A 52,867-nucleotide genomic window follows, 5' to 3' on the forward strand; every position below is an offset into this window, starting at 1 on the left:
TTCAGCTGGGAGGGCGGCGAGCGCCAATTCCTGTCCATGCCCTGGATTGCACGGGACCCGCAGGAGGGTGGGGCGCCGCGCGAGTATTTCATCTGGGGCGCAACGGCCGCGATGCTGCGCAACCTCTATCGCTTCCTCAGTGCCTGATCCGGGCTTGAAGCAGGCGAGCCGCGGCTATCATCCCGGCCCATGAACTTCTTTGCGGTCTTGTTCGCCCTGATCTGCGAGCAACTCAAGCCCCTGCCACATGGGAATCGCATCCACGAAAGCGTGATCTCCTGGGTGCGCTGGACCGGGCGCAACTTCGATGCCGGCCGGGAGCACCATGCCGGCGTGGTCTGGGCCATCACCGTGATCGGCCCGGCCCTGCTGACGGCCGGCATCTATCTGGCGCTGCGCCAGTTCAGTGTGCTGCTGGCCCTGGCCTTCGATGTGCTGGTGCTCTACCTGACGCTGGGCTTCCGCCAGTTCAGCCATTACTTCACCGACATCCGCGACGCGCTGGAACGCGGCGACGAGCTGGAGGCGCGCCGCCTGCTGGCCGAATGGCGCCATCTGGATGCCAGCGAGCTGCCGCGCACCGAGCTGCTGCGCCATGTGATCGAGCATTCGCTGCTGGCCGCGCACCGCCATGTGTTCGGGGTGTTCTTCTGGTTCGTGCTCTTGTCCACCCTGGGGCTGGGCCCGGCGGGCGCGGTGCTGTACCGCATGGCCGAATTCGCCGGCCGCTACTGGGCCTTCAAGAGCCGCACGCTGGATGCGCCGACCAACGAACGCCTGATGCAGATCTCGCGCCGCCTGTTCGGCTGGATCGACTACATGCCGGCGCGCCTGACCGCCACCGGCTTTGCCATCGTCGGCAACTTCGAGGAAGCGGTGAACGGCTGGCGCCGCGATGCCCGACTCTGGCTGCATGCCAACGAGGGCATCATCCTGGCGTCGGCGGCCGGCGCCCTGGGCGTGCAACTCGGGGGCTCGGCGGCCCCCGGCGTGACGCCGGACCGCAGCAAGACCTTCGAGGCCGGCGGCGATGCCGAGGCCAATAGCGCCCAGGGTTCGACCCAGGGCCAAGAGCCGCAACTGGGCCATCTGCAGAGCCTGGTCGGCTTGGTGTGGCGCTCGGTCGTGCTGTGGATGCTGCTGCTGGCGCTGCTGACGCTCGCGAACCTGGTCGGCTGAACCGACGCCCTTGACCCGCACAAAGCCCTGGATGGGGCGGGGGCTTGGCGATTAATATGATGTTGATCATATTTTAGCGTAGAGTCTCGCCCATGCAGTCCAAACCGAGCAAGCGCGAGCAGACGTACGAACGCATCGTCGAGGTGGCCTCGCGGGCCATCCGGCGCGGCGGCTATGGCGGGGTCGGCGTGGCCGACATCATGAAGGAGGCCGGTCTCACGCATGGCGGCTTCTATGCCCATTTCGAGTCGCGCAACGCGTTGCTGGCCGAGGCGCTGACGTACGCCGGGCGCGACAGCTCGGCCAGGGTGGCGCAGCGCATCGAAGCGCGCCGTGCGCAGGGCGAGAGCGCGCTGCGCACCATCATCGAGAGCTATCTGAGCGAGAGTCACCTCAGCGGCATCGAGCAGGGCTGCCCGGTGGCCGCCCTGGTATCGGAGATGCCGCGCCAGGCGCCCGAACTGCTGGCCGTCTCGGCCGAGCGGGTGCGGGCCCTGATCCAGCGCGTGCGGCAGGCGCTGTCGGCTCAGCCCGTGGAAGGTGCGGCGGCCGAGGCCACCGCCCAGCTGATCACCAGCACCATGGTCGGCGCCGTGCAACTGGCCCGCGTGCTTGGCGATGGCGAAGGCAAGACCTTGCTGGCGGCCACGCGTCAGCGTCTGCTGGCGCAGTACGACCTCGGCGGCAACGCCGACCAGGAGACCCATTGAGGCGGCCTTGACGGGCGCGCTCGATTTCCTTCGCGCTTGAATATGACGATCGACATATTCAAGCGCTTCGCCCTTACCCGATCGATCGCTCCCATCACCTCCCAGGAAAGCAGCTCATCATGAAACTCGACAATGCCGTCGTCCTGATCACCGGGGCCAATCGCGGCCTGGGTCTGGCCTTCGCCCGCGAGGCCCTGGCGCGCGGCGCGCGCAAGGTCTATGCGGCCGCCCGCGATCCGTCCAGCGTCAAGCTCGACGGCGTGGTCCCGGTCAGGCTGGACGTGAACAAACCCGACGACGTGGCCGCACTGGCGCGCGAGCTGAAGGATGTGCAGGTGCTGGTCAACAATGCCGGCATCGCGATCACCGGCGGCTTCCTGAACGCCGACAGTGCCGGCCAGGCTCAGGCCATGCTGGACACCAACTTCTTCGGTCCGATGCGCCTGAGCCAGGCCTTCGCGCCCATTCTTGCGGCCAACGGCGGCGGCGCCATCCTCAATGTGCTGTCGGTGGCCAGCTGGATCAACGGCCCGCTGCTGGGCGCCTATGGCGCCAGCAAGTCGGCCGCCTGGGCGCTGACCAACGGACTGCGCATCGAACTGCAGGGGCAGGGCACCCAGGTGCTGGGCCTGCACGCCGGCTTCATCGACACCGACCTGACGCAGGGCCTGGAGGTGCCGAAGAGCACGCCGCAGGCCATCGTCACGGCGGCCTTCGACGGCCTGGAGTCCGGTGCCCGCGAGGTGCTGGCCGACGACATCAGCCGCCTAGTGCATCGGGGCCTGACGGCCGAACCCGCGGTCTATCTGCAAGCCCTGGAACGCTGATGACCATGCCCGCCCAGACCCTGCCGGCCGCAGCGCATGCGTCGGCCACGCCCACCCACCATGGTTCGCCCTGGCCGGTGTTCTGGATCGCCAGCGTCGCGGTCTTCCTGGTCTCGCTGGACACCACGATGCTGTTCGCCGCCTTCGGCGCGGTGCAGGCGGGCTTTCCGGGCGCCTCGGCGGCCGACATGTCCTGGGTGCTGAATGCCTACACGGTGGTCTACGCCGCGATGCTGATCCCGGCGGGCGGCCTGTCCGATGCGCATGGCCGCAAGAAGGTCTTCCTGGTCGGCGTGCTGCTGTTCCTGGCCGCCTCGGCCGCCTGCGGACTGGCCGGCAGCGTGGGCTGGCTGATCGCGGCGCGCGTGCTGCAGGCGGTCGGCGCGGCGCTGCTGACGCCGGCCTCCTTGTCCCTGGTGCTGGCGGCCTTCCCGCAGGAGCGGCGCGCGGTGGCGGTCAGCCTGTGGGGGGCGGTGGGCGGCTTCGCGGCCGCCGTCGGTCCCAGCCTGGGGGCCTTCGTGGTGGATGCCGCCGGCTGGCCCTGGGCCTTCTACCTGAACCTGCCGCTGGGCGGGCTGGCGGTGTGGCGCGGCGCATCGCTGCTGAGCGAGGCACGCCAGGCGCCGCAGGCGCGGCGCATCGATGTGCTGGGCATGGCGCTGCTGATCGTCGGCGTGGGCGCGCTGACCCTGGCCATCGTGCAGTCGGAGTCGCCGCACTGGACGCGCAGCGAACTGCTGGTGGTGGCCGCGCTGGGCGGCATTGCGCTGGCCGGCTTTGTCGCCTGGGCCCGCGTGACCAAGGCGCCGCTGGTGGACCTGGCGCTGTTCCAGCACCGCAGCTACCGCTTCGTCAACCTGGCGACGCTGAGTTTCGGCACCGCCTTCGCGATGATGTTCTTCGCCTTCTTCTTCTACATGACGGAGATCTGGCACTACAGCCTGCCGCGCGCCGGCCTGGCCATCACGCCGGGGCCGCTGCTGGTGATTCCCTTCGCCGTCCTCAGCGGGCGCTTCGCCGCGCGCCATGGGCACCGGCCGCTGTTGGTGGGCGGCAGCCTCGTCTATGCGGCCAGCGGTCTGTGGCTGATGCTGGTGCCGGGCCAGACGCCCGACTACCTGCACCATTGGCTGCCGGGCCTGGTGCTCAGCGGCATCGGTGTCGGCCTGGTGCTGCCCTCGCTGTCGGCCGCGGCGGTGAGCCGCTTGCCCGCGGCCCAGTATGCGGTGGGCAGCGCGGTGAATCAGGCGACGCGCCAGATCGGCTCGGTGATGGGCGTGGCGCTGACCGTGCTGCTGCTAGGCCATGCCGGGCTGCAGCGCGCCGACTTCACGCGCCTGTACGGCGTGCATGTGGCGCTGGCGCTGCTGACGGCCCTGCTGTGCCTGCCGGTCAATACCAAGCCGACCAAGCCGACCAAGCCCGCCAGGCCTTAGTCCTCAGCTCTTGGCGAGCTCGTCCACCAGCAGCCGCATCAGCCGCCCGTGCACCTTGTTGAGCTCGCTGACGGGCCGGGTCGAACCGCTCAGATAGGCCGTCACCAGCCAGGGCGCGCGGCCCGGCGGGAACACGATGGCCACGTCGTTGACCGCGCCGCGCGTACCGGTGCCGGTCTTGTCGCCCGCGCGCCAGCCGGCGGGCAGGCCGGCGCGCAGCCGGGCCAGGCCGGTGCGCGAGTTTTCCATCCAGGCCAGCAGCTGCGCGCGTGAGGCGGGCTTCAGCGCGGCATCGTCCAGCAGCAGGCGGCGCAAGGTGTCGGCCATCGCGGACGCCGTGCTGGTGTCGCGCGGATCGCCGGGCAGGTTCTCATTGAGCTCCGGCTCGATGCGGTCCAGCCGCGTAACCATGTCGCCCAGCCCGCGCAGCCAGGCGGTGAGGGCGGCCGGGCCACCGGTCAGGCGCATCAGCACATTGGCGGCGGCGTTGTCGCTCTGTTCGACGCTGGCCGCGCACAGCTCTGCCACGCTCATCCGGCCCCGGGGCAGCCGGGCGCTGACCGCCGGCGCATAGGGCACCAGATCGGCCTGCGACAGCGGCACCTGCTGGTCCAGCGCCAGCGCGCCGGCGTCCACGCGAGCCAGCACGAGGCCGGCCAGCGGCGCCTTGAAGGTGGAGCACATCGCAAAGCGCTGATCCGGCCGGTGGCCGATGCGGCGACCGCTGCCGCTGTCCAGTGCGCAGACGCCGATCTCGCCGCCGCTGGCGGCCTCGATCTCGGCCAGGCGTGCCACCAAGGACGGGGAGGTGCCGGCCTGGCCCAGCGCGGGCAGCGCCGCGGCGGCGCCGATGAACCGACGTCGTTTCATCGCCGCTCGCTCACTTCAGCAGCGTCTGCTGGAGAAACAGGATCGTCGCGTAGAACTGGAAGTCGGCGTTCTCCTTGCGGGCGAAGCCATGGCCCTCGTTCTCGGCGCGCAAATACCAGACCGGGGTGCCGTTCTCGCGCACCTTGGCGACGATCTGCTCGGCCTCGGTATAGGGCACGCGCGGGTCGTTCTTGCCCTGCACGACGAACAACGGCTTCTTGATCTTGCCGGCATTGCTCAGCGGCGAGATCTGGTCCAGATGGGCGCGCATCGCGGGGTCGCGCTCGTCGCCATATTCAACGCGGCGCAGGTCGCGGCGGTAGCTCTCGGTGTTCTGCAGGAAGGTGACGAAATGCGAGATGCCCACCACGTCGATCGAGCCGGCGATGCGGTCGGCATAGTGAGTGGCCACGGCCAGGGTCATGTAGCCGCCATAGCTGCCGCCCGTCACCAGCACGCGCGAGGCGTCCAGCTCGGGCTGGGTGGCGATCCAGTCCAGCAGCGCGCCGATGTCCTTCACCGAGTCCTCGCGCTTGAAGCCGTTGTCCAGCGCCAGGAAGCTTTTGCCGTAGCCGCTTGAGCCGCGCACGTTCGGCTGGATGAAGGCGATGCCCAGCTCGTTGACGTAGTACTGGTTGCGCGCCAGGAAGCCGACCGTGGCCTGGGCCTCGGGGCCGCCGTGGATGGAGATGATCACCGGACGCTTGCCGCCGAACCTGGGCTTGGGCGGCAGGGTCAGCAGGCCGGAGATGGTCTGGCCGTCGAAGCTCTTCCAGCGCACGATCTGCTGCTCGCCGAACTGCTTGGGGTCCACGCCGGGCGGCGCGTAGGCCTGGGTCCAGGCCTCGGGTTGGCCGTCCTTGCCCAGCGTGTAGATCTGGCTGGGGCCCTGGGCATTGTTCAGGCTGAAGGCCAGCTCGCCCAGCTTCGGGTGGAACTGCGTCGCGCCCACATTGCCGGCCGGCACCTCGGGGCGCGGCAACTCCTTGAAGCTCTGGCCGTCGAACAGGCGCAGCTCGTCGCGCCCGTCCACATTGGCCTGCACGGCCAGCAGCTTGCCGTCCTCGGTGACCGAGGCGCCGCTGATGTCCCAGGGAATGTGGCCGGTGATGCGGGTGAGCTTGCCGCTGGCGATCTCGTAGCTCATCAGCTCGCGGAACTCGCCGAAGCGGTCGCTGAGCAGGTGAATGGACTTGTTGTCGCGGCTGAATGCGCCGGGGAAATGCACGGCCTTCAGGCCCGGCTCGCCGGCCGCGGGCAGCAGCTGGCGGGTGGCGCCGCTGTCGATGTCGAGCAGCCAGACCTGGGATTCATTGGCCGACAGGTAGCGGATCAGCGCCATCTGCTTGTCGTCCCAGGAGGGGCGGGCGGCGAACCAGCCGGGGCCGGGCAGCTCGGCGATCCTGCGTTTGGTCTCGGGCCTGGCCGGATCCATGATCCACAGCGCGGTGCTGATCTGCGCGCGGCTGCCGCCCTGGGCGGTGCGGTCCAGCGGCACGGCGGTATAGATCAGCTGGCTGCTGTTGTTGAGCCAGCCCACCATGTCGTGGCGCTCGTCGGGGTTGGTCAGCAGGACCGGGGCCCTGTCCTGACCGTCCAGGCGGTAGAGCTGGGCCACCTCGGAGCCGCCGGCGCTGCGCTCGAACACGATGTAGCGGCCCTCGCGGGGCTCGTAGCTGGCCTGGCTGACGGGGTCGCTGCCATCGGTCAGTTGCTCGGGCGCGGCCAGCGGCGCGCCGACGCGGAACAGCTGGGCGGTGTTGGCGCCGGCCTGGCGGTGCGAGACCAGCATCTCGCGCTTGAGCGGATGCCAGTCGACGAAGGCATGGCCGCGGAAGTCGGTGTAGCGCTCGACCTGGGCCACCAGGCTTTGCGGAATGGCCGGGATGCCCTGGACCACCAGGTTGGCATTGGGCTGCAGGGTGCCGGCGGCCTCGGGAGGCCGGGCGGCAAATGGGGCGCAGCCGCTCAGCAGGCCGGCCAGGGCGCCCAGTGCAAGGGCGCGAGAGACAGTGATTTGCATGGTTCGGGCCAGAAACGGGGTGCCGCATTCTGGCCCGACTCGGTGGGGCATGACTTTCGTCAGCCCCTGGGGATTGCACTCAGGCCATGGCCTGGATGCCGGCAATCGCCCATTCCTTGCTGCCGTCGACCGGGCGCACCAGATGCCAGACCTCGTCGAAGTTCTCGGCCGCGGCCTCGCTCTGCTCGCGGATCAGGCCCCAGAAGCGCACGCTGACGATCTGCTCGCCGTTCTCCTCGACGCGCTCCAGCACCTGGGCATCGAGCTGCAGCACGTCGGTGCGCTGCGGCGCCGCCTTGCGGTCCAGCAGCTCATGCTGGATCGAGGCGTACATCTGCGGCGTGGTGAAGCGGCGCAGATCGTTCTGGTCGCCGGCATCGTTGGCGGCCTGCATACGGATGAAGACCTGCTTGGCGATCTGCTCGAAGCCGGCGGTGTCGAAACCGTCGTCCTGGCGCGGCGCTGCTGCAGCCGCGGCCACCGGAGCGGCCACGGTGGCCGGCGAGCCCGGCATCTGGCTCGGGAAGGGCGCGCCGGCGCCGGCGAACTGCAGGCCCTGGGGGGCGGCCTTCTTGGCGGCGAAGCGGCGCATCACGAAGCCGATCACCAGCATCAGCACCAGGCCCAGCAGCACCATGGTCATGATGTTGGCCAGGGCCTCGCCGAAGCCGAAGTGGCTGGCCAGCGCGGCCAGTCCCAGGCCGGCGGCCAGGCCGGCCAGCGGGCCCATCCAGCTGCGCTTGGCCGGCACGGCGGCGGGCGCGGCCGGGCTCGGCGCGGCCTGCTGCGGCGCGGCCTTCTGCTGCGTGGGCGCGGTGGGCGCGGGCTGGGCGGGCGCGGGCTGCGTGGGCACGCTGCGCTTCATGCCGCCGCCGCTCAGGCGCTTGGCCTGCACCTCGGTGGCGACCAGGCCGAGGCTGAGGACGAGAGCCAGGGCAGAGAGGGCAATCTTGTTCACGGAGTCTCCTAGGGTGGACCGCGTCTAGCTTGGGGCGGCGCGGGGATTTGCAAGGGCCTATGTTCGCATACCGAGCCGGAACTCAGGCGTCGCGCACGTCGGCCAGCACCTGGCTGCCGAAGTCCGGCCGCGCCAGATAGCGCAGCACCTTGGCGGCGGCCTGCTCGGGGCTGTCGAGCTGGCCCTCGCGCTTCAGCGCGGCGAAGCGCTGCTGGTCGGGGAAGCGCTCGGGGGCGCCGCCGCGCAGCTGGACCTGCATATCGGTGTCGATCACGCCGGGGGCCAGCGACACGATGCGGGCGCCGTCCGGCCGTTGCGCCTCGTCCAGCGCCATCGCGCCCGACAGATTGTCCATGCCGGCCTTGGCCGCGCAATAGGGCGCGCTGGCCGCCATCGCGCGGCGGCCCAGGCCCGAGGAGATATTGAGGATCTTCTTGGGCGCGGCCCAGCCGCGTGTGGCGCCCAGGAAGGCGCTGGACAGCAGCAGCGCGGCCTCCAGCCCGACGCGCAGCGCGCCGGAGAGCTGGGCCAGCGGCACGCTGTCGATCGGGCCGGGTTCGGTGACGACGCCGGCGTTGTTGATCAGCACCGCCTCGCCGAAGCGCCCCGGGGCCTGTGCGGCCAGCCAGGCCCGCAACTGCTCGGCCACCGGCAGCGGGTCGGCCAGGTCGCAGCTCCACTGCTCCAGGCCGGCGCCGTCCGGCAGGGCCGCAGCGGCGAGCGCCTCGCTGCGGCGGCGGGCGATGCCCAGCACGAAGTGGCCGGGGGCCAGCAACTGGCGGGCGATGGCCTCGCCCATACCGCGCGAGGAGCCGGTGACGATGAAGAGTTTCATGAGGTGGCGCTTTCCATGTTGAGGGGCGGCCGGCGCCGGAACACCAGCAGCAGGTTGTTGGCGGGCATCGCGATGCGCTCGGCCAGGGTCAGGCCTTGCGCCACCGCCTCGGCCTGCACCCGATCCAGCGAGCGCAGACCCCAGGCGGGGTTGCGCCCGCGCAGATCGGCGTCGAAGGCGAGGTTGCTCGGCGCGCTGGGCCGGTCCGGCTCGACGAAGGGGCCGTAGACGATCAGCCGGCCGTCCGGCGCCAGATGCCGCGCCGCGCCGGCCATCAGCGCCGCGCAGCTGGACCAGGGCGAGATGTGCAGCATATTGGCGCAGTAGACCAGATCCAGGCGTCGGTGGCTGTCCGGCAGCGGCCAATGGGCTTGGCCCACGTCCAGGCGCAGCGGCGCCGGCCCGGCGGGCCAGAGCGCCGCGATCGAGGCGAGCGCGGCCGCATCGGGGTCGGAGGCGAGCCAGCGCCAGCCGGGCAGATGCGCGGCGAAATGCACCACATGCTGGCCGGTGCCGCTGGCGATCTCCAGCGCCAGGCCGGCGGCCGGCAGCAGGCCCTGCAGCGCCTCCAGGATGGGCTGCTTGTTGCGCTCGGCGGCGGGGGAATGCAGGGCGGCGTCGGGCATGCTCAGAAGTCCGGCGGGCAGTCGAGGCTCAGCCCGCGTGCCGGCAGGGCCAGGGCGCAGGCATGCAGCAACAGGCGCGCGGCCGGCGTGCCGCCGTACAGCGTATCGCCGACGATGGGGTGGCCCAGGGCCTGCAGATGCACGCGCAACTGGTGCGAGCGGCCGGTGACCGGCTCCAGCTCCAGGCGCGTGCGCTCCCCGGCCGGATGGGCTTCCTGGCCCAGCACGCGCCAGCGCGTGGTCGAGGGCTTGCCGATCGCATGATCGACCTTCTGCAGCGGGCGGTTCGGCCAGTCGGCGCTCAGCGGCAGGTCGATCTCCTGCCAGCCCTCGGCCTCCAGCCGGCCCGCCACGATGGCGATATAGCGCTTGGCGACGCGGCGCTCGGCGAAGTCCAGGCTCAGCGCGCGCTGCATGGCCGCGCCGCGCGCGAACAGCAGCAGGCCCGAGGTGGCCATGTCCAGGCGGTGCACGATCAGCGCGTCGGGGTACTGTGCCTGCACGCGCGCCGAGGCGCAGTCCGGCTCGCTGCGCCCGGGCACCGACAGCAGGCCGCTGGGCTTGTCGACCGCGACGACGGCCGCGTCGAGATGGAGCACGCGCATCAGAACTGGTCGATCCAGCCCGACTGCAGGGCCGATTGCGGATTCGAGCCGGCCTCGCGCACCTGGCGCAGCGCCGCATCGGCGTCGGCGCCCAGGGCCTTCAGCAGGCAGGCGGCCACGGTGCCGGTGCGGCCGATGCCGGCCGCGCAGTGCAGCAGCACCGAGTCGCCCAGCGTCAGGCTGTGGGCGATCTGCTCGACGCCGGCGCGGAAGGCGCTCGGGTCGGCGCCCAGGCCGAAATCGCGCATCGGCAGGTGCTGCCAGCGAAACGGCAGCCGGCCCTCGGCGATGGCCTTGTGATAGGCGGGCGAGAGCTGGGCCACCTCGTCCAGCGGGTTCAGGCAGACCACCAGGTTCAGCCGGCGCAGCCGCGCCTCGTCGAGAAAGCCGCCCCAGCTCTCCAGCCGGCCGGGCATCGACTGCAGCCAGAGCCGGCCCGGCGTCGGGGCGGGAAGGGGGAGAGGGCGAAAGGGCATGGCGCTATTGTCGGTCAGGCCCGGAGCGGGGACACGCGGGCGGCACCGCAAGAGCCTGCGATGTCCATGGTTTATAAATTATTTGTTTATTTATTGCCGAGGCCGCGGGCATGATGGCGCCCATCGGAGCAAGCAAAGGACGGCGGAGATGGGCCTGATCAGGATTCGCGAGATCGATCACATCGTGCTGCGCGTCGTCGACCTGGACGCGATGGCGCGCTTCTACTGCGGGCTGCTGGGCTGCACGGTCGAGCGGCGCCAGGACGAGATCGGCCTGCTGCAGCTGCGCGCCGGCCGCAGCCTGCTGGACCTGGTGCCGGTGGACGGCAAGCTGGGGCGCGCCGGCGGCGCGGCGCCGGGCCGCGAGGGGCGCAATGTCGACCATCTGTGCTTTCGCATCGAGGGCGAGTTCGATGCCGATGCGTTGCGCGCCGCGCTGACGGCCGCGGGCGCGGCGGTGGGCGACTACGGCTCGCGCTACGGCGCAGAGGGCGAGGGGCCGTCGCTGTACCTCAGCGACCCGGAAGGCAACCAGATCGAGCTGAAGGGCGCGCCCTGGCCCGGGGGCGCCGCATGAGCGCGCCGGGCCCGCGCATCCCGGAGCGCTTTGCGCGCAGGGTCGTCTGATGAGCGCGGTGCTGCCCGCCGGGCGCCCGCTGGCCCACCCGCAATGGGTGCTGCTGGCCTTGTGCGCGATCGCGCTGATGAGCACGGCCGGCGTGGCCATGCCCTATCCGATCCTGGCGCCGATCTTCGTCAACGGGCCGGTCGACGCCTTCACCCATTGGTTCGGCCTGCCGCCCCGGCTGCTGATGGGCCTGGCGCTGGCCGCCAACCCCTTGGGCATCCTGCTGGGCAGCCTGGTGCTCGGCCCCTTGTCGGACCGCTACGGCCGGCGCCGCCTGCTGCTGATCAGCCTGGCGGCCACCCTGGCCTGGCAGCTGCTGAGCGCCGGCGCGCTGGAGGTGCGCAGCTATCCGCTGTTCGTGCTGGCGCGTTTCGTAACCGGCATCACCGAGGGCAATGTGGCCATCGCCCGCGCGCTGCTGGCCGACCAGCATCCGCGGCTGGACCGCACGCGTTCCTTCGCCTGGCTCAATGCCTGCCTGTATGGCGGCTGGCTGGTCGGGCCGCTGCTCGGCGGGCAGGCGCTGCGTCTGGGCGAGCCCATGCCCTTCGCGCTGGCGGCGCTGGCGCTGCTGCCCTGCATCGCGGTGCTGGCCCTGGCCTTGCCGGCCGACGGCAGGCGGTCGGCGGGGACGGGCCTGTTGCAGGCCATGCGCGAGCAGCAGGCGCTCGGGCTGCTGGCGCGCGATGCGCTGCTGCGCCGGCTGTTCTGGCTGCAGCTGGCCTACACCATGGGCGTGCACGCGCTCTACGAGTTCGCGCCGCTGTGGCTGCTGGAGAACGCGGGCCTGGACGGCGCCGGCATTGCCTGGGTGACGGCCGCGCAATGCGGCGCGATGGTGCTGGCCAGCATCGCGGCCTCGCGCCTGCCCGCGGCCGCGCGGCCGCTGCGCCGCGCCGCGGCGCTGGCCCTGCTGGCGGCGCTGGGCCTGGCGCTGCTGGCGGTGCTGCCGGGAGGCTGGGGCATGGCGGCCATCGTGGCCCTGGGTGCGCCGCTGGCGCTCTACAACGCGGTGCTGCCGGCCTGGCTGTCGGAGCGTTTCGCGGCCCATGGCCAGGGCCGCGTGATGGGCCTGCTGAGCACCATCTTCTGCCTGGCCAATGTGCTGGTCGCGCTGGGCGGCGGGGCGCTGTCCTTGCTGGACACGCGCTGGGTGATGGCGCTGGGCGGCCTGGCCGCCTGCGGCGCGGCCGCACGGCTGCTGCGGCTGGCGCACGAGGAGGAGGCATGAAGGACACCGCCGAGCGGCTGCTCTACCAGCTGAAGAGCCGCGGCCCGCAGGCGGCCGCCACCCTGGCCGAGGCCTGCGGCCTCAGCGCCATGGGGGCGCACAAGCAGTTGCAGGGACTGCAGGCGCAGGGGCTGGTCGAGGCCAGCGACGAGCGCGTGGGCGTGGGCCGACCCAAGCGCCTGTGGCGCCTGAGCGCCGCCGGCCATGCCCGCTTTCCGGACCGCCATGGCGAGCTGAGCGTGCAGCTGATCCGCCAGATCGACGCCCTGCTGGGGCCGCAGGTATTGGAGCGGCTGATCGAGGCGCGCGAACGCGAGGCCGAGGCGCAATACGCCGCGCGGCTGGCCGGCGCGCGCACGCCGGGCGCGCGCGTGCAGCGGCTGGCCGCGCTGCGCGCACAGGAGGGCTATCTGGCGCGGGCGGAGCGCGAGAAGGGTGAGAAGGGCGGGGGCGCCTGGCTGCTGATCGAGGACCATTGCCCGATCTGCGCGGCCGCCAGCAGCTGCCAGGGTTTCTGCCGTTCGGAGCTGGCCTTGTTCCGGCGGGTGCTGGGTGAGGGGCTGCGGGTCGAGCGGGTCGAGCACCTGCTGGCCGGCGCGCGGCGCTGCGTCTACCGCATCGAGCCGGTGCGCAGCGCCTCCAGCGTACCGAACTGAGACGGCGCCTCCAGGCTCTGGCGCGCCTGCCGGCGCATGGCCTCGCGCTGCGCCAGGGCCTGCTGCAGCGCCGCCGCCTGGGTGGCGGCGGCCTCGGCCTGGCTCAGCGCCTGCTGGCAGGCCTGGGCGCTGCGCAGGGCGGCGATCTGCAGGTCCAGCCCGGGCTGCCCCGCCAGGTCGAGCAGTCCGCCCTCGAGCAGGGCCAGGGCCTCGGCGGGCCGGCCGCGGCGACGGTACAGCTCGGCCAGGGCCTGGCGGGCGGAGCGCAGGTAGTAGCTGCTGGACAGGCGCTCGCTGGCCGCGATGGAGCGCTGCAGCAGCGGTTCGGCCTCGTCCAGCCGCCCGGCCAGCAGCAGCAGGCGACCCAGGGCCAGCTCCAGCGCGGCGCGGCGCTCGCCGTCCAGGCTGGCGTCCAGCAGCAGGCTGCGCGCATGGCTCAGATGGCGCAGTCCGCGCTCCAGGGCGGCCCGGGCGGCGTCGGTTTCGCCCAGTTCCTGCAGTTCCTCATGGGCCAGCGAGCAGGACAGCAGCAGATTGCAGTAGGCCTGCAGCAGCGTTGCGGGCTCGCTGGCCTCCCGCGCCATCGACAGCGCCTGCATATGCAGCAGTTCGGAGCTTTCCAGATCGCCCAGGCGGGCGTGCACATGGGCGGTGCGGCTCAACGCGCCGGACAGATGCTCGTGCTGTGCCGGTTGGCGCGCCAGCTCCAGCCCCTGCAGGGCCAGCGGCAGGGCCTCGTCGGCCAGGCCCAGCTCGCTCAGTGCCAGCGCGGCCAGGCCGAGCGCGGTGATGCGCAGGCCCGGCGAGCCCGGCAGCACGGCGGCGCGCAGCGCGGGCCGGTGCACCCGGTGCAGATGGCCGAGCCACCAGTGGCTCTGCGCCAGCAGCAGCAGCATCTCGCCCTGGGCCTGGCCGCTCAGGCCGGCGTCCAGGGCCGCCTCGGCGCGCTGCTGGGCCTCGGCCCAGCGGCGCGCCCGCAGCGCCTCGTGCACGGCGCTCAGCGCCGCCGCGGCGGCGGCGGGCGTCAGGGGGGGCGGCAAATGGAGTTCGGTCTTCATGGCTGCGAGCCGCCTAAATACGTCTACCCGGAATATCGGTCAAATATCGGCATTTGTGCGGCCTCCGGGCCTGGGGGCTATCCCGGAGTTGTCGTTCATCCCATGTGCGAGACTCGCCGCCCGGAGGTGGCATGTTGGCAATGGATCGGATGGACGGCGAGACCGACCTGCAGATGTTCGAGTTGGCGCCGGTATCGCTGTGGCTGGAGGATTTCAGCGCGCTGGCGCGCCTGTTCGCGCAATGGCGCGCCGAGGGTGTCAGTGATCTGCGCGGCCATCTGGCGGCCGATCCGGCGCGTTTGCAGGCCTGCACCCTGGGCCTGCGCGTGCTGCGGGTGAACCGCCAGACCCTGCAGATGTTCGGGGCGCCCGACCTGCCGGCCCTGCTGGAAGGGCTGCCGCAGATCTTCCGCGACGAGATGATGAGCAATCATGTCGAGGACCTGGTGAAGCTGTGGGACGGCGCGCTGGAATACCGCAGCCAGACCGTCAACTACAGCCTGGACGGCCGGCGCCTGGACGTGCTGCTGCAGGTGCGCGTGCTGCCCGGCCACGAGCAGGACTGGGGCCGGGTGCTGGTGGCGCTGGAGGACATCAGCGAGCGCGAGGCCGCGCGCCGCCAGCTGCAGCGCAGCGAGCGCCACGCGCTGGGGCTGTTCGAGCATTCGCCGGTGTCGCTGTGGGCGGAGGACTTCAGCGGCATCAAGCGCCTGCTGGACGAGGTGCGCGAGCAGGGCGTCAGCGACTTCCGCACCTTCACCGACGTGCACCCGGAGTTCGTCGAAACCTGCATGGCCGAGATCCGCGTGCTGGACGTGAACCGCCAGACCCTGCGCATGTTCCGCGTGCCCGACAAGGAGGCGCTGATCGCGGCGCTGCCGCGCCTGTTCCGCGACGAGATGCGCCGCCCCTTCACCGAGCAGCTGATCGAGCTGTGGAACGGCCAGCTGTTCCAGCAGCGCGAGACGGTGAACTACAGCTCCGACGGCGAGTTGCTGCATGTGCACCTGCAGTTCTCGGTGCTGCCGGGGCATGAGCATGACTGGTCGCTGGTGCAGGTCTCGCTGACCGACATCAGCGCGCGCAAGAAGGCCGAGGCCTACCTGGAGTTCCTCGGCAAGCATGACGCGCTGACCAAGCTGCGCAACCGCAGCTTCTTCGGCGACGAGCTGAACCGGCTGGAGCGCCGCGGCCTGGGGCCGGTCGCGGTGCTGGTGATCGATGTCAACGGCCTGAAGGCGGCCAACGACGCGTCCGGCCATGCTGCCGGCGATGCGCTGCTGCGCCGCACCGGCGAGGTGCTGGCCAAGGCGATCGAGGCGCCGATGACCGCCTCGCGCATCGGCGGCGACGAGTTCTTGCTGCTGCTGCCGGGCGGCGACCGGCTGGCCGGCGAGCAGATGCTGGCCCAGGTGCAGGGTCTGCTGGACCTGAACAACCAGTTCCACGGCGGCGCGCCGCTGGACCTGTCGATGGGCCTGGCCGTCTGGCAGCCCGGCGAGCGGCTGGAAGCGGCGGTGCACCGTGCCGATGCGCTGATGTACGAGCACAAGCGCCGCTACTACCAGATGCGGGTGCATGACCGACGCGGCGGCGCTGACCCGCATTAGGCGCGGGCCGCGGCCGGCCTCCCGGCCCCATCCCCAGCGCCTACCGGAGCCCTCCCGGACCTATCTGGCGCGCAGGTACTTCGCGGCCGCCGGTTCGCCGACCTGCCGGCCGAGCGCCGTGCCGACCTCGGTGGAATCGCGGTAGTGGACGCCGTCGTAGATGCGCGCCAGCGACATCTCCCGGACGAAGTCCTCCACCTTGCTCCAGCTGGGCGCAGGGGTAGCCGGGGGGCATCGGGGTTTCGATAGGGCTCGTTGCGCGTTGATTCGTGATCTCCCAGCCTGGCCTTGATCGCCTCTGCGAGGACCGGGTTAGGCCGGGACGCGGGTGTGCGCAATGGCTCCGTGTCCCCCGGGCCGCAAGCGGCCCTCCTCCTTTACCTGCGCAATTGCGCACACCCGCATCCCGGCTTCTCCACCGCGGGGCGCTCGCGGAGAAAACCAAACGCGGCGCCCAGGCCGTCGTCATTTCCGCATCAACAAACAACACGCAAAGCGCCTTCGATAAAGATAAAGGGCAGCCGGCCGGGATCGCGCTCGGTGGCATCGTTGCCATCGCGATCGCCGTTGCGGATCGCGGTCAGCGGCCGCCGGAAGTTGTAGTGGTACTTGGCGCCGAAGACCGCGGTCAATGCATCGACCAGGGCCGCGGCCGGAGTGCCGGCGAGCGCCGCGATGGCGATGATCGGCAGCGCCCGCAGGCGCAGCGTCCTGCTCGGCTTCATTGCGATCTCCTTTGCCATGTCGCAAGGATGGCGGCGGTCAAAGGCTGGGCGCAGGCCTTTCGGTGAGCGCGGAGTCGAGATCGTCGAACCTTGCCGGGACCGCAGGCATAGCCGGGGCGGTCGCGCCGAGGGCGCGATTCAGGACACGATATAGGCCCCGGCGCCGGTGCTCAGCAGGCGGCCATCGGCATCGAGGAATTCCATGCGGGTGGAGGCCACGCGGCTGCCCAGGCGCAGCACCTGGGCGGTGGCGGAGAAGCGCGGGCCGGTGGCGGGGCGCAGGTAGTCGATGCGCAGATCGATGGTGCCCAGCTTGCCGAAGCGCGCCAGCCGGGTCAGCGGCGGCTCGTCCAGGTGGCGGGCGCCGATGGCCGCCATCACGGCCAGGCCGCCCATCGCGTCCAGGGTGGCGCTGATCACGCCGCCATGCAGGCGCTGGTGCGTGAAATGGCCGATCAGTTCGGGCCGCATCTCGATATGGGCCTGCACCCGGTCGGCCTCCAGCACATCGATCTGCAGGCCCAGCACCTGGTTGAAGGCGATGTGGGATTCGAAGATCTCGCACAGGCGCTGGCTGAACTCGGGCTCGAACAGGCTGGAGGTGCAGGGCATGGAGGGCGATGGCGGTGAGAACCGGCGCAGGATAGCAGGGCGGTCAAGCTCGGCCCCCACGGCCTCCGATGGCGGTCCCAAGCGGACGATCCATCGTCCGGGACGGGATGCATGGCCGCGACGCCAATCGATCGCGGTCGATCCCAGCCGGTTCAGCGCTTGGCCCAGCGCCCGAGTGCGAGCCCGGCTTCGTGCAGCAGCGGTTCGCGTTGCGCCGCCAGCCAACCCAGCGCAAACCAGGCGCCGGGCCCCCGGGCCTGGGCGCGCAGCAGCACCTCGGCCTGGCAGGCGTCGTTGTAGCGGCCAAGCGCATCCTGGGCCGGCTTGAGCGTGTCGAGCAGGCGCCGCCGCCGCCGTCCGGGCAGCAGGTCGGTGCTCAGTTCGGCACCGTAGCGCAGGCGCTTCAGCCGCTTGCGCAGGCGGTGGCGTTCGGTGTCGCTGACCGTGGCAAAGTCCAGGGCCTCGCGCCGCAGGCGCCGCTCAAGTTTCTTCAGGCGCCGGCGGGCCAACTCGGGCAGGGTCGGGCGATCGGATCCTCCGGAAGCGGGCGTGACGGCATGCTGCGCGGCAAAGCCGATCAGCGCCAGCAGCAGCTGGCCGACGTCCGGCCGGCGCAGCCGGGCCGCCACATCCTCGGGCTCGGACGCGGCCAGGGTCAGGGGCGGTGCGCCGGCCGCCTGCAGGCGCGGCAGCAGCTCGGCGTTCAGCACATCGCGGTCGCGCGCCCGGCCCAGGCTGGCGGACAGCGTCTGCAGCGGCGCGAGGAATCGGGCCGTGTCGGCCGACGACCAGGCGCCGAACAGGCGCAGCGCGCTGCGCAGCCGGCGCACACCGATGCGCAGCTGGTGCAGATGTTCCGCTTCGCCCCCGCCCGCGGCCAGCACCGCGGCATTCGGCAGGATCTGTTGCAGGCAGGCGGCCACGATGCGGCGCAGCGCCGCATCGGCATCGAGATCGGCGCTCAGCGCCGGGGCCCGTGCCTGCTGGGCCGGGCCGCTCCCCAGTCCCGCCGCCAGCAGTGCGCCGCGCTCGCCCTTGCCGCGCTGGTCCAGCCAGAGACCATGGCGCTCGCTCCAACGCTGCACCGGCCGCAGCAGCCCATCGAGCGGGCCGGACTTGAGCGTGAACCCGATTTCGCACAGCGGGGCGCGCGCCTTGCCGGCCCGCAGTTCGCCCTCGTCCAGCGCGATCTCGACGCGGTTGCCGCCGCTGCGCAGCAGCCGCTGGCTGCGCCAGAACCGGGCCTCGAAGACCGGCTGGAGCATGGGCGCGGCATCGCCCAGCGCGGTTCGCAGGGCGGCGCCGGCCGCGCTGCCGGCATGCCGCCCGGGCTCCGGCATGGGGCGGCCGGTGAGGCGGCCGAGCCGCAGCTCATGCGCGGGGCCTGGCCACAGCCCGTCCCCGCGCATCTGCACGGTCTGCGCCCAGGCGCGGCCGGCCAGGCGCAGCCGCAAGGTCAGACCGGCCGCGGCCAGGCGGCCGTCCGGGGTATCGAAATAGCAGTCACGCAGGCGCGTGCGCGGCACGCCGCGCAAGGCCCGGCGCAGGGCGGGCAGGGACGCGGCGGCCGGCTGGAACTTGAGCGCCATTTCCATACCGACATGCTAGCAAGGGCCGGGCAGGATGCCGAACGGGGCGTCCAGGGTTGGGCGCTCCGAGACTCAGGGTCGCGGGAGCGCTTGCTTGAGCGGCGCCGCGGCGCGCCGGCAACCCTCAGTGCAGCGGGCGGAGCGTCGGCGCGCCAAAGCGGCCGGCCGTCAGATCGGCAAAGGCGGTGAACAGCCAGGGGCAGCCCGGCGCCACGGCATAGAGCTGGCGGTGCCCGGTGGAGCGGCGGCGCAGGCTCAGCAGCCGGTCGGGCAGGCCCAGGTGGCGCAGTCCGTCGGGCACGCCCGCGGACATCTCGAAATCGTCGGGCTCGAAGCCCGCCAGGCTCAGCGTGCCGGCCAGGGTCAGCCAGAGCTGCTCGGTGCTCGCGTCCGCATTCACCCTGTCCGTGGTCGAGTCGCCGATCCTGCTCATGGCCTGTTCCTGCTGCCGTCTGCCAAGTAGCGCCCAGTATCCGGTGCGGCCGTGACGGCGGCGTGAATCCTCAGCGCGGCGTGTCGCCGAGGCGGAACTCGCCGGCCAGGGCCGACATCTGCTCGGCCTGCTGGTTCATCGACTGGGCCGCGGCCGCCGACTGCTCGACCAGCGCCGCGTTCTGCTGGGTCATGCGGTCGATCTGGGCGATCGCCTCGCTGAGCTCGTGCATGCGGGCCGATTCATGCTTGGCGTCGTCGGCGATGCGGCGGATCATCTCGTTGACGCCCCCGACGCCCTGGGCGATGCCGTCCATGGCCTTGTTGGCCTCGCCGATCTGGCGCGAGCCGGCCTCGACCCGCTCCACCGAGCTGCCGATCAGGGCCTTGATCTCGCGCGCCGCCGCCGCGCTGCGCTGTGCCAGCGCCCGAACCTCGGCGGCCACCACCGCGAAGCCGCGCCCCTGCTCGCCGGCCCGCGCCGCCTCGACGGCCGCGTTCAGCGCCAGGATATTGGTCTGGAAAGCGATGCCGTCGATCACGCCGATGATGTCGGCGATGCGCTGCGAGCCGGCGCTGATGGCGTTCATCGTCTGCAGGAAATCGTCGACGATCGCGCGGCCATGGCCGGCGGCCTGGGCGGCCGAGTCGGCCAGGCGGCTGGCCGCATCGGCGGCCTCGGCCGTGCCGGCCACGGTGCGGCTGAGCTGCTCGACATTGCCGGCCGCCACCTGCATGCGGGTGGCCGACTGCTCGCTGCGCTGGCTCAGGTCGAGGTTGCCGGCGGCGATCTCGTCGGCCGCCTGATGGATCTCGCCGGAGGCATCCTGCAGCTGCTGCACCAGGCCGCGCAGGCGGCGCTGCATGCTGTCGATGGCCTGCAGCACGCGGCCCATCTCGTCGCGGCGCTGCGTCGCCACCACGCTGCTGAGGTCGCCGCCGGCGATGCGCTCGGTCAGCTCGATGGTCTGCAGCACCGGCCGCAAAGTGCCGACGATGGTGCGCCACAGCAGCAGGCCGACGCACAGCAGGCCGGCCAGCAGGGCCGCCAAGGTCATGGCCGAGGCGCGCCAGAGCGCGGCGGCACGCTCGGCCAGGCGCCGGTCGACGGTCTCCAGTACGCGCGCCGACAGCTCCTGCTGCAGCTGGGTGGCCTGGGCGAAGGCGGCGCTCATGCGGTCGAGCGGGAAGTTGACGTCGCGGGCCGAGGCCGCCAGGGTCTCGTTGACCATGGCCAGCTGCTTGGCCGCCGCCGCGCGTGCGGCCTCGTAGTCGGCCGCGCTGGCCGGGTCGAGCCGGGCCGCCACGCCGAGGTTGTGCAGCAGGCGGTGGCTGCTCTGGTTGTAGCGGGCCGCCGCGGTGGCCACGCCGCCGATGTCGTCGACGGCCGCGGCGATCGCGATGGCGCTCAGCTCGGACAGGGCGTCGCCCACCTGCGGGGCGACCTGCAGCCCGGCGATGACGGAGAAATAGGTGCCGGCCTCGGGGTCGAACAGCAGGCCGGCGTCGGCATTCAGCTGGTCGACCTCATCGAGCAGGCGCTCGGCCAGCGCACGGTGGCGCTGCATCAGGGTCTGGAAATCCGGCGTCTGGGCGCTCAGGGCCTTGAACTCGTCGCCGAGCTGGCGAGCCGCCTCCAGGCGGTCCGCCCTCGCGCCCCCCTGGGTCAGCACCGAGAGCAGTTCGGCGAAGGCCGCGCCGGCCTCGCCGGCGGCCTTCTTGCGGGCGGCCTCGACCTCGGGCGAGGCCTGCGGCGCGGCGGCCGCCAGGCGATGGGCGGCGATGCCGTGCAGCGCCCGCTGCCAGGCGCGGTTGGCCGGCAGGCCGGCGCGCTCCGCGGCCACCACGTCGAGCTCGCTGCTCATGCGGGCACCCAGCTGCCAGGTCGGCAGCAGGCACAGGACCAGGCACAGCAGGGCCACCAGGCCGAGGCGCTGGCGCAGATTGAGTCGTTCGAGCAGGGGCAGGGAGACTTGGTTCATGGGCTTGAGAAACTCGCGTCGATCGCCGCTCGTCCGGAGGGGCGAGCGCTGGCATTGCGCGCGCATTCTGCAACTCGTTGATGACGAGTGTTGCTGCGTGTTTCTCAATCCCGGCCGGGCTAGGGGCAAGACCCCAATTCACACGACCGTCACATGGGGCACTGGTCAGCGGATCAGCCAGCCGGCCAGCGCCAGCAGCGCGATCAAGGCGATCAGCGCCAGGCGTCGTTCGCCCCGCTCGGCACAGGGCGAGGCGGCGGTGCTGACGCTGTGCTGGGCATGGCGCTGCAGCGCATCGGCCTGCAGGGTCAGGAGGGAAAATGGGCTCATGGCGTGCTCCTTGTCGGGAGCCTCGCCGCGCGATCGCTCCGTGATGCCAGTGTTGCGCGCGCATGTTTCAAGCGAACGCTGGACGCGCAGCCATGCGGGTTTCATTTGTTGCGGAAATCACGGCAACGGCATGCTTGCCGCGCGGCGCCGGGACCCCGGCGCCGAACTGACCGAGCGCCGCGGCACCCTCGGCGGGCCGATGCGGAGCTCGGCGCCGGTGGCCTTCGGCCGCATGCACCTGGGCCCGGCGCTCTATCCCTTTCCGGCCCGCCATCCGGACATCGAGCCGAGCCTGGAGCCGGCCGACCGGCGCGTCGACGTGGCGGCCGAGAGCTATGACGCGGTGCTGCGCCATGGCGTGCTGGAGGACTCGCGCCTGGTGGCCTGGCAGCTGGCGCGCAGCCAGCGCCGGCCTATCTGGAGTCGAGGTTCAGCTGCGGGTGATCGAGGCACCGCCATCCACCAGGGAGGCGGTGCCGGTGACGAAGGCCGCATCGTCCGAGGCCAGGTACAGCACCGAGCGCGCCAGCTCCTCGGGCCTGGCGACGCGCTTGAGCGCATGCAGGTTCGTGACGAAGGCCTGGGCTTCGGGCGTGTTGTTCATGTCGCGGTACATGTCGGTGTCGACCGCGCCGGGCAGCACCGCGTTGACGCGCACGCCCTGCGGACCGTACTCGGCGGCCAGCGCCTGGGTCAGGCCGATCAGGCCGGACTTGCTGGCCGCGTAGGCCGCGACGCCGGGGAAGGCAAAGCTGTGGCCGACGAAGGTCGAGGTGAAGATCACCGAGCCGCCGCCGTTCCTCAGCATCTGCGCGATCTGGTGCTTGGCGCCTAGGAAGGCCCCGGTCAGATTGATCGCCAGGGTGTCGGTCCAGCCGGCCTCGGAGACCTCGGTGCTGGCGCCGCCCTCGCCCAGGGTGCCGGCGTTGTTGAAGGCGATGTCGAGGCGGCCGTAGCGCTCCACCGCCAGCGCCACCAGGGCCCGGGCATAGGCCTCCGAGCGCACGTCGCCGGCCAGCGCCACGGCCTCGCCGCCGGCGGCGTGGATCTGTGCGACCAGCCGGTCGAGCTCGGCCTGGCGGCGCGCGCCGACCACGAGCCGGGCGCCCTCGGCGGCGAACAGCAGGGCGCTGGCATGGCCGATGCCCGAGCTGGCACCGGTGATGATGGCGATTTTTCCGGACAGTCGATCCATGATTTTTCCTTTCTCGCTATGGCCGGCGGGTGCGCCGCGCTGCCTGGTGGATGGGAAGCTGGTGAGCGGAGTGTGGGCGCCGGCCCGGTTTTGTGAAAGAGGGCGAAAAGAGGGCGAAGCGCGGAATTGCCTTCCGGAAACACCGAACATCAACGGTGAATCGGGCCGTGGCGGCGTTTGCGGGGCGCGGTGGTAGTGCGGCGCTGAGCGCGACCTGCCGGGTTCAGCGGCTCGGCCCCATCACCCAGTCCGGCAGGAAGGTGACGATCTGCGGCGCCAGCGTGATCAACGCGATGCACAGCACCAGGCAGCCGAAGAAGGGCAGGGCGGCGCGCGCGATCACATGGCTGTCCTTGCCGGTCATGTTCTGCAGCACGAACAGGTTGAAGCCCACCGGCGGCGTGACCTCGGCGATCTCGACCAGCAGCACGATGAAGATGCCGAACCAGATCAGGTCGAAGCCGGCCTTCTGGATCATCGGCAGCACCACGGCCGAGGTCAGCACGATCATCGAGATGCCGTCCAGCGCGGTGCCCAGCACCAGGTAGACCAGGGTCAGCACCGCGATCAGCGCATAGGGGCTGAGCTGCATCGCGTTGACCGTCTCGGCCAGCTCGCGCGGGATGCCGGTGAAGGCCATGGTCTTGGACAGGAAGGCCGCGCCGGCCAGGATGAACATGATCATGCAGCTGGTGCGGGTGGTGCCCATCAGGCCCCCCCAGAAATTGCGCCAGCTCAGCGAGCGGCCCCAGGCCGCGATCGCCAGCGAGCCGAGCACGCCGTAGGCCGCGCATTCGGTGGCGGTGGCCCAGCCCTTCAGCAGCACGACGACGATGAAGACGATCAGCAGTGTCACCGGGATCAGCCGGCCCGAACGGCGCAGCTTGGCCGCGAAGCTCAGGCCCGGCCCGGCCGCCGGCACGCGCTCCGGGTGGCGCAGGCTCCACCAGGCGATATAGCCCATGAACAGCAGCATCAGCAGCAGGCCCGGCAGGAAGCCGGCCAGGAAGATGCGAATGATCGAGGCGTCGGCGGCCACCGCATAGACCACCATCGTGATCGAGGGCGGGATCAGGATGCCCAGGGTGCCGGCGGTGGCCAGCGAACCGAGGGCCAGCTTCTCGTCGTAGCCGCGCCGCAGCAGTTCCGGCAGCGCCACCTTGGCGATGGTGGCGCAGGTGGCGGCCGAGGAGCCGGAGACCGAGCCGAACACGCCGCAGCCCAGGATCGTGGTGTGCATCAGCCGCCCCGGCACCTTGTTCAGCCAGGGCGCCAGGCCCTCGAACATCTCCTCGCTGAGCTTGGTGCGGAACAGGATCTCGCCCATCCAGATGAACAGCGGCAGCGCCGCCAGCTCCCAGGAGGCGTTGGACTCCCAGAAGGCCGAGAACAGATTGCTGCCGGGCACCGTGTTGGTGAAGGCGGCCTGGCCGATCCAGCCGACGATGGCCAGGGTCATCGCGATCCAGACGCCGCCGCCGAGCATCAGCAGCATGATGAAGAGCAGCAGGCCGCCGATTTCGATGAGGTTCATGGGGTATGGGGCAACCTAGATGTCGCCGGAGAAATCGCCCTGGGCGTGGCGCGCCTCGACGGCCGTCACATAGCTGGGCCGGCGCCCGCGCAGCACGCCCACCAGCTCGTCCAGCACCGCGATGAAGAACAGGCCGGCGCCGAGCACGAAGCTCGACTGCGGGATCCAGATCGGCAGGGCGATCATGCCGCCGGCGATCTCGTTGAAGCGGTAGCTCTCGTAGGCGAAGCGGGCCGCCCAGAGCGCCAGATAGCCGACGGCCAGCGCCGCGATGCCCAGCGAGAGCAGCTCGAAGCGCCGCCGCCAGGGCGGCGCGAGGCGCTCCAGCAGCAGGGTGACGCGCACGAAGTCGCCCTGCTTGAAGGCCTGGGCCATCGCGAAGAAGGAGGCCGCGGCGCACAGCCAGGCGACGGCATCGTTGATGAAGCCCAGGCGCAGGCCGAACTCGCGGCCCAGGCTGCCCGCGATCATCAGCACCAGGATGGACAGCACGCAGAGCGCGGCCAGCGCGCCGAAGGCGGCATAGAGGCCGTCGAGCAGGCGCCGCATCGTTCAGCGATGCGCCGGCCGGCAGGTCCAGACCGGCGGATTCGTCAGCATGCGCACAGGGATTCCTTTATCGCGTGGCAATCGGCCGCAACCGGGGTTCCGGTCAGGGCAGCAAGTTCCAGGCCATCATGCTTGCGGCGGCGTGCCGCGGCCACGGGGAGAAACACCATATGCGCCAGGGCGGCGCCCTGTCGGGCCCGGTCGGGCGCTACTCCAGCTCGCCCCAGGACGAGCGCGCGAAGGCCCGCCTGACCTCGCCCAGGAAGCGGCCCGACCGGCCGTCGCTGCGCTCCAGCGCCCGCTGCACATGATGATTGAGCCGCAGACGGTCCTGCTTGCTGAAGTCCTTGGCGGCCATCATGATGATGGGGATGCTGGCGGTCCGCGCGTCCTGGCGCAGCGCCTCCACCACCTCGATGCCGCCGACATCGTCCATCAACAGGTCCAGCACGATCAGGTCGGGACCGTAGCGCCGCGCCAGCTCGATGCCTTCCTGGCCGCCATAGGCGCGCAGCACCGAAAAGCCGGGCCGGCTCAGATAGGCGCTGATCAGTTCCAGCTCGCCGGGCTCGTGGTTCACCACCAGCACCAGGATGTCGCGCGCCGGCGTCGGCTGGAAGCCCAGCAGCTCCAGCTCCTGGTTCAGCTCCTGGCGGTTGACGGGCTTCTGCAGCACGGCCGAGGCGCCCAGCGACAGCCCCACCTCATGGCCGCCATCGACCGACACCACCACCACCGGGATATGGGCCCAGCCCGGCAGGCTCTTGAAACGGCTCAATAGCTCCCAGCCGTCGATGCCGGGCAGACGCACATCCAGGGTGATCAGGTCGGGCCGGCCCGCATCGACCTGGCTCAGCGCGGCCTCGGCCGAATTCGCCAGCCGCACCTCGAAGCCGGCCGCCTCCAGCTGGGTCCGCATCAGGACGGCGGCATGCGGGTTGTCCTCCACCACCAGGGCCTGCGGGCGGCCCAAGGGCGCGGGACGCGTGGCGCCGGCGGGCGCCGGCGTCGCGGCCGGTGCCGGGACCGCGTCCGCCGGCTGCGCCTGCGGCTCGCGCCAGGGCAGCCAGAAGCTCAGGCAGGTGCCGCTGCCGGCTTCGCTGCTGACCGCGATGCAACCCTCGTGCAGCTCGGCCAGGCGCGCCGCGGTCGCCAGGCCCAGGCCGGTGCCCTCCAGTTCGGCGCCGCGGCCGTTGGCGATCTGGCTGAAGGGCTTGAACAGCTGCTCCAGCGCGGCGGGCGTCATGCCCACGCCGGTGTCGCTGACGCTGATCTGCACGAAGCGCTGGTAGCTGCTGCCGGGCAGCGGCAGGCGGCGGCCGGCCGCAAAGCCGGGCCAGCCGTGGCTGGCCTGGCCGCGCTCCACCAGGCTGGCCTGCAGGCTCACCCGGCCGCCGCCGGGCGTGAATTTCACGGCGTTGGACAGCAGGTTGTAGAGGATCTGCTTGAGCCGGCGTGCATCGGCCAGCAGCCACCGCCCGGCGCCGACGCCCTGCAGCCTCAGCTCGATGCCCTCGCTGCGGGCGCGTTCGCGCACCACCACCAGCGCGTCGTCCAGCAGCGGGTCGAGCTCGATCGGCTCCAGCAGCAGTTCCACCTTGCCGGCCTCGATCTTGGCCAGGTCCAGGATGTCGTTGACCAGGGACAGCAGGTGCAGGCCCGCGTCGTGGATATGGCCGGCGAAGTCCAGCTGGCGCTCGCTCAGCGAGCCGGCCATGCCGTCGCGCAGGATGGCCGAGAAGCCGATGATGGCGTTCAGCGGCGTGCGCAGCTCGTGCGACATGGTGGACAGGAAGTTGGTCTTGGCCTGGCTGGCGCGCCTGAGCTCGGCATTCATCTGCTCCAGCGTCGCGTTCTTCTGCTCCAGCACGGCCAGCAGCTCGGCGCGGCTGTCGGCCAGCTCGCGCGCGGCGCGCGCGGCGGCGATCTCCAGTTCATTGCGGTACTGTTCGGCGCGGCTGCGGCGCGCCTCGTCCTCGAACTGCTTGCGGCGCAGCTGGGCCTGTACCCGCGCCTTCAGCAGCTCGAACTCGCCGGTCTTGGCCACGAAGTCATCGGCACCGGCCTCCAGGCCGGCCAGCATCGCGCCGCGCGCCTGCACCGCGGTCAGCAGGATCAGCGGGATGTCGCGCAGCGCCGGGTCGGCCTTGATGCGCCGGCAGGCCTCGTGCCCGCCCAGGCCCGGCATCAGCAGGTCCATCAGGATGCAGTCGACGCGCTGCACCTGCAGCAGCTCCAGCGCCTGTTCGCCGGAACGCGCCACCAGCACGTCGTAGCCCTCGTCGCGCAGCAGGGCCGCCAGCTCGGCGCGGAAGCTGGGGCTGTCGTCCACCGCCAGGATGCGCTTGGGGTCCAGCAGGCTGGCGCTGTGTTCCGGCGCGCTGGCCGCGGCGCTGCGCAGCACGGCGGCCAGCCGCGCCAGCATCAGTTCCACATCGTCCTGCTTGCGCACGAAGGCGTCGGCGCCGGCCTCCAGCGCCTGCAGCTCGGCATCGACCTCCTCCGAGGCGGTCAGCAGCACGCAGGGCAGGCTGCGCAAGGCCGGGTCCATGCGCAGCTGGCGGATCACCGCAGGGCCGTCCATGCCCGGCAACTGGCGGTCGACGATGACGGCCGCCGGCCGCTCGGCCGCGGCGCAGCGCAGCCCCTCCTCGCCGCTGGCGGCCAGGATGACGCGGTAGCCGGCCAGCTCCAGCGCGGCGCGCAGCACCTGGCGGAAGGTCTCGCTGTCGTCGATCAGCAGCAACTGGTTGGGCCGGGCCTCGGTTGCGCCGCGCCGCTGGCGCAGCAGCTCGCGCGCCCGGTCCACCAGGTACTGCCGGTCATAGGGCTTGCCGACATAGTCGTCGGCGCCCTGGTCCAGGCCGCGCAGGCGGTCGCTGGCCTCGCTCTCGTTGGACAGCATCAGCACCACGCAGTCCGGGCCGCCGGGGGCGGCGCGCAGCTCGGCCAGCCAGGCCAGGCCGTCGCCATCGGGCAGCAGCAGGTCCAGCAGCACCAGGTCGGGGGTGCGCACGGCCAGGGCGGCGCGGGCCGCCGCCAGGCTGGCGCAGTCCACGCAGTCGAAACCGGCATGCTCCAGCGCCTCGCGCAGGTCCATGCGCACGGTCAGGCTGTCCTCGACGATGAATACGCAGTCGCTCATCCCGGCTCCCTTGTCCACACCGCACCGCTCGCCGCCATCAGGGCCGGCCCGATTTCCCGCAGCGGCAGCACCTGCTGGGCGGCGCCCAGCTGCACCGCCTCGCGCGGCATGCCGTAGACCACGCAGCTGGCCTCGTCCTGAGCCAGCGTGCAGCCGCCAGCGCGCCGGATCGCCAGCAGGCCCTGCGCGCCGTCGCGGCCCATGCCGGTCAGCAGCGCGGCGACGGCACCCGGGCCCAGCTCCGCGGCCAGCGACTCGAACAGCATGTCCACCGAAGGGCGGCAGGAATGGCGCGGCGGCGCGTCGCTGAATTGCAGCCGGCCGGCGCGCAGCAGCAGATGCCGGCCGGCCGGCGCCAGCAGCACGCGGCCGCAGGCCTCGGCCAGGCTTTCGCCGCCGCGCGCATAGGCCACGCGGTGCTCGGTCTGCAGATCCAGCCATTCGGCGAAGCCGGCGCTGAACAGCTCGTTGATGTGCATCACCACCAGCACCGGCAGCGGCGCCGGCGCCGGCAGCGAGCGCAACACCTCGACCAGCGCGCCGGGGCCGCCGGTGGAGGTGCCCAGCGCCAGCAGCGCGCGCCGCGGCGCGGCGTCGCCGCGCGGCGCCGGCCGGCGCTGCGCCGTCACCCGGGCGCGCAGATGCGTGATCACCGGGATGCGCGCCACCAGGCGCAGCAGCGACACCAGATGGCGCTCCCATTCGCCCGGGGCGTGGCGGCCGCTCGGTTTTTCCAGCACCTCGACGGCACCGGCCGCCAGGGCCTCGTAGCTGCGCAGCAGCTCGCCGCGGTTGGTGGAGGAGGAGACGATCAGGATCGGCGTCGGGCAATGCGCCATGATGGCCTCGGTGGCGGCCTGACCATCCTGGCCGGGCAGCATCATGTCCATCGTCACGACGTCGGGGCGCAGGTCCTGGCACAGTGCGACGGCCTGGTGGCCGTCGGCGGCGCGGCCGACCACCTCGATGTCGGGCTCGGCCTCCAGCACCGCGCAGATATGTTCGCGCACCGTCGGCGAGTCCTCCACCACCAGCACCCGCAAGGTCTTCATGCGGCGACCTTCACCAGCTCGCGCACCTGGCGCAGGAACTCCTGCTGCGCGAACTCGCTCTTGACGATGTAGGCGCTGGCGCCCACCTCGTGGCCGCGCCGCTTGTCCTCGGGCGAGTTGCGCGAGCTCAGCAGGATGGCCGGTACCTCGCGCAGCTGCGGGTCGGCGCGCGTGTGCTCGATGAAGCCGAAGCCGTCCATGCCGGGCATCTCCACGTCGACCAGGAAGAGGGCGTAAGGCTGGCGCCGCGCCGCCTCCAGCGCCTGTTCGGCCGAGACGGCCAGGTGCACCCGGTAGCCTGCCGACTCGAGGATGCTCTGCTCCAGCATGCGGGTGGTCAGCGAATCGTCGACCACCAGCACCGTGGGGGGCGCGGCGACGGCCGGCGCGGCCGGCCGGCGCTGCGCGGCCGCGCCGGCCTGCGCGATCAGGCCGGCCGGCTCGAGCACCAGGCGCGGCCGCTGCCCGGCATCGAGCAGCACACCGGCCACCAGCGGGCTGTGGGGCGCGAGCGCCGGCGGCGGGCGCAGCACCACGCCCGCCGTGCCGCCCAGGCACTCGACGCCCAGCACGGCGCGCGTCGCGTCCGCCCCCGTGCCGGCGCTCAGCACCAGCGCGCTGCGGATCGGTGCGGCGCGGCTGCCCGGCGCCAGCACCTCGGCCAGCGCTGCGTAGGGCAGCAGCTCGTCGTCCAGCAGCAGGCCGGCCGTGCCCAGGGCCTGCGGCGCCACGATGCGCTGCACGGCGTCCAGCGGAATGCCATGGGTCCGGCCGCCCGCCTCGACGAGCAGCACCTGCAAGGCCGCTAGCTGCAGCGGCACCGCCAGCTCGACGGTGGTGCCGCGGCCGGGTTCGCTGCGCAGGTTCAGGTGGCCGCCCAGACGGGCCGCGACATCACGCGCCAGGTCCATGCCGACGCCGCGCCCGGCCATGGCGTCGACGCGCGCCGCGGTGCTGAGCCCACCACCCAGCAGGCGCTGCAGCAGGGCCGGCTCGTCGCCTTCGGCCTCCGGCCAGCCCTTGGCCCGGGCGGCAAGGCGCAGCGCCGGCAGGTCGATGCCGGCACCGTCGTCGCTGCAGCCGAACAGCACCTGGCGGCCCCGGCGCGACACCTCGATGCGCAGCCGGCCCTGCGCCGGCTTGCCCAGCGCCTGGCGCCGGGCCGGCGTTTCGATGCCATGGGCGACGGCATTGCGCACCATCTGCAGCAGCGCGCCCTGCACCAGGCCCAGCACGGCGGCCTCCAGCCGGATCTCCCCGCCCTCGGCCTCGAAAGCGAGCCGCTTGCCTTGGGCTTGGGCGTCATCGCGGGCGGCCCGCTGCAGACCCGTGAAGAGCTGGGAGGCCGGCAGCAGGCGCAGCTGTTCGGCGTCCTCGCGCGCGCCCTGCAGTTCGCGGTCCAGGCGGTGCAGGCCGCCGTCCAGCAGGCGTTCCAGCCGCGCCAGCGCCTCGTCCGCCGCGGCGCTGCTACCGGGCTGCAGCAGGGCGCCGCGCGCCCGCGCCAGCAGCTCCATGCCCTGGCGCAGCGCGGTGAGCTGGGCATGGGCCTGGTCGATGCCGGCCAGCAGCCGGTCGAGTTCGCCGGGCGCGGCCTGCACCAAGTCGGGTTGCGGGCCGGCCTGGGTGGGGATGGGCTGGGCCTGCCGGCTTGGCGCCTCGACGGGCTGGGCCAGCGCGGCCAGGGCCTGCACCATGCCATCGTGCAGGTGCAGCAGGGCCTCGATCTGCGCAGCGTCGGGTGCGCCGGTCTCGCGCAGCGGCGCCAGCAGATCCTCCAGCGCATGGGCCTGATCGGCGATCTCGGGCAGGCGCACCACCCGGGCCGCGCCCTTGAGCGTGTGGGCCTGGCGCAGCAGCCGGGCGACGGTGGCGGCGCCGTCGTCGCCGCCTTGTTCCAGCGCCAGCAGGCCCGCGCCGAGCTGGTCGAGCAGCTCGCGCGCCTCGATGCGGAAGTAGTGGTGCGGATCCTTGCTCATGGCGCTCAGCCGGCGGCCTGCGGCTGCACCAGGCGCAGCAGCTCGCGCGACATGCCGGCCAGCTGCGAGGCGGTCTGCAGGGTCTGGCCGGAGCTGGCCTCGGTCTCGCGCGAGGCCTGCGCGGTGTTGGCGATCGCGATATTGACCTGCTCCACCGCGGTGGTCTGCTGCTTGGTGGAGAGTTCGATCTCGCGCGCCGCCTCGGTGGTGTTGCCCACCATGCCGGCGATCTGGCCGATCGCGATGCTCACCTCGCCGAAATGACGGGCACCGGCTTCCACGGCCTTGGAGCCGGTCTCGGTGGCCATCACCGTGCTGTTGACGGCGCTGCGCACATCGTCGATCTGGGTGCGGATCTCCTTGGTCGAGGCCGCCATGCGGTCGGCCAGCTTGCGGATCTCGTCGGCGATCACGCCGAAGCGCTTGCCGGCGTCGCCGGCCACGGTGGCCTCGATCGTCGCGTTGATCGCCAGGATGTTGGTCTGCTCGGCCAGCTCGCCGACGATGTCCAGCACCGCGCCGATCTGCTGCGACTTGCGGCCCAGGTCCAGCATGTGGTCGACCACCATGTCGATCTGGTCGCGCATGCCCGCCATCGACTGGTGGGCCGCCTGCAGCGTGCCCTCGCCATGCCGCGCCGCGACGGCCGTCTGCTCGGCGATGCCGACCACGCGCTGCGCGCTGTCGGCGATCTGGCGCGAACTGACCAGCAGCTCGGTGATCGTGGTCGTGATCTCGTTCATCGCGGTGGACGATTCGCGCGCGCCGGCGGCCTGCTGGTTGGCGGCCGCCTGCAGCTCGGCGGAGCTGCGCTGCACATGGCGCACCGCCGAACCGATCTGGGTGCCCAGCGCCCGCGTCAGCAGGTAGCCGGCCGCACAGACGAACACCAGGCTCAGCAGCGTGCCCAAGACGATGGCCTGGCGCACCCCGCCGGTGGCCGCTTCCACTTCGTCGGCGCGCTGCTTGAGCTGGGCGCGCTCCTCGTCCTCGAGCTGGCCCAGCAGGCGGCGCAACTCGTCCATCAGGCGCTTGCCCTCGCCGAGCTTGAGGAGGCGTTGTATCGCCTCGTCGCTGCCGGGCTGGCGGCGCAGCTCGATGCGCTCCTTGTGCACCCGCAGCTGCGCGTCGACCAGGCTTTCCACGGTGGCGAGTCGCTTCAGCTGGGCCGGGTTGTTCGCCCAGATGCGGCGCAGCTCGGCCTGTATCTGCGGAATCTCCAGCAGGGCGGACTGGTAGGAGTCAAGATAGCTTTCGTTGCCGTTCAGCAGAAAGCCGCGCTGCCCCGTTTCGGCATCCTTCAGCGTGCTGAGCAGACCGTTGATCTGGTCCAGCGTGACATGGGTCTGGGTGACGCGGTAGCTGTTGGCGGCCAGCGTCTCCACACCGCGGTAGGACAGGCCACCCACCGCCAGCAGCAGCACGAAGGAAAGGGCAAAGCCCAGCGCGATCTTTCGTCCAAAGGTCCACATCGTCGGTTCCCTTTCTATGTCCGGACTGCTAGGCGGTGGCGGGTGGTTCGAGCCGGGCGATGAGCCGGCGCAGATCGATCAGCGCACGCTGCTGCTCCGCGCAGCGCAGCACCTGACCCTGGGGCGAGAGCACGCAGGCGCCGGGCGGCAGGCGCCAATGACCGTCGAAATGTTCGAACGCCAGCGCCAGCGCGGCGTTCCTGGGCTGCACCAGCCAGGCCGGCCGCTGCGCGGGCCCCAGACCCAGCAGGGCCTGCAGGTCGTACAGGGGCAGCACCGCGCCGCGCAGCGCGATCAGGCCCAGCAGCTGCGGCGGCGCGCCGGGATAGGGCAGCGGAGGGTCGTCCAGCGCCTGCAGGCTTGCCAGCTCGGCCAGACGCAGCGCATGAGGCTGGCCGGCCAGGCTCAGGCCGAGGTAGTCGATCGGCGGCGGTCCGGGCTCCGGCAAGGGCTCGGCAAAGGCTTGATCGAAGGCTTCGCGCCATTGCGCGATCCGCTCCTGCAGCGCGTCGCCGGTGCTCAAACCGCCGCCCCCCTGTGCTCGTCCTCGCACAGCGCCAGCAGGGCCGCGCGGCCGAAGCCGCCGCCGAACAGCAGCAGGTGCTGCTCGTCTTCCTCGCGCAGCAGCCGGGCCGCCTGGGCGAGCTCTTCACGCGTCTGCGCGAGCTGGCCGCGGCGTCGCGCCAGCAGGCCCAGGCGCAGCCTTGGCATCGCAAAGCATGGATCCAGGCGAATGGCCTGCCGATAGCGCAACTCGGCGCCGGCGGTGTCATCGCGCGCTTCCAGGCACAGCGCCTGCACATAGTGGGTGGCGGCTTGCTGCGCCGGGCCGGGCCGCAGGGCCAGCAGCCGCTCGCAGGCGCGTTCGGCGGCGTCCAGCCGCCCTTGCTGGGCCAGCAGCACGGCCTGCGGGAGCAGCAGGGTCGGGTCTTGCGGTGCCATGGTGCTGAGGCTGGTGGCCAGGACCAGGGCTGCGTCATGACGCTCGCGCCGCAGCAGCTCCAGCAAGGGCGCGTGGTGCAGCTCCCTGGCCTGGGGAGGCAGGCCGGCGATGTCGGGCCGGGCCGCGGCCGGGACCGGCGCGATTGTCGGCGCCGGTGCTGGTGCGGGCGCTGGCGTTGTTGGCGTCACGGCGCGGCGCTGGTAATAGAAGCAGCCTTCGGCCTGGCGCAGATCGAACTGCCGGTCCAGCTCGCGCAGCGATTCGGCGTGGCCAAGGAACAGGTAACCGCCCGGCGCCAGTGCCCCGGCGATGCGGGCCAGCGCGGCCCGCATCGCCTCGGGCGTCAGGTACATCAGTACATTGCGGCAGAACACGATGTCGAAGGCGCCGGGCTGCCAGAACGCCGGGTCGTCTGCGCAGAGATTGCGCTGCTCGAAGCGCACGCCGCGCCGCGCCGCGGCGCTGACGCCAACCTCGTCGCCCTGCGCCTCGAACCAGGGCTCGCACAGCGCCTCGGGCAGCTCGCGCAAGCTCCAGGCACCGTAACGGGCCGCGGCGGCGCGGGCCAGCGCCTCGGGATTGAGATCGAAGGCCTGCACCTGCCAGTCCCAGGGGCTGCGCTCCAGCCCCAGCTGAGCCTGCAGGCAGATCGCCAGGGAATAGGCTTCCTCGCCGCTGGCGCAACCGGCCGACAGCACGCGCAGCCGCCGCTGCGGCCGGCGCGCGGCGATCAGGGCCGGCAGCACGGTCAGGCGCAGCGCCTGGAACTGCTCGCCATGGCGGAAGAAATAGGTTTCGCCGACGGTCAGTTCGCTCGCCAGCGTTGCAAGCTCGGCATTGGTCGGCGCCTGCTCCAGCCGGGCGAGATAGCGCTCGGTCGCATCGCCGCCAGCCCCCGAGCGGCGTGCCAGCAGCTCGGCCAGCCAGGATTGCTGGCGCGGCTCGAAGCGCAGGCCCAGCCGCGCAGCGATCACGGCCTGCAGGCGCTGCACCGGCGATGGCGCTTCCGCAAGCCTCATGCGAAATCCTGTGCCGGCAACAGGCGCGCGCCGTTCAGCACCATCAGCAACTCGGCATCGAGCCGCGCGATCGCCTGGATCGGCTCATTCGCCGCTTCGCGCAGCAGCGGTGGCAGGGGTTCGGTGTCCTGCTGCGGCAGCTCGCGCAGGCCCAGCACCTCGCCGACGGCCAGCGCGGCGCGGCGCCGGCCGACGCTCACGGTGACAAAGCGGCGCGGCGTCACGCCCGTCATGCCCAGCAGGCCGGCCAGGTCGACCACGGGCAGAGACTGACCGCGGATACGGGTCAGGCCCGACACATGGGCCGGGGCATCGATCAGGGGTTCGATCGGCAGCGGGCGCAGCGTCTCCAGCACATGGAGCAGCGGCAATGCGCACAGCCGCGTGTGGACACGGCAGACCAGCGACGTATGAAAGAGGCGCTCGTCCATCTGGCATTGGCGCGCGTCAGCGGCCGCGCGGCCCGTGAGGTTGCCAGATGGAAGCGGACGCGCCAACCCGTGGCTCGTGCAGCATTCTTTTTAACCCCCTGAGTGGCCAGTCTATGCCAAGACCCCGCATTGACGCGAGTGCAGTTGTGCGTCGGCCGGTCCGCGCCGGCCCCGGGCCCGGCAATCGTGGTGAGATTGGCAAGACCTGGCCCCAGCGGGGCGCGCGCGGCGGAGCCGGGCGGGAAGGCGGGCCCAGGGCCTCGGGTCAAGCGCCCGTCAGCGGAAAATGCCTTGAATATCAAAGATCTAGAGGCTTCCGATCGTTCCGAATGCGCCGCGCAGGATGCTGATGAACCGGATCGACAACGCGCGGAAGACTTGCGGGAATGAGCCAAGGGGCCGCGGCGAACCGCGGCCCCTTTGTCCCTTTGCTGATAATTGGCAGAAGCCGCTCAGTGGGCGGCGCTCAGCGTGCCGTTGGCCCGACCGCGGCGCTGGTCCAGGCTGAAAGTGCCGGCACCGAAGGCCACGAACTGCAGCAGGCCGCCGGCCATGGCCAGGTTCTTCAGGAAGTGGAACAGCTGGTTCTGGTCGCCCAGCGCGTTGTGGAAGAACAGGGCCGAGGCCACCGAGAACAGGGCCAGGGCGGCGGCCACCAGGCGGGTGCGATAGCCCAGCACCAGCAGCACGCCGCCGCCCAGTTCGGCCACCAGCGCGGCCACGAAGGCCAGCGTGGGGGCCGGCAGGCCCACGGAGGCGATGTAGCCGATCGTGCCGGCCGGGGCGGCCAGCTTGCCGAAGGCGCTGACCAGGAAGATGGTGGCGAGCAGGAGGCGGCCGATCAGCGGCAGCACCGAGGTCGAGGCGGGGGCCGAGGTCGTGGTGGTTTTCATGATGAGTTCCTTCAAGGTAGTCAATGGATGAGGTTCGAACAGGTTTTGAACGCAGGGTCTCGGTCTTTCCGCGTGTCTTCAGCGCACACGGCCGCTGGCACGGAGTTGCTCGCCGAGCCGAGCAATTTCTTGTTCGCCGCGCTGCAGCGCGGCGTGGCTGGTGTGGACGGAGTAGCGGCCGAGCACCAGCTTGTGGGGATGCTTGACCGCGGTGCCGACGATGAACTCGGTCGCGCCTTCGGCCAGCACCTCGATCACGGCATCGCTGTCGTTCAGCACGGCGAGCTCGTTCTCGAGGCGCGCGCCACCCAGGTGCAAAGCCCCCCGGGACACATGGAGCCAACCGATGCTGTAGCCGGGTGGGGGCGTCAGCCGCCAGCGTTCGCCGGCGCGGAGTTGGACATGCAGCAGCAGCAGACCTTCGGGGGCCGCCACCTCGCTGTGCGCGCCGGCATGGCGGCCGAGGATCAGACGCGCCGGGCCTAACTGCGGCACCGCTTCGGGCTGCAGGTACTGGCTCTGGGCCGCAGCGTTCTCCATCGTTTCCGGAAGGGCGACCCATAGCTGATAGCCGCGAAAGCGTCCGGCGCCGAGCGGCGCGCCGTCATGCCACACGCCACGCCCGGCGCGCATCCATTCGACGCTGCCGGCATCCAGCACGCCGGTGGCGCCGGTCGTGTCTTCGTAGCGCATGCGCCCGGACAGCAGTACCGTGGTGGTGGCGATGCCCGAGTGCGGATGCATCGGGAACATCGGGCTGCCCATGGCCTGGAAGTCGAAGTAGTCCAGGAACACAAAGGGCTTGACCAGGGTGCCCAGGTCGCCGGGACCGAAGATCCGGGTCACGGGGCCCTGGCGGCGGCCGCGGGCACGGACAGCAATGGCGCGCGGGGGGCTGGAATGCAGGCCCTGGTCGAGGCCAGCCCCGGGGACATGGGTGAGGTGTCGATCCGAGCTCGGCCTCGCCTGCGAGGTTTGGGAGATGGTGGACATCGGGTGGCTTCGTCTAATGCGTTGGACCGAAGCTTAGAAACTGGACACTCAGCTGAGAAGCCTATATGTTTCGATGGATTCCATCTTCAGGAGCGATAGATGCTCGACGGCGTGTCCATGGATCAGCTGCGGACCTTCATCGCGGCGGCCGAGGAGGGGAGTTTTTCGGCGGCGGGGCGCAAGCTGCGCCGGGCCCAGTCGGTGGTCAGCCAGACCATGGCCAATCTGGAGGCGCGGCTGCGGGTGAGCCTGTTCGACCGCAGCGCGCGCTACCCGGTGCTGACCGAGCAGGGCAAGGCCCTGCTGGGCGAGGCCAAGACCGTGGTGAACGGCATGGATGCCTTCAAGGCGCGGGCGCGCACCCTGTCCGAAGGCCTGGAGCCCGAGCTGTCGGTGGCCATCGACGTGATGTATCCGATGGCCTCGCTGACCGACGCCGTGGGGGCCTTCCGCCAGGCCTTCCCGACCACGCCGCTGCGCCTGTATGTCGAGGCGCTGGGCGCCGTGGTGCAGCCGGTGCTGGACGGTGCCTGCCGCATCGGCGTGATCGGTTCCCTGCCGGTGGTGCCCGATGGGCTGCACGCGGAGCCGCTGGCCGAGGTTCCGATGGTGACCGTGGTGGCGCCGAGCCATCCGCTGGCGCGGCAGCAGGGCCCGGTCCGCGCGGGCGAACTGGAGCGCCATGTGCAGCTGGTGTTGACCGACCGGACCACGCTCAGCGCCGGGCGCAACTACGGCGTGCTCTCGGCCCAGATCTGGCGTCTGGCCGATCTGGGCGCCAAGCATTCCTTCCTCAAGGCCGGCTTCGGCTGGGGCCATATGCCGCTGGCGATGGTGCAGGCCGATCTGGCTGCCGGGCAGCTGGTGCGCCTTCGTCTGGAGATTCACCAGCCGGCCACCCCGGGCATCGCGATGTATGCGGTCTACCGGAACGACGCGCCGCCCGGGCCGGCCGGGCGCTGGTTCATAGCCCGGCTGCAGCGGCCGCCGGCCGATCCATCTGCGAAGTAGATGGATTCCATCTGAACAAAGAGGCTTCTCGGATAGATGAGCCGTCCCTACTCTTCGAGCCATGCAAACGCCGGGTTTGCGCAAGGAGAGAAACCGATGACTCAACTCAATCTCAGCGCGGCCGCAGAGGCCGCTAACACCGCCAAGGCCGTCATCCGCCGCAACACCGCCGAGGTGCAGGGCGGCGGCAACTGGGCCTTGTTCGACGAACTGTTCGCCGACGATTTCCTCGACCACACGCCGCAGCCCAACTGCACGCCGGACAAGGCCGGCGCGCTGGGCCTGTACCGCAAGCTGCGCGAGGCCTTCCCGGATTTCCATGCCGTCATCCACTGGCAGCGCGCCGACGGCGACGTGGTAACGACCTACAAGACCTATCACGGCACGCATCAAGGCGACTTCCTGGGCCTGGCGCCCACCGGCAAGGCCATCCGTTTCGAGACGGTGGATGCGATGCGCGTGCAGAACGGCAAGATCACCGAGCATTGGGGCGTGGCCAATCTGTACTCGGTGCTGCAGCAGCTGAACGCGCTGCCGCGCTAAGCCAGGGGCCGGCCTGAATACCAACATCCTGCAGGGCAGGGTCGTCGTCGTCACCGGCGCGGCCAGCGGCATCGGCCGGGCCATCGCCATCGAGGCCGGCTGCATCGTGCTGCTGGTCGACGGCGGTCTGCCGTCCGTCATCTGAAACCCGAGCATTTCTCAAGATCATCATCATGAACACCACCATTCGCTTTCATCGGTACGGCGCCCCCTCGGTCCTCCAGGTCGAGGACGATGCCCTCGGCGCGCTTGCCGAACCCGGCGCGGGCCAGGTGCGCCTGCGCCATGAGGCCATCGGCGTGAACTTCATCGACACGCTGTTCCGCCAGGGCGCCTTTCCGGTGCCGCTGCCCTCGGTGCCCGGCGTCGAGGGCGCGGGCATCGTCGAGGCGCTGGGGGCCGGCGTTGCCGGCATCGCGGTCGGGCAACGCATGGCCTACTATCTCGCGCCTGGCAGCTATACGCAGCAGCGCCTGATCGGGGCCGAGCATTTGATTCCGGTGCCCGACGACCTGTCGGCCGAGCAGGTGGCCGCGGTGCTGACCAAGGGCCTGACGGCCTGGGCCGGGCTGAACGGCTACCACCAACTCCAGGCCGGGCAGACCATGCTGGTGCAGGGCGCGTCCAGCGGCGTGGGCAATCTGCTGGCGCGCTGGGCCAAGGCGCGCGGTGCCGTCGTGATCGGCACGGCGGGCTCGCCGGACAAGCGTGCGGCGCTGGCCGCGGTGATCGACCATGTGCTGCCCTCGGATGCGCCCGACCTCGTGGAGCAGTTGAAGCGCCTGGCGCCGCAGGGCGTCGACGTGGTCTACGAGTTCGTCGGCAAGGCCACGTTCGCGGCCACGCTGGCCGCGGTGCGTGAGGGCGGGACCATCGTCTCGATCGGCGCCGCCTCCGGAGCGCCGGAGTTCGACCAGGGCGAACTCGCCCGGCGCCGGATCCGCATGGTCGGTGGGCCGATGGCCAAGCACCTGCAGGGGCGCCTCGGCGAGGCCACGGCGGCGGTCTTCGATGCCTACCGGCGCGGCCTGTTCGGTGCGGTCCGGACGACGCGCTATGCGCTCAAGGACGCGGCGCAGGCCCATATCGACATCGCCGAGCGTCGCAAGGCGGGCTCGCTGGTGCTGATTCCCTGAGCGTGCCGGCGCGCCGCCACGAGTGGGATCCTCGGGCCGGACCGCTTCGGCAGCGCCTGGGAGGAGGGGCTGATGCGCGGGTCGAGTAGAGTCGCGCTGCTCGATTCGCCTTCCCTTTTGATCCCGCATGAACAGACTGCAGTCCGAGTTGCACCGCCTCTATCTCCCGCACCGGCCAGAGGGCAGGGACAGCGCTTCCGACGCGCCGGGTCTGAGCGACGCCGACGGGCAGGTGAGGGCGGCGGTGCTGGCGCTGTCCCGGCCCGCCGACTGGAGCGCACTCTCGAAAATGTGGCGAGGGGTGCAGGTCGATCTGGATCTGCCCGCGCCCGCCATCGCGGTTTCCGGCCTTGACGGCTTTCAGCTCTGGTTCTCGCTCGCCGAGCCGGTGCCAAGGGCGCAAGCCCTGGCCTTTCTCGAAGCGCTGCGGCGACGCTATCTGAGCGACATCGCGATCGAGCGCGTTGGCATGATGCGTGCCGGCGATGCCTTACCGCCCCTGCAGACGCATGGCGGCCATTGGTCGGCGTTCGTGGCCCCGGATCTCGCGCCGGTGTTCGCCGACGAGCCCTGGCTCGACACGCCGCCAAGCGCCGAGGGCCAGTCGGACCTGCTGGCAGGACTTGCAAGCATCAAGCGCGCCGACTTTCAGGCGCTCCTGGAACGGCTGGGGCCGGCCCGCACGGCCGGCACCGACGCCGGTCCGGCGACCGCGGGCCCGGCACCGTCCGGCACGAGCCAGGATCCCAGGAGCTTCCTGCTCAAGGTCATGAACGATGAGGCGGTGGCGCTGGGCCTGCGCATCGAGGCGGCGAAGGCGCTGCTGCCCTGGTTCGACGGACCGCCGCGCAGCCGCTGAGGCGGGCGAGGAAAAAGAGGCGTCCGTCGCGCTGACGGCGCCCTTGGCCGGCGGCAGGCCTGCCTTGCTTGGTGTTCACGACGTCCTTGAGGACCTTGCCAGCCGTGAACTTGGGCACCGTCCTGGCTGCGATTTCCAGGGTCTCGCCGGTGGCGGGGTTCTTGCCGCTACGGCACCGTGATGATGATGATGCGCACCATGCCGCGAATACCGCGCAGCACGCAACGTTCATAGGGGCGGCTGCGCGCGCCATCGCTGCTGCAGGGTCTCGAAAAGTACGCGCTCTTCCCACTGGGTGTGATTGGCCAGCAGGGATCCAAGCTGCTCCAGCGAGTCGCGGCTCACCGCCCGGTCCAGCAGGGCCCGGATGTCGGCATGGTCGCGCAGCAATCGCCGGGCCTCGTCCTGCAGGCCCCAGGCCATCATCAGGGGCAGCAGTTCGGCCTCCTCTTGCAGGAAATGGGGCAGCAGCTGCCGGCAGGCCTGTGCAATCCGAGCCTGAATTTCCGCGCGCGGGATCGCCTCATCGGCGGCGGCGGCGCGGGCCCACCGCGCCAAGACCAGGGCTCCGTGATGGTCCCTGGACAGCGGGATCAGATTTGCATGTCGTTTCATTGCGGATGTGCTCTCGATGTCGGGCCAGGCATGGCCCCCATGGCCCCTGCGCCGCAAGTTCTTTGTTGTCGCCATAATAAGATGCATGCAAAATGCATCTTTAAGATCCGCAAACCCCCATGTCGCAAGGAAGGTCATGAATACGAATGCCACGCTGAATCCGCTCGATGAGGCCTGCGCGGTGCTGCGCGCCTGTTATGAACGCCGCTGGATCAGCACCCGCGACGGCAATGTGTCCGTTCATGCCGGCGCAGGCCAGGCGTTCTGGATTTCTCCGAGCGGTGCGCGCAAGCACCGGCTGATGGCGGCCGACTTTGTCGAGGCCCGAGCGAGCGCGGATGAGCCGATGGCGCCGGCCGGCGCGCTGCTGCGCGCTTCCGGTGAACTGGCGCTGCATCGGCTGGTCCGGGCGCAACTGCCAGGAGGCAGGGGAACGATCCTGCATGTGCATGCCACCTACGCGGTGGCGGCGATGTATGCGGGCCTGCCGCTGGCCGAGGTCTGCGCCGCTTTCCCCGAGGTGTCGCGCTACACCCGCGTCGGGCCGGACGTGCCCGCGCTGGCCGCCACCAGCGAGGAGCTGGCGGTGGCGACGGCGCGGGCCTTCCAGCCCCTGGCCTTGGGCGTGCCACATATCGTCGGACTGGATCGCCATGGCGTGGTCGCGATCGGGCGAGACCCCTGGGACGCCTTCGAGCATGTCGAGCGGCTGGAGCATGTCTGTCAGATGGTGCTGGCCGGCGGTGGGCGGGCCGGGCGCCCGGGCGGCGCCGCGCGCGCGGGCACGACGCTGGGCGCGCCGGCCGGCCTGTAAGCGCATGGACAAGCATCTGTCCGACACCGCGCTGAACTCCCTGGGCGCGCTGCTGCACGAGTCGGTCGAGACCTATCTGCGGTGCCGGCGCGGCCATGCGGCGGGGAGGGGACGCAGCGCGTGCGAGGCGCTTCGGGCGCGCTACGCCGACTTTGCCGCCACCGAGGTGGCCGCCTGGCTGCGGGATATGCGTGGGCCGGGGGCGGCGGAAATCCGGGAGCGCTTCGGGCTGGACATGGACATCCTGACTCAGTGCGAACTGGACGAAGCCTCCGATCGGTCGCGCTTTTGCGGTTGGCTCGGTGAGCACCTGAGCGATTTGCTCGCGCATGGCGCGGGCTGAGATGGCGCGGGCCGAGCGCTGCTTTCCCTTGCCGCGCCGGGTCGGCCGCCCGGCTCCGGTGCGACATCCGGATCGCCGTGCCGCAAGGTCAGGCGCAGCCTCAGCAACGCCAGTCCGCCAAGGACCATGCCCCAGGCCATCAGGCCATTGCCGCTGAGCGTCTGCTCGTCGAACAGGTAGCTGACGCACAGTCTCGCTTCGGCATCGCGGTACAGCAGTCCGGCGGTGAGCAGCATCCAGGTCGCGTTGCCCAGGAAGAAGGCGGCGGTCACCCCGTTCAGGCGTGGCCAGCCCTGGGCCAGCGCCAGCCCGGCCAGCAGCCAGCTGAGGTATTTCAGCAGCGCGACCCGCGGCTCCAGCACCGCCAGATCCAGGGCTGCCGGAATCATCCAGAAGGCCGCCACGCAGCTTGCCAGGGTGGCGGTGCTCAGGCCCAGTGCGTCCGCACGGGCCAGCCAGGTCGCGAGCCGGCGCGGCAGCCAGGCGGCCGCCGCCCAGCCGGCCGCGAGCAGCAGGGGGAACTGCAGCAGCATATGCAGGCTCATGCTGGCCTCGACCAGATGGCGCAGCGGTGGCGCCAGCAGCCAAGCCAGCGGCGACAGCGCCAGCAGCGCACGCGCGTGGACCATCACGGCCGCTCCCCAGCGTGCCGCGAGCCGGCCAAGCGCTCTGCGGCGGCCAGTGCGAGCTGCCATTGGTCGTAGTCGAAAATCCGATGCACGCGACCGGTGGCGTCGATCAGATGGATGCTGCCATTGTGGACGTAGCCGCCGAAGCCGTCCGGGATCGCCACCACGCCCAGATCGCGCAGCGCCGCATGCCCGGCCGCCTCATCGCGCGGCGTGCTCAAGGTCCACAGGGCAGGATCCGCACGATGCAGCTGTCCGTGGGCCGCCAGGGCGGCCTGATCGTCATGCCGTGGATCGATGGACACCGAGAGCAGGCGCACCGCCGCACCGCTGCTGCGTAGCGCCTCCTGCATGCGGTAATACTCGTTGCCGAGCGCCTGGCATACGCTGGGGCAGCGGGTGTAGATGAAGTCGACCAGATAGGTCGACGCCGAGGCCGATGCCAAGGCCGACGAAGGCGGGACGAACAGATCCAGCGGCCGCCCCCCGGCATCACGCAGGGCCAGGGGCGGGGCCCGCAGCGTGCCCTGGGCCGCGGCCTGGCGGCGTATTGCCTCGTAGGTCCAGGCCTCGAAGCCCTGGGTCAGCCGCTCCGTCACGGCGACCAGGGCACCGACCAGCAGGGCGCAGGCGAACAGCGTGGGATACAGGCGCTGGGACGGCGCGCGATCGGCGGGGATGTCTTGGCGGGCCATGGCTGTCGGGCAGGGTCAGACGGCGATGTAGTCGACCGCCTCGCCGTCCTTGATCACGAAATGGGCGAACTCCTGGAAGAACCCAAAGAACAGATTGCGGCCGATGCCATGGGCGGTCTGCTGCAACTCGGCGGCCACCTCGGCATCGAACAGCGCGGCGGTGTGCTTGTGCCACAGCGTGATCCAGCGCAGGAAGTGAGCCGGTTCGACATGCGCGGTCTCGGCCAGCGCCACATGCTTGCCGTAGACATTGCCCTTGAAGCTGCGCGTCCCCAGCATCACCGTGCTCCAGAACTCCACCATGCGGTCCAGATGTTCGCTCCAGTGATCGCCGATCGTCGCCTCGAAGACGGGACCCAGCGCCGGGTCGCGGCGAATGTCGCGGTAGAACGCATGAACCAGGCGGTGCATGCCGCTGCGATCCAGGGCGATGGGAGTGGGGCGGTCGGACATGGCCATCGTGGGCTTACTCTCTGTCGGTGGGACGGATGCGGCTGCGTCGCGTCGGCTTCAGGCTGCGGAGAAGGTCAGATAGGCGGCGCTGTACAGCGCCAGGGCCATGATGGTTCCGAACAGGATGTCGCCATAGCGTTGCAAGGCATGGAGGATCGATTTCGCGCGCATCTCAGTCATCTCAGTCATGGGGTGGCAGTTCCTTGTCGCCGGCAAAGGGCGAGGTTCGAGCCTCATGCTCGACGCGCGTCTTGGCGACCGTCTCGGCGCTGACTTCGGGGGCGGCGTTGCCCCACTGCGAGCGGATATGGCTCAGCACGGCCGCGACCTGCGCGTCGTCGAGTTGTTCCTTGAAGGCCGGCATGGCGCCGTTGTAGCCGCCGCCCTTGACCGTCAGCGGCCCGGTGACGCCATGCAGCAGGATGGCGGCGGCGGTGCCGTCCTTGCCCATGACCCACTCGGACCCGGCCAGCGGCGGAAATACGCCGGGCAGACCCTGACCATTGGCCTGATGGCAGGCGACGCACAGCGAGGCATAGATGGCCGCGCCGTCGATCTTGGCGCCGCCCGTCTTGCGTTGGCCGGCTAGCTCGGCCGCTTGGCGGCCGTCGCCCCAGCTGCTCGGCGTCTCGATGTCGGCCTGGGAGATGTACACCACCCCGAACGCCATCAATGCCCCGGTCAGGGCGACCAGGTACCAGGGCATGGGGTTGGTCTTCTCCTGCGGCTCGGGATTCTCGCGCTCCTGCTGCGGCAGGATGTCGGGGTCGTTCACTGAGGGCTCCTTGAGGTGTTAGGACTTGCCGGCGCTCGCGGAGGCGGCGGCCTCGGGCGGTGCGGGCAGCACGGGCTGGGTACGGTTCAGGGACTTGAGGTAGGCCACCAGATCCAGCGCTTCCTGGCGGGCGATCACCTTGCGCCCCCCGGGCGCGAAGCCCGGCGGCAGCTGGACTTCGACATCGCCGGTGTCGGCCTTGTCCTTGAGCTCGAAGAGATAGGGATAGCTGGGCATCACGCTGCCCGGAACGTAGGCGCGCGGCTGATACAGGTGGCCCAGATGCCACTGCTCGCTGGGCTGGCGCGCGCCGATGTTCAGCAGGTCCGGTCCGGTGCGCATGCTGCCCAGCAGATGCGGCGAGTCGTAGGCATAGTCGCCGGCCACGCTGGCGCGGCCCCAGCCGCGCTCGAAGTCGGGCGCGAAGCCTTTGGCGCGGGGCTGCTGCGAATGGCAGTAGACGCAGCCGTTGGCGATGTACTGCTGGCGCCCGCGCAGCTCGACGCTGGTGTAGGGCTTCAGCCCCTCGGTGGGCTTGACGTCGCGCACCGTCATGTAGGGAATGACGACGAGCGCGCTGGTGGCGATGCCGAGCATCACCATGCCTCCGGCTATGAGCTTGGTCTCGTTATGCATTGATGGCTCCAGGGGGCTCAGATGGCTTTCAGCAGCGTGGGCTGGTTGCGCCCCGACGATCTGCCCGCCAGCAGCTGCACGAAGTGGATGACGAAGACGAGGTGGCCCAGCACCATCAGGGCGCCGCCGATGCTGCGCGCCTTCAGATAGGGCAGGGTCAGCGTGACCGAGTCCATGAAGGGGCGCGCGGCGTCCAGCATCGCCTTGCCCTGCAGCCAGCCGCCATGGTTCAGGCTGAGGAAGTAGATGGTGATGCCGATCGAGGCGAGCCAGAAGTGCGCGGAGATCATCCGGGGCGAGGGCCACTCGCGGCCCGACACGCGGGGCACGACGAAGTAGATCGCGCCGAAGAACACCATCGTGACGAAGCCGTACAGGCCCAGGTGGGCGTGGCCCACCGTGTGGTGGGTGAAGTGCACCACCGCGTTGAGGCTGCGCAGGGCCTCGAAGGCGCCCTGGATCGAGCTGAGCGTGTACATCAGCCCGCCGAAGCCGATGAAGCGCAGCGTGGGCGAGTAGCGCAGCGCGGCCAGCTTGCCCTTGAGCGTGCCGTGCATGTTCACCGTGAAGGCGATCACCGGGATGATCATCATCATGCTCTGCACGATCGACAGCGTGACCATCCAGCCCGGCACCGGCCCGCCGATCAGGTGGTGGCCGCCGACCTGGCCGTAGAAGAAGGCCAGGCCCCAGAAGCCCAGCAGCGAGAGGTTGTAGCTCTGCACCGGCCGGCCGATGATCTTGGGCAGGAAGTAGTAGACCGAGGCCAGGGCCAGCGGCGTGTAGAACAGGCCGAGCACGTTGTGGGCGAACCACCAGTTCATGGCCGCCTCCTGCACGCCCTTGTGCAGGCCGGGGATGTTGGCCACCAGGAAGAGCACCGGGAACCAGAACAGGGCGCAACCCATGTACCAGACCGAGACGTAGAGATGCTCGACCTTGCGGTTCAGCAGGGTCAGCACCAGGGGCACGCCGATCAGGGCCCCGCCGGCCACGAACAGGATGTCCACCTGCCAGGGCACCTCCAGCCATTCCAGCCCGTCACCAAGGCCGGCGGCGACGGCGCCCAGGCCGGCGATCAGCGCGGCATTCCAGAGCGCCGCGCCCAGGAAGGCGTAGCGCGCGCCGACCAGCTCGGTCTTGAGCAGGCGAGGGATCACGAACAGCGCGATGCCCAGGCCGGCCATCGGCGCCCAGCCGTAGGCCACGGCGTTGAGGTGGATGGTGCGGATGCGGCCGAATGTCAGCCAGGCCTGGTTGACCAGCCAGTCCGGCTCGTGCAGCTTGATCGAGGCGGTCAGCCCCGCGGCCGAAGCCACCAGCAGCCAGGCAAAGGCGCAGCACAGGAAGAAGAACACCAGCGGGCCGGTGGAGGCGTCGGCGCGGGCGCGGTCGACCAGCTCCTGCGAGTGGGCCGGGGCGGCTTGCGAAGGGCTCACGGACTGCAGCTTGGCCAGCGTCTCGGTGGTGCCGGCCGGGTCCTCGACGATGCCGACCTCGCCCGGCGCGAAGATCACCTCGGCGGCCTTGGGGCTGTGGTCGAAAAGGCCGCGCCGCTGTGTCCAGATGAAGACAAACAGCCCGACGACCGACAGCACGAAGGCCGACAACAGGATCGCAATGGTGCTCACAGGGAACCTCCGGTGGGAATCAGGGGCGCGCGGTGCGCGTGGGTGGGGGCCGGGCCTTGTCCTTGCCGTGCCAGCGCGAGCAGGGCGCCGATCTTCAGCAGCTCCAGGGCGACATAGGCGGCGTGATGCGCCGAGCCCGGCGGCTTGTCGCCCGCCAGCAGCAGCGCCAGACGAGCGTCCAGCGGCGGCATCAGCGCCAGCTCCTGCGCCGCCAGGATGGCGCCGAACAGCGCCAGACAGGCCCAAGTCCGGGCCGGGCCGGTGCTGCGCGGCGCAAGCAGTGTCGCGAGCAGGAGCAGCATCAGCAGCTGCAGGACATGGGACACATGGAAGAGCGTGGATCCGACGGCCACCAGTTGAGCCAGGCTCAGTCCCGGGGTGAGGAACTTGGCCGGCTGGGCCACGAACGAGACCCCGACGATGACGCCCAGGCACAGCCAGGGCAGGGCCTTGATCCAGCCGATGCCGGCGGGATTGGCAGAGTGGGTAAGAAGCATGGAATTTTCTGAATCCGTCAATCGTCGCAGCCATCCGCCCTGGGCGATATCAGCCATGAGGAGTAGACGAGCAGATAGAGAAGGAAGGCCGCGGCGAACAGGGCACCCGCCAGCACCAGGCCCGGCCCGTACCAGCGTGGAAGCAGCAGCGGGACCGCGACCCGCAGGGCCGCTGCCAGCAGTACCAGGCGATAGGACCAGACCTCGGCCCGCGAGGCCTGCAGCGTGCGGCCGGTGTGGCCGCGTGCGGTGCGCGTCATCATGGCGAGCATGAGCCCGGCGCTGGCCCCCACGGCCAGCGCATGCAGGGCGGGTGACTCGGCCTGGCCGCGGGCCAGGGCCAGTGCCAGCAGCGCGAGTCCGATCGGGATCCATGCGTAGGCCAGATGCAGCACCCAGAGGATCGGGCGGCCGCGCGTCGCCGCGGGTTTCCAGCTCGCCAGGCGCCAGGCATGCAGTGCCGCTGCGGCGCCGAGCAGCGTGGCAGCGCCGGCCGTTGCGCCACCCGTCAGCCACAGCGCCAGCCCGCCCAGCGTGAGCAGCAGCAGCAGACGCTCGCGCCAGGCCGGAACGCCCGTGGCCAGGCCGGGGTTCGCGTTGCGGGTGAACATCGGGATCACCCGGCCCGCGATAACGGTCTCCAGCAGCACCAACAGGGTCAGGCCGGCGTGCAGTGCCCGAACGGGCTCGATGTCCAGCGCGCCGCTGGCTCCGAGATGGAAGGCGAGATTGCTGATGCCCAGCAGGCCGAGGATCGCCGCGACGCCGAGATTGCGGTGGTTGCCCGCTTCCATCAACAGATGGGCGAACACGGTCGCCGCCAGCGGCAGGAAGAGCAGGTCGAGGCAGAAGAAGGCCGGGTAGGGCGCCCACAGGGCCGCGACGCGAGCCGCCAGCCACAGCAGGGCGAAGAAGCCCAGGTGCGCGCCGCGTGGCGTCGGCAGCCCGGTCCAGGTCTTGCCCGCCGTGAACAGGAAACCCACGATCACGGCGGCCATCATGCCGAACAGCATCTCATGCGCATGCCACAGTGCCGGCGCGAGACCGGATGCGGGCAGCAGGCGGCCGCTGTACACCAGCAGCCACAGCGGCATCAGCAGCGCCCCGGCCCATGCCGCGAGCAGATAGAAGGGGCGGAAGCCGAGGCGCAGCAGCGGCCAGTCGACGGCTTGGGGGGCGGGAGGGCTGATTCCGGACATCGCAATTCCTTCGGCGTGAGCGGCTGCCGGGATCGGGCGCTCATCTAGCTATGCTTAAACATGTATTTAATATGAATGTTATCATGGTGCCCGATATCAGGCAATTGTTGCCTGATGGATCGGGGCCATTGGCCGAGAACGAAGTAGAGTTAGGGCAAGTATTGGAAAGGTGACCTGTTATGCGGCTGACGATGTACACGGACTACACCCTGCGGGTGATGATGTACCTTGCCGTCAAGCACCGGGAGGATGGGGTGGCCACGATCGACGAGATGGCGCGGGCCTATGACATCTCGCGCAACCACCTGATGAAGATCGTCAACGAGCTGGCGCAGACGGGCTTCATCGAAACCCTCCGCGGCCGCTCGGGCGGTGCCCGTCTTGCGCGGGAGCCCGCCGAGATCTCGATCGGCGAGGTGGTCCGTATGGCGGAGAAGGACTTCGCGGTGGTGGCCTGCCACGACGCCAGCACGCCGCACAACTGTGCGATCTACCAAGCCTGCAACCTCAAGCGCGGCCTCGCGCGAGCGGTCGATGCCTTCATGCAGGAACTCGACAAGATGACGCTCGAAGACGCGATCTCCGCGCCCACGGTCGCGGCCGGCCTGCTCGGCTTCGGTCAGCCGATGCTGATGCCTGCCGCCACGCGGGGGCGCTTGACGACCCGGACCGCTCCCCGCCGCGCCTGAGGCCTGGGAAGGCCGGAGGGTGCGGGCGTCCGGCGGGGCGGGCCGGGTGTCGACCCCTCAGTGCGTGGAGGCGGCCGGCATGGCCGCTGCGGCATTGAGCGCACGTACCTCGGCGCGCACCTCGACGGTTTCGCGTCGACCCGCCTGGTTCTCGAATACCAGGGTCAGGGGCACGATGTCGCCCGGCTGCAGCGCCTGCCGCAGCTCCAGCAGCATCAGGTGATGGCCGCCCGGCTTGAGCGTGACGATCCGCTCGGCCGGGAGGTCCAGGGCCGCGATCTGGCGCATCCGCATGACGTTGTCCTGCAGGGCCATTTCGTGAAGCTCGACCACCGGGACGGCGCTCGAGCGGGCCGCGACCAGGCGCGTGTCCTTGGCGGCGCTGAGTTGCATGAAGGCGCCGGTGGCCCTTTGCTGGGGCACGGTGGCGCGCACCCAGGCGTTGCTGATGCTGACCTGGGCATGGGCCGGGGCCATGCCCAGCAGCGAGGCGCCCAGCAGGAGGGCGGCGAGCGTGGCGTTCGGTTTCATGTTCGGGGTCTCGTATGGAAGCAGGTGGGCAAGAGGACGTCAGGCCTCGAGCAGGACCCGGATGTCGCGGGCCAGTTCCGCCGCGCCCTGGTCGTGGCGCACGGCCAGGCGCAACCGTCCCTCGGCATCGAACAGATAGCTCAGCGTGGAGTGGTCCATGGTGTAGCTGGCGCCGGTCGGCACCTTGGCGTAGTGCAGCTTGAACTCCTTGGCCAGCTCGGCGGTGCCGTCGGCATCGGCGTGCAGCCCGAGGAAGTCGGGGTGGAAGGCCGCAATGTAGCGGCGCAGCAGTTCGGGCGTGTCGCGCTCGGGGTCGACGGTGACGAAGATCACCTGCAGCCGCTGCGCCAGCGGGCCCAGCAGCTCGCCCACGGCCGTGGCCCGGGCCAGCGCCGTCGGGCAGACGTCCGGGCATTGGGTGAAGCCGAAGATCAGCAGAACGGCACGGCCCTTGAAGTCGGCCAGGCGGCGCAACTGCCCGTCCGGATCGCGCAGCGCAAAGTCACGGCCATAGGGCGCGCCGCTGACGTCCATGGCGTGGAAGCTCGGTGCGGCGGGCCGGCAGCCGACCAGGCCGGCCGCCAGGGCGGCGGCCAGGGCGGTGGCAGAGGCCAGCGCGAAGCGGCGACGCTGCAGGCGGCCGTTCATGGCGAGGTCAGCGGCCGCTTGCCGGCCGGCTGCGCCGCTGTCTGCACCGCGGTCTGCGCTGCGGTCTGCGCCGCGCGGCCGCCCCGGTCCGCCACCCAGTAGCCGCCGGCCACCAGCAGGGCGCCCCCGACCAGATTGCCGGCGGTGACGAACAGCAGGTTGTGGAGTGCGGATGCCAGCGTGGCGGGGTCGCCAGCACGGCCGATGACCGCCAGCGACAGCAGGGTCATATTGGCCACGCTGTGCTCGAAGCCGCTGGTGATGAAGGCCAGCAGGCACCAGAAGATCACCACGCATCGGGCGACATCGCTGTCCACCCGCGCGGCCATCCACAGCGCCAGACAGACCAGCCAATTGCACAGCACGGCCTTGGCCAGCAGGGCGACCGGACCGGCCTGCATCTTGGCGTCGGCGATCTTGAACAGCACCGAGTGCGAGACATCGAACAGACCGTTGGCGCCGCCCAGCGCGAACAGGCCGGCCACCAGCAAGGCGCCGAGCAGGTTGCCCAGCCAGCAGGCCAGCATCGAGCCGGCAGCGTCGCCCAGCGACACGCGTCCGGCCAGGTGGCCGAAGCTCATGTACATCGCATAGCCGGTGAACAGCTCGGCCCCGGCGATGGTGACCAGGATCAGCGCGATCGCGAAGGTCAGGCCCATGCCCAGTTTCTGGAACTCGGGCGGCAGGTGCTGCCCGACGCTGAGGATCAGCAGGATGCCCAGGCCGACGTAGGCGCCACCGGCCATGGCCCCGGCCAGGAAGCCCAAGGGGTTGTCGCGGAGTTGCGTGATGCGCCGCTCGGCGGAGCCCACGAAATAGTCAATCGTGTGGGTGTACATCGTCTACCTTGTCTTGAGGGCCAGCGGGGGCGGCGCGCCGAGCAGGGCCCGCCAGGCCATCCAGGCCGCGTAGCAGCCGCCCGCGATGAGCAGGGCGTTGCCCAGCCGGTACTGGTCGGCCAGGCCGTAGCTGGTGCACAGCCGGGCGGGGCTTTCCAGATAGATCCAGCCCAGGCGCCAGAGGCTGGCCAGCGCTTCCACGTGGATGAGCCCGTGGACCACCGGACCGGTGTTGCGCCAGCCGCAGCACAGGGCCGCGCCGCCCGCGAGGCTCAGGCTGAGGGCCTTCAGCAGGTCGGCGGGCAGGCTCTCGGTGGCCAGGTCCAGCAGGCGCGGGATCATCCACAGTCCTATCGTGATGAAGGCGCTGGCCAGCAGCGCCCAGCGGTAGGGGCGCAGCGCCGGCAGCAGCGCGGCGCGCCGCTCGGCCAGGCGGGCGGCCGCGGCCCAGCCGATCAGGATCAGGGCCGGGATATGCACCAGCATGTGGGCCGACATCGTGCGCTCCAGCATCGCCCGCGTCGGCGGCAGCAGCAGCGCCAGCCAGAGCGCGCCCAACAGGCTCAGGGGCAGGGGGCGGATTCCCGGCATCTCAGCGGACTCCTCGTCCGGTGAGGGCGCGCACGCTGGCGAGCGCGCCCTCGATGTCCTCGGGGTCCAGCACCTGGACCAGCTTGCAGTGGTCCACGATGTGCAGGCCGGCGTTGTGGTCGAAGCCGCCGTAGCCATCGGGAATCACCACCACGCCGAAGGTCTTCAGCAGGGCCTGGCGGCCCTCCCATTCGAGCGGCCGGGCCAGCCGCCACGGCGTGGCGGCCGGCTCCATGGCACGCTTGAAGCCGTCCAGGCGTTCGGGCGTGTCGCTGGCGGGGTCGAAGGACAGCGACAGCATCCGCGCGCCCAGCGCCTGCTCGTCCAGGCGCCGCGCCAGCTGGGACGAGACCGCCCCCAACGCGCGGCAGACCGTGGTGCACCGCGTGTAGATGAAGTCCACGACCAGCACCCGGTCGCACAGGTCGCGCAGCGGTAGCCGGGTGCCGGCCTGGTCTTGCACGGCCACCGCCGGCACCGGGCGCGGATGGGCCGCCACCTCGGCGCGGCGCCAGGATTCGCTGGTGAAGCTGCTGAATCCCGCGGTCAGGGTCCAGGCCGCGGCGGCGCCGGTCGCGAGGCAGCCCAGCGTCGCCAGGCCGGCCAGCACGGGGCTAGGCTTCATGGGCGTGCACCGCCGGGCGGGTCGACGCGAAGAGGCGGCGCACCAGGCCGATGCTCAAGGCCAAGGCGGCCAGCAGGATGGCCGCGCCGGCCACGGTGCCCAGGCGGTCATAGGGCATCCAGGCCTCGATGTGCTGCGCCCAGCGGCGCGGCACGCTGGCCCAGCCGCCCAGCAGGAAGGCGAAGCAGAAGGTGACGGTGGCGGCGGCATAGAGCCAGAACACGCAGCGCTCGACCGCCTCGTTCAGCGCCGTCCGGCCGCGGAACACGTGCAGACCGAAGCCGATGACCATGGGCAGGAAGCCGACCAGCAGGTAGAAGTGGAAGTGGCCGGGCACCCACATGGTGTTGTGCATCACCTTGTTGACATGGATGGTGCCGTCCACGATGGCCGGCACCACGCCGGCGGACCAGCCGAACATCGACAGCATCAGCCAGCGCGCCGGGGCCTTCCATTCGATGTCCGAGCGGTACACCAGCAGCAGCGCGCCGTAGGCGGTCACCAGCAG

The 52,867-nt window shown here is 70.9% G+C and carries 60 protein-coding genes and 1 pseudogene (2 of these 61 only partly in view); 17 read left to right on the forward strand and 44 right to left on the reverse strand.

What is annotated here, in order from left to right:
• From AC07OQ_RS04935 to AC07OQ_RS04955, 5 genes are all read left to right on the forward strand, one after another.
• A protein-coding gene (locus AC07OQ_RS04935) for an NUDIX hydrolase (protein WP_495051983.1) crosses the window boundary here: on the forward strand, positions 1-147 show its 3' portion. The gene continues 567 nt to the left of window position 1, outside the view; only the last 147 of its 714 coding nucleotides appear in the window; the start codon falls outside the window, past its left edge; the stop codon is at positions 145-147.
• 42 nt (positions 148-189) lie between these two features.
• Entirely contained in the window at positions 190-1,179 is a 990-nt protein-coding gene (locus AC07OQ_RS04940; protein WP_495051984.1) for a CobD/CbiB family protein, read from the forward strand.
• A 92-nt stretch (positions 1,180-1,271) separates the two neighbouring features.
• Positions 1,272-1,889 (forward strand): TetR/AcrR family transcriptional regulator, encoded by a 618-nt coding sequence (locus tag AC07OQ_RS04945; RefSeq protein ID WP_495051985.1) that lies wholly within the window; start codon positions 1,272-1,274, stop codon positions 1,887-1,889.
• Between the two features lie 119 nt (positions 1,890-2,008).
• Entirely contained in the window at positions 2,009-2,716 is a 708-nt protein-coding gene (locus tag AC07OQ_RS04950; protein ID WP_495051986.1) for an SDR family oxidoreductase, read from the forward strand.
• Positions 2,717-2,721: 5 nt separating this feature from the next.
• On the forward strand, positions 2,722-4,152 hold the full coding sequence (locus tag AC07OQ_RS04955; protein ID WP_495052173.1) for a DHA2 family efflux MFS transporter permease subunit: 1,431 nt from the start codon (positions 2,722-2,724) through the stop codon (positions 4,150-4,152).
• 3 nt (positions 4,153-4,155) lie between these two features.
• Here AC07OQ_RS04955 and bla read toward each other — a convergent pair whose 3' ends face one another.
• From bla to AC07OQ_RS04990, 7 genes are all read right to left on the reverse strand, one after another.
• Positions 4,156-5,022, reverse strand: a complete 867-nt coding sequence (gene bla, locus AC07OQ_RS04960) for a class A beta-lactamase (protein ID WP_495051987.1) — start codon at positions 5,020-5,022, stop codon at positions 4,156-4,158.
• A 10-nt stretch (positions 5,023-5,032) separates the two neighbouring features.
• Positions 5,033-7,045, reverse strand: coding sequence for a S9 family peptidase (locus AC07OQ_RS04965; RefSeq protein WP_495051988.1), 2,013 nt, complete (start codon positions 7,043-7,045; stop codon positions 5,033-5,035).
• A 79-nt stretch (positions 7,046-7,124) separates the two neighbouring features.
• Positions 7,125-8,003 carry a Tim44 domain-containing protein gene (locus AC07OQ_RS04970; RefSeq protein WP_495051989.1) on the reverse strand — a complete coding sequence of 293 codons (879 nt, stop codon included), beginning with the start codon at positions 8,001-8,003 and terminating at the stop codon, positions 7,125-7,127.
• A gap of 82 nt (positions 8,004-8,085) precedes the next feature.
• Positions 8,086-8,838, reverse strand: a complete 753-nt coding sequence (locus tag AC07OQ_RS04975; protein ID WP_495051990.1) for an SDR family NAD(P)-dependent oxidoreductase — start codon at positions 8,836-8,838, stop codon at positions 8,086-8,088.
• Positions 8,835-9,464: a DUF938 domain-containing protein gene (locus AC07OQ_RS04980; RefSeq protein WP_495051991.1), complete on the reverse strand. Its 630-nt coding sequence runs from the start codon at positions 9,462-9,464 to the stop codon at positions 8,835-8,837. The genes AC07OQ_RS04975 and AC07OQ_RS04980 overlap by 4 nt, the downstream gene beginning before the upstream one ends.
• Before the next feature lie 2 nt (positions 9,465-9,466).
• On the reverse strand, positions 9,467-10,069 hold the full coding sequence (locus AC07OQ_RS04985) for an RluA family pseudouridine synthase (protein ID WP_495051992.1): 603 nt from the start codon (positions 10,067-10,069) through the stop codon (positions 9,467-9,469).
• Complete coding sequence (locus tag AC07OQ_RS04990) at positions 10,069-10,545, reverse strand: protein-tyrosine phosphatase family protein (protein ID WP_495051993.1); 477 nt, start codon at positions 10,543-10,545, stop codon at positions 10,069-10,071. The genes AC07OQ_RS04985 and AC07OQ_RS04990 overlap by 1 nt, the downstream gene beginning before the upstream one ends.
• Before the next feature lie 154 nt (positions 10,546-10,699).
• On the opposite strand from AC07OQ_RS04990, the gene AC07OQ_RS04995 reads away from it, so the two are divergent.
• The 3 genes from AC07OQ_RS04995 to AC07OQ_RS05005 are packed head-to-tail and all read left to right on the forward strand — an operon-like array spanning position 10,700 to position 13,060.
• Positions 10,700-11,122, forward strand: a complete 423-nt coding sequence (locus AC07OQ_RS04995) for a VOC family protein (protein ID WP_495052174.1) — start codon at positions 10,700-10,702, stop codon at positions 11,120-11,122.
• A gap of 49 nt (positions 11,123-11,171) precedes the next feature.
• Positions 11,172-12,404 carry an MFS transporter gene (locus AC07OQ_RS05000; protein WP_495051994.1) on the forward strand — a complete coding sequence of 411 codons (1,233 nt, stop codon included), beginning with the start codon at positions 11,172-11,174 and terminating at the stop codon, positions 12,402-12,404.
• Complete coding sequence (locus AC07OQ_RS05005; RefSeq protein WP_495051995.1) at positions 12,401-13,060, forward strand: helix-turn-helix transcriptional regulator; 660 nt, start codon at positions 12,401-12,403, stop codon at positions 13,058-13,060. Before AC07OQ_RS05000 ends, AC07OQ_RS05005 begins: the two co-directional genes overlap by 4 nt.
• Here AC07OQ_RS05005 and AC07OQ_RS05010 read toward each other — a convergent pair.
• Positions 13,015-14,118 (reverse strand): tetratricopeptide repeat protein, encoded by a 1,104-nt coding sequence (locus AC07OQ_RS05010; RefSeq protein ID WP_495051996.1) that lies wholly within the window; start codon positions 14,116-14,118, stop codon positions 13,015-13,017. The two genes, AC07OQ_RS05005 and AC07OQ_RS05010, sit on opposite strands and share 46 nt — an antisense overlap.
• A 131-nt stretch (positions 14,119-14,249) precedes the next feature.
• On the opposite strand from AC07OQ_RS05010, the gene AC07OQ_RS05015 reads away from it, so the two are divergent.
• Positions 14,250-15,728 (forward strand): sensor domain-containing diguanylate cyclase, encoded by a 1,479-nt coding sequence (locus AC07OQ_RS05015; RefSeq protein ID WP_495051997.1) that lies wholly within the window; start codon positions 14,250-14,252, stop codon positions 15,726-15,728.
• 60 nt (positions 15,729-15,788) lie between these two features.
• Here the strand turns inward: AC07OQ_RS05015 and AC07OQ_RS05020 are convergent, their stop codons facing one another.
• The 7 genes from AC07OQ_RS05020 to AC07OQ_RS05050 form a co-directional block, all read right to left on the reverse strand.
• Positions 15,789-15,995: a hypothetical protein gene (locus AC07OQ_RS05020; protein ID WP_495052175.1), complete on the reverse strand. Its 207-nt coding sequence runs from the start codon at positions 15,993-15,995 to the stop codon at positions 15,789-15,791.
• A gap of 209 nt (positions 15,996-16,204) precedes the next feature.
• Complete coding sequence (locus AC07OQ_RS05025; RefSeq protein ID WP_495051998.1) at positions 16,205-16,471, reverse strand: hypothetical protein; 267 nt, start codon at positions 16,469-16,471, stop codon at positions 16,205-16,207.
• 120 nt (positions 16,472-16,591) lie between these two features.
• Positions 16,592-17,065, reverse strand: coding sequence for a thioesterase family protein (locus AC07OQ_RS05030; protein ID WP_495051999.1), 474 nt, complete (start codon positions 17,063-17,065; stop codon positions 16,592-16,594).
• 152 nt (positions 17,066-17,217) lie between these two features.
• Complete coding sequence (locus AC07OQ_RS05035; RefSeq protein ID WP_495052000.1) at positions 17,218-18,660, reverse strand: CYTH and CHAD domain-containing protein; 1,443 nt, start codon at positions 18,658-18,660, stop codon at positions 17,218-17,220.
• 118 nt (positions 18,661-18,778) lie between these two features.
• Positions 18,779-19,087, reverse strand: coding sequence for a hypothetical protein (locus AC07OQ_RS05040; protein ID WP_495052001.1), 309 nt, complete (start codon positions 19,085-19,087; stop codon positions 18,779-18,781).
• 70 nt (positions 19,088-19,157) lie between these two features.
• Positions 19,158-21,068: a methyl-accepting chemotaxis protein gene (locus AC07OQ_RS05045; protein ID WP_495052002.1), complete on the reverse strand. Its 1,911-nt coding sequence runs from the start codon at positions 21,066-21,068 to the stop codon at positions 19,158-19,160.
• A gap of 165 nt (positions 21,069-21,233) precedes the next feature.
• Positions 21,234-21,398 (reverse strand): hypothetical protein, encoded by a 165-nt coding sequence (locus AC07OQ_RS05050; RefSeq protein ID WP_495052003.1) that lies wholly within the window; start codon positions 21,396-21,398, stop codon positions 21,234-21,236.
• Positions 21,399-21,630: 232 nt separating this feature from the next.
• Here AC07OQ_RS05050 and AC07OQ_RS05055 point away from each other — a divergent pair.
• Positions 21,631-21,780 (forward strand): annotated as a pseudogene (locus AC07OQ_RS05055) (LysR family transcriptional regulator); the annotation flags it as partial.
• A gap of 48 nt (positions 21,781-21,828) precedes the next feature.
• Here AC07OQ_RS05055 and AC07OQ_RS05060 read toward each other — a convergent pair.
• The 12 genes from AC07OQ_RS05060 to AC07OQ_RS05115 form a co-directional block, all read right to left on the reverse strand.
• Positions 21,829-22,593: an SDR family oxidoreductase gene (locus AC07OQ_RS05060; protein ID WP_495052004.1), complete on the reverse strand. Its 765-nt coding sequence runs from the start codon at positions 22,591-22,593 to the stop codon at positions 21,829-21,831.
• A 223-nt stretch (positions 22,594-22,816) separates the two neighbouring features.
• A complete protein-coding gene (locus AC07OQ_RS05065) occupies positions 22,817-24,127 on the reverse strand; it encodes a TRAP transporter large permease (RefSeq protein ID WP_495052005.1) in 1,311 nt (436 codons plus the stop codon).
• Positions 24,128-24,142: 15 nt separating this feature from the next.
• Positions 24,143-24,676 carry a TRAP transporter small permease gene (locus AC07OQ_RS05070; protein ID WP_495052006.1) on the reverse strand — a complete coding sequence of 178 codons (534 nt, stop codon included), beginning with the start codon at positions 24,674-24,676 and terminating at the stop codon, positions 24,143-24,145.
• A gap of 208 nt (positions 24,677-24,884) precedes the next feature.
• Positions 24,885-27,821 carry a response regulator gene (locus AC07OQ_RS05075; protein ID WP_495052007.1) on the reverse strand — a complete coding sequence of 979 codons (2,937 nt, stop codon included), beginning with the start codon at positions 27,819-27,821 and terminating at the stop codon, positions 24,885-24,887.
• Positions 27,818-28,873 carry a chemotaxis-specific protein-glutamate methyltransferase CheB gene (gene cheB, locus AC07OQ_RS05080; RefSeq protein WP_495052008.1) on the reverse strand — a complete coding sequence of 352 codons (1,056 nt, stop codon included), beginning with the start codon at positions 28,871-28,873 and terminating at the stop codon, positions 27,818-27,820. Before cheB ends, AC07OQ_RS05075 begins: the two co-directional genes overlap by 4 nt.
• Positions 28,870-30,849, reverse strand: a complete 1,980-nt coding sequence (locus AC07OQ_RS05085; protein ID WP_495052009.1) for a hybrid sensor histidine kinase/response regulator — start codon at positions 30,847-30,849, stop codon at positions 28,870-28,872. Before AC07OQ_RS05085 ends, cheB begins: the two co-directional genes overlap by 4 nt.
• Positions 30,850-30,854: 5 nt before the next feature.
• Positions 30,855-32,321, reverse strand: coding sequence for a CHASE3 domain-containing protein (locus AC07OQ_RS05090; RefSeq protein ID WP_495052010.1), 1,467 nt, complete (start codon positions 32,319-32,321; stop codon positions 30,855-30,857).
• A gap of 28 nt (positions 32,322-32,349) precedes the next feature.
• Positions 32,350-32,844: a chemotaxis protein CheW gene (locus AC07OQ_RS05095; RefSeq protein WP_495052011.1), complete on the reverse strand. Its 495-nt coding sequence runs from the start codon at positions 32,842-32,844 to the stop codon at positions 32,350-32,352.
• Positions 32,841-34,283, reverse strand: a complete 1,443-nt coding sequence (locus AC07OQ_RS05100; RefSeq protein WP_495052012.1) for a CheR family methyltransferase — start codon at positions 34,281-34,283, stop codon at positions 32,841-32,843. Before AC07OQ_RS05100 ends, AC07OQ_RS05095 begins: the two co-directional genes overlap by 4 nt.
• A complete protein-coding gene (locus AC07OQ_RS05105) occupies positions 34,280-34,714 on the reverse strand; it encodes a chemotaxis protein CheW (RefSeq protein WP_495052013.1) in 435 nt (144 codons plus the stop codon). Before AC07OQ_RS05105 ends, AC07OQ_RS05100 begins: the two co-directional genes overlap by 4 nt.
• 452 nt (positions 34,715-35,166) lie before the next feature.
• Positions 35,167-35,607 carry a DoxX family protein gene (locus AC07OQ_RS05110; RefSeq protein WP_495052014.1) on the reverse strand — a complete coding sequence of 147 codons (441 nt, stop codon included), beginning with the start codon at positions 35,605-35,607 and terminating at the stop codon, positions 35,167-35,169.
• Between the two features lie 78 nt (positions 35,608-35,685).
• A complete protein-coding gene (locus AC07OQ_RS05115) occupies positions 35,686-36,453 on the reverse strand; it encodes a pirin family protein (protein ID WP_495052015.1) in 768 nt (255 codons plus the stop codon).
• Positions 36,454-36,699: 246 nt separating this feature from the next.
• On the opposite strand from AC07OQ_RS05115, the gene AC07OQ_RS05120 reads away from it, so the two are divergent.
• From AC07OQ_RS05120 to AC07OQ_RS05135, 4 genes are all read left to right on the forward strand, one after another.
• The gene (locus AC07OQ_RS05120) at positions 36,700-37,611 is read left to right on the forward strand and encodes a LysR family transcriptional regulator (protein WP_495052016.1); all 912 of its coding nucleotides are present in this window, start codon (positions 36,700-36,702) and stop codon (positions 37,609-37,611) included.
• Between the two features lie 96 nt (positions 37,612-37,707).
• Positions 37,708-38,154 (forward strand): ester cyclase, encoded by a 447-nt coding sequence (locus AC07OQ_RS05125; RefSeq protein WP_495052017.1) that lies wholly within the window; start codon positions 37,708-37,710, stop codon positions 38,152-38,154.
• A 173-nt stretch (positions 38,155-38,327) separates the two neighbouring features.
• The gene (locus AC07OQ_RS05130) at positions 38,328-39,290 is read left to right on the forward strand and encodes a quinone oxidoreductase family protein (RefSeq protein ID WP_495052018.1); all 963 of its coding nucleotides are present in this window, start codon (positions 38,328-38,330) and stop codon (positions 39,288-39,290) included.
• 127 nt (positions 39,291-39,417) lie between these two features.
• Entirely contained in the window at positions 39,418-40,149 is a 732-nt protein-coding gene (locus AC07OQ_RS05135; RefSeq protein WP_495052019.1) for a hypothetical protein, read from the forward strand.
• On the opposite strand, the gene AC07OQ_RS05140 is transcribed toward AC07OQ_RS05135, so the two are convergent.
• Positions 40,058-40,402 carry an HU family DNA-binding protein gene (locus AC07OQ_RS05140; RefSeq protein WP_495052020.1) on the reverse strand — a complete coding sequence of 115 codons (345 nt, stop codon included), beginning with the start codon at positions 40,400-40,402 and terminating at the stop codon, positions 40,058-40,060. The two genes, AC07OQ_RS05135 and AC07OQ_RS05140, sit on opposite strands and share 92 nt — an antisense overlap.
• Positions 40,378-40,764 (reverse strand): hemerythrin domain-containing protein, encoded by a 387-nt coding sequence (locus AC07OQ_RS05145; protein ID WP_495052021.1) that lies wholly within the window; start codon positions 40,762-40,764, stop codon positions 40,378-40,380. Before AC07OQ_RS05145 ends, AC07OQ_RS05140 begins: the two co-directional genes overlap by 25 nt.
• A gap of 136 nt (positions 40,765-40,900) precedes the next feature.
• On the opposite strand from AC07OQ_RS05145, the gene AC07OQ_RS05150 reads away from it, so the two are divergent.
• Both AC07OQ_RS05150 and AC07OQ_RS05155 read left to right on the forward strand, forming a co-directional pair.
• On the forward strand, positions 40,901-41,578 hold the full coding sequence (locus tag AC07OQ_RS05150; protein ID WP_495052022.1) for a class II aldolase/adducin family protein: 678 nt from the start codon (positions 40,901-40,903) through the stop codon (positions 41,576-41,578).
• A gap of 4 nt (positions 41,579-41,582) precedes the next feature.
• A complete protein-coding gene (locus AC07OQ_RS05155) occupies positions 41,583-41,921 on the forward strand; it encodes a hypothetical protein (protein ID WP_495052023.1) in 339 nt (112 codons plus the stop codon).
• Here AC07OQ_RS05155 and AC07OQ_RS05160 read toward each other — a convergent pair.
• The 9 genes from AC07OQ_RS05160 to AC07OQ_RS05200 are packed head-to-tail and all read right to left on the reverse strand — an operon-like array spanning position 41,828 to position 48,436.
• Complete coding sequence (locus AC07OQ_RS05160; protein ID WP_495052024.1) at positions 41,828-42,550, reverse strand: hypothetical protein; 723 nt, start codon at positions 42,548-42,550, stop codon at positions 41,828-41,830. The genes AC07OQ_RS05155 and AC07OQ_RS05160 overlap by 94 nt on opposite strands.
• Complete coding sequence (locus AC07OQ_RS05165) at positions 42,550-43,245, reverse strand: SCO family protein (RefSeq protein ID WP_495052025.1); 696 nt, start codon at positions 43,243-43,245, stop codon at positions 42,550-42,552. Before AC07OQ_RS05165 ends, AC07OQ_RS05160 begins: the two co-directional genes overlap by 1 nt.
• A gap of 15 nt (positions 43,246-43,260) precedes the next feature.
• On the reverse strand, positions 43,261-43,698 hold the full coding sequence (locus AC07OQ_RS05170; RefSeq protein WP_495052026.1) for a group III truncated hemoglobin: 438 nt from the start codon (positions 43,696-43,698) through the stop codon (positions 43,261-43,263).
• Positions 43,699-43,755: 57 nt separating this feature from the next.
• Positions 43,756-43,887, reverse strand: coding sequence for a hypothetical protein (locus tag AC07OQ_RS05175; protein WP_495052027.1), 132 nt, complete (start codon positions 43,885-43,887; stop codon positions 43,756-43,758).
• On the reverse strand, positions 43,880-44,473 hold the full coding sequence (locus AC07OQ_RS05180) for a c-type cytochrome (protein ID WP_495052028.1): 594 nt from the start codon (positions 44,471-44,473) through the stop codon (positions 43,880-43,882). Before AC07OQ_RS05180 ends, AC07OQ_RS05175 begins: the two co-directional genes overlap by 8 nt.
• Before the next feature lie 18 nt (positions 44,474-44,491).
• The gene (locus AC07OQ_RS05185) at positions 44,492-45,109 is read right to left on the reverse strand and encodes a cbb3-type cytochrome c oxidase subunit II (protein WP_495052029.1); all 618 of its coding nucleotides are present in this window, start codon (positions 45,107-45,109) and stop codon (positions 44,492-44,494) included.
• Positions 45,110-45,126: 17 nt separating this feature from the next.
• Positions 45,127-46,740, reverse strand: coding sequence for a cbb3-type cytochrome c oxidase subunit I (locus tag AC07OQ_RS05190; protein ID WP_495052030.1), 1,614 nt, complete (start codon positions 46,738-46,740; stop codon positions 45,127-45,129).
• Complete coding sequence (locus tag AC07OQ_RS05195; protein WP_495052031.1) at positions 46,737-47,237, reverse strand: hypothetical protein; 501 nt, start codon at positions 47,235-47,237, stop codon at positions 46,737-46,739. The genes AC07OQ_RS05190 and AC07OQ_RS05195 overlap by 4 nt, the downstream gene beginning before the upstream one ends.
• 17 nt (positions 47,238-47,254) lie before the next feature.
• Entirely contained in the window at positions 47,255-48,436 is a 1,182-nt protein-coding gene (locus AC07OQ_RS05200) for an NnrS family protein (protein ID WP_495052032.1), read from the reverse strand.
• Between the two features lie 179 nt (positions 48,437-48,615).
• On the opposite strand from AC07OQ_RS05200, the gene AC07OQ_RS05205 reads away from it, so the two are divergent.
• The gene (locus tag AC07OQ_RS05205) at positions 48,616-49,125 is read left to right on the forward strand and encodes an RrF2 family transcriptional regulator (RefSeq protein ID WP_495052033.1); all 510 of its coding nucleotides are present in this window, start codon (positions 48,616-48,618) and stop codon (positions 49,123-49,125) included.
• 57 nt (positions 49,126-49,182) lie between these two features.
• Here the strand turns inward: AC07OQ_RS05205 and AC07OQ_RS05210 are convergent, their stop codons facing one another.
• The 6 genes in view from AC07OQ_RS05210 to AC07OQ_RS05235 are tightly spaced (at most 39 nt apart) and all read right to left on the reverse strand, a layout consistent with a single transcriptional unit that may run on beyond the window.
• Positions 49,183-49,656: a copper chaperone PCu(A)C gene (locus AC07OQ_RS05210; protein WP_495052034.1), complete on the reverse strand. Its 474-nt coding sequence runs from the start codon at positions 49,654-49,656 to the stop codon at positions 49,183-49,185.
• A gap of 39 nt (positions 49,657-49,695) precedes the next feature.
• Positions 49,696-50,304 (reverse strand): SCO family protein, encoded by a 609-nt coding sequence (locus AC07OQ_RS05215; protein ID WP_495052035.1) that lies wholly within the window; start codon positions 50,302-50,304, stop codon positions 49,696-49,698.
• Positions 50,301-51,143, reverse strand: a complete 843-nt coding sequence (locus AC07OQ_RS05220) for a formate/nitrite transporter family protein (protein WP_495052036.1) — start codon at positions 51,141-51,143, stop codon at positions 50,301-50,303. The genes AC07OQ_RS05215 and AC07OQ_RS05220 overlap by 4 nt, the downstream gene beginning before the upstream one ends.
• A 3-nt stretch (positions 51,144-51,146) precedes the next feature.
• The gene (locus AC07OQ_RS05225) at positions 51,147-51,734 is read right to left on the reverse strand and encodes a hypothetical protein (RefSeq protein ID WP_495052037.1); all 588 of its coding nucleotides are present in this window, start codon (positions 51,732-51,734) and stop codon (positions 51,147-51,149) included.
• A 1-nt stretch (position 51,735) separates the two neighbouring features.
• Entirely contained in the window at positions 51,736-52,359 is a 624-nt protein-coding gene (locus tag AC07OQ_RS05230; protein WP_495052038.1) for an SCO family protein, read from the reverse strand.
• Positions 52,349-52,867: the end of a cbb3-type cytochrome c oxidase subunit I gene (locus tag AC07OQ_RS05235; RefSeq protein WP_495052039.1), read on the reverse strand. Its footprint extends 954 nt past the window's final position; 519 of the gene's 1,473 nt are visible here — the last part of the coding sequence; its start codon lies beyond the right edge, outside the window — the gene reads right to left on this strand; the stop codon is at positions 52,349-52,351. Before AC07OQ_RS05235 ends, AC07OQ_RS05230 begins: the two co-directional genes overlap by 11 nt.

Source organism: Roseateles sp. GW821-FHT09B06 (genome assembly GCF_059418245.1).

What these genes read in the sequence shown, in the direction of transcription:
- AC07OQ_RS05230 (WP_495052038.1), bottom strand. Translation starts at nt 52,359, where the DNA reads ATGAAGCCTAGCCCCGTGCTGGCCGGCCTGGCGACGCTGGGCTGCCTC.
- AC07OQ_RS05100 (WP_495052012.1), bottom strand. Translation starts at nt 34,283, where the DNA reads ATGAGGCTTGCGGAAGCGCCATCGCCGGTGCAGCGCCTGCAGGCCGTG.
- AC07OQ_RS04985 (WP_495051992.1), bottom strand. Translation starts at nt 10,069, where the DNA reads ATGCGCGTGCTCCATCTCGACGCGGCCGTCGTCGCGGTCGACAAGCCC.
- AC07OQ_RS05010 (WP_495051996.1), bottom strand. Translation starts at nt 14,118, where the DNA reads ATGAAGACCGAACTCCATTTGCCGCCCCCCCTGACGCCCGCCGCCGCC.
- AC07OQ_RS05065 (WP_495052005.1), bottom strand. Translation starts at nt 24,127, where the DNA reads ATGAACCTCATCGAAATCGGCGGCCTGCTGCTCTTCATCATGCTGCTG.
- AC07OQ_RS05120 (WP_495052016.1), top strand. Translation starts at nt 36,700, where the DNA reads ATGCTCGACGGCGTGTCCATGGATCAGCTGCGGACCTTCATCGCGGCG.
- AC07OQ_RS05105 (WP_495052013.1), bottom strand. Translation starts at nt 34,714, where the DNA reads ATGGACGAGCGCCTCTTTCATACGTCGCTGGTCTGCCGTGTCCACACG.
- AC07OQ_RS05085 (WP_495052009.1), bottom strand. Translation starts at nt 30,849, where the DNA reads ATGAGCAAGGATCCGCACCACTACTTCCGCATCGAGGCGCGCGAGCTG.
- AC07OQ_RS04940 (WP_495051984.1), top strand. Translation starts at nt 190, where the DNA reads ATGAACTTCTTTGCGGTCTTGTTCGCCCTGATCTGCGAGCAACTCAAG.
- AC07OQ_RS05110 (WP_495052014.1), bottom strand. Translation starts at nt 35,607, where the DNA reads ATGAAAACCACCACGACCTCGGCCCCCGCCTCGACCTCGGTGCTGCCG.
- AC07OQ_RS04980 (WP_495051991.1), bottom strand. Translation starts at nt 9,464, where the DNA reads ATGCCCGACGCCGCCCTGCATTCCCCCGCCGCCGAGCGCAACAAGCAG.
- AC07OQ_RS05005 (WP_495051995.1), top strand. Translation starts at nt 12,401, where the DNA reads ATGAAGGACACCGCCGAGCGGCTGCTCTACCAGCTGAAGAGCCGCGGC.
- AC07OQ_RS05220 (WP_495052036.1), bottom strand. Translation starts at nt 51,143, where the DNA reads ATGTACACCCACACGATTGACTATTTCGTGGGCTCCGCCGAGCGGCGC.
- AC07OQ_RS04990 (WP_495051993.1), bottom strand. Translation starts at nt 10,545, where the DNA reads ATGCCCTTTCGCCCTCTCCCCCTTCCCGCCCCGACGCCGGGCCGGCTC.
- AC07OQ_RS05215 (WP_495052035.1), bottom strand. Translation starts at nt 50,304, where the DNA reads ATGAACGGCCGCCTGCAGCGTCGCCGCTTCGCGCTGGCCTCTGCCACC.
- AC07OQ_RS05225 (WP_495052037.1), bottom strand. Translation starts at nt 51,734, where the DNA reads ATGCCGGGAATCCGCCCCCTGCCCCTGAGCCTGTTGGGCGCGCTCTGG.
- AC07OQ_RS05015 (WP_495051997.1), top strand. Translation starts at nt 14,250, where the DNA reads ATGTTGGCAATGGATCGGATGGACGGCGAGACCGACCTGCAGATGTTC.
- AC07OQ_RS05205 (WP_495052033.1), top strand. Translation starts at nt 48,616, where the DNA reads ATGCGGCTGACGATGTACACGGACTACACCCTGCGGGTGATGATGTAC.
- AC07OQ_RS04945 (WP_495051985.1), top strand. Translation starts at nt 1,272, where the DNA reads ATGCAGTCCAAACCGAGCAAGCGCGAGCAGACGTACGAACGCATCGTC.
- AC07OQ_RS05170 (WP_495052026.1), bottom strand. Translation starts at nt 43,698, where the DNA reads ATGTCCGACCGCCCCACTCCCATCGCCCTGGATCGCAGCGGCATGCAC.
- AC07OQ_RS05090 (WP_495052010.1), bottom strand. Translation starts at nt 32,321, where the DNA reads ATGTGGACCTTTGGACGAAAGATCGCGCTGGGCTTTGCCCTTTCCTTC.
- AC07OQ_RS05195 (WP_495052031.1), bottom strand. Translation starts at nt 47,237, where the DNA reads ATGCTTCTTACCCACTCTGCCAATCCCGCCGGCATCGGCTGGATCAAG.
- AC07OQ_RS04950 (WP_495051986.1), top strand. Translation starts at nt 2,009, where the DNA reads ATGAAACTCGACAATGCCGTCGTCCTGATCACCGGGGCCAATCGCGGC.
- AC07OQ_RS05025 (WP_495051998.1), bottom strand. Translation starts at nt 16,471, where the DNA reads ATGGCAAAGGAGATCGCAATGAAGCCGAGCAGGACGCTGCGCCTGCGG.
- AC07OQ_RS05140 (WP_495052020.1), bottom strand. Translation starts at nt 40,402, where the DNA reads ATGGCGCGCGCAGCCGCCCCTATGAACGTTGCGTGCTGCGCGGTATTC.
- bla (WP_495051987.1), bottom strand. Translation starts at nt 5,022, where the DNA reads ATGAAACGACGTCGGTTCATCGGCGCCGCCGCGGCGCTGCCCGCGCTG.
- AC07OQ_RS05035 (WP_495052000.1), bottom strand. Translation starts at nt 18,660, where the DNA reads ATGGAAATGGCGCTCAAGTTCCAGCCGGCCGCCGCGTCCCTGCCCGCC.
- AC07OQ_RS05160 (WP_495052024.1), bottom strand. Translation starts at nt 42,550, where the DNA reads ATGGTCCACGCGCGTGCGCTGCTGGCGCTGTCGCCGCTGGCTTGGCTG.
- AC07OQ_RS05135 (WP_495052019.1), top strand. Translation starts at nt 39,418, where the DNA reads ATGAACAGACTGCAGTCCGAGTTGCACCGCCTCTATCTCCCGCACCGG.
- AC07OQ_RS05185 (WP_495052029.1), bottom strand. Translation starts at nt 45,109, where the DNA reads ATGCATAACGAGACCAAGCTCATAGCCGGAGGCATGGTGATGCTCGGC.
- AC07OQ_RS05070 (WP_495052006.1), bottom strand. Translation starts at nt 24,676, where the DNA reads ATGCGGCGCCTGCTCGACGGCCTCTATGCCGCCTTCGGCGCGCTGGCC.
- AC07OQ_RS05030 (WP_495051999.1), bottom strand. Translation starts at nt 17,065, where the DNA reads ATGCCCTGCACCTCCAGCCTGTTCGAGCCCGAGTTCAGCCAGCGCCTG.
- AC07OQ_RS04975 (WP_495051990.1), bottom strand. Translation starts at nt 8,838, where the DNA reads ATGAAACTCTTCATCGTCACCGGCTCCTCGCGCGGTATGGGCGAGGCC.
- AC07OQ_RS05155 (WP_495052023.1), top strand. Translation starts at nt 41,583, where the DNA reads ATGGACAAGCATCTGTCCGACACCGCGCTGAACTCCCTGGGCGCGCTG.
- AC07OQ_RS05075 (WP_495052007.1), bottom strand. Translation starts at nt 27,821, where the DNA reads ATGAGCGACTGCGTATTCATCGTCGAGGACAGCCTGACCGTGCGCATG.
- AC07OQ_RS05150 (WP_495052022.1), top strand. Translation starts at nt 40,901, where the DNA reads ATGAATACGAATGCCACGCTGAATCCGCTCGATGAGGCCTGCGCGGTG.
- AC07OQ_RS05210 (WP_495052034.1), bottom strand. Translation starts at nt 49,656, where the DNA reads ATGAAACCGAACGCCACGCTCGCCGCCCTCCTGCTGGGCGCCTCGCTG.
- AC07OQ_RS05060 (WP_495052004.1), bottom strand. Translation starts at nt 22,593, where the DNA reads ATGGATCGACTGTCCGGAAAAATCGCCATCATCACCGGTGCCAGCTCG.
- AC07OQ_RS05045 (WP_495052002.1), bottom strand. Translation starts at nt 21,068, where the DNA reads ATGAACCAAGTCTCCCTGCCCCTGCTCGAACGACTCAATCTGCGCCAG.
- AC07OQ_RS05040 (WP_495052001.1), bottom strand. Translation starts at nt 19,087, where the DNA reads ATGAGCAGGATCGGCGACTCGACCACGGACAGGGTGAATGCGGACGCG.
- AC07OQ_RS04965 (WP_495051988.1), bottom strand. Translation starts at nt 7,045, where the DNA reads ATGCAAATCACTGTCTCTCGCGCCCTTGCACTGGGCGCCCTGGCCGGC.
- AC07OQ_RS05165 (WP_495052025.1), bottom strand. Translation starts at nt 43,245, where the DNA reads ATGGCCCGCCAAGACATCCCCGCCGATCGCGCGCCGTCCCAGCGCCTG.
- AC07OQ_RS05130 (WP_495052018.1), top strand. Translation starts at nt 38,328, where the DNA reads ATGAACACCACCATTCGCTTTCATCGGTACGGCGCCCCCTCGGTCCTC.
- AC07OQ_RS05050 (WP_495052003.1), bottom strand. Translation starts at nt 21,398, where the DNA reads ATGAGCCCATTTTCCCTCCTGACCCTGCAGGCCGATGCGCTGCAGCGC.
- AC07OQ_RS05175 (WP_495052027.1), bottom strand. Translation starts at nt 43,887, where the DNA reads ATGACTGAGATGACTGAGATGCGCGCGAAATCGATCCTCCATGCCTTG.
- AC07OQ_RS05200 (WP_495052032.1), bottom strand. Translation starts at nt 48,436, where the DNA reads ATGTCCGGAATCAGCCCTCCCGCCCCCCAAGCCGTCGACTGGCCGCTG.
- cheB (WP_495052008.1), bottom strand. Translation starts at nt 28,873, where the DNA reads ATGAAGACCTTGCGGGTGCTGGTGGTGGAGGACTCGCCGACGGTGCGC.
- AC07OQ_RS05145 (WP_495052021.1), bottom strand. Translation starts at nt 40,764, where the DNA reads ATGAAACGACATGCAAATCTGATCCCGCTGTCCAGGGACCATCACGGA.
- AC07OQ_RS05125 (WP_495052017.1), top strand. Translation starts at nt 37,708, where the DNA reads ATGACTCAACTCAATCTCAGCGCGGCCGCAGAGGCCGCTAACACCGCC.
- AC07OQ_RS05000 (WP_495051994.1), top strand. Translation starts at nt 11,172, where the DNA reads ATGAGCGCGGTGCTGCCCGCCGGGCGCCCGCTGGCCCACCCGCAATGG.
- AC07OQ_RS04955 (WP_495052173.1), top strand. Translation starts at nt 2,722, where the DNA reads ATGCCCGCCCAGACCCTGCCGGCCGCAGCGCATGCGTCGGCCACGCCC.